40 protein-coding genes (1 of these 40 cut by a window edge) are annotated in these 49,905 nt (G+C 62.5%); 33 read left to right on the forward strand and 7 right to left on the reverse strand.

The genetic code is table 11. The features are described 5' to 3' along the window. A protein-coding gene (locus tag CK230_RS12420) for a class I SAM-dependent methyltransferase (RefSeq protein ID WP_095817515.1) crosses the window boundary here: on the reverse strand, nt 1–446 show its 5' portion. It extends 226 nt beyond the left edge of the window; the window shows 446 of its 672 coding nt (coding positions 1–446); its start codon is at nt 444–446; its stop codon lies beyond the left edge, outside the window. Nucleotides 447–608: 162 nt separating this feature from the next. On the opposite strand from CK230_RS12420, the gene CK230_RS12425 reads away from it, so the two are divergent. From CK230_RS12425 to CK230_RS12435, 3 genes are all read left to right on the forward strand, one after another. Continuing rightward, a complete protein-coding gene (locus CK230_RS12425) occupies nt 609–3,323 on the forward strand; it encodes an ABC transporter ATP-binding protein (RefSeq protein ID WP_095817425.1) in 2,715 nt (904 codons plus the stop codon). A gap of 190 nt (nt 3,324–3,513) precedes the next feature. Continuing rightward, complete coding sequence (locus CK230_RS12430) at nt 3,514–3,966, forward strand: cyclic nucleotide-binding domain-containing protein (protein ID WP_095817426.1); 453 nt, start codon at nt 3,514–3,516, stop codon at nt 3,964–3,966. Between the two features lie 131 nt (nt 3,967–4,097). Then, on the forward strand, nt 4,098–4,952 hold the full coding sequence (locus CK230_RS12435) for an MBL fold metallo-hydrolase (protein WP_095817427.1): 855 nt from the start codon (nt 4,098–4,100) through the stop codon (nt 4,950–4,952). 73 nt (nt 4,953–5,025) lie between these two features. Here CK230_RS12435 and CK230_RS12440 read toward each other — a convergent pair whose 3' ends face one another. Both CK230_RS12440 and CK230_RS12445 read right to left on the reverse strand, forming a co-directional pair. Further along, entirely contained in the window at nt 5,026–5,802 is a 777-nt protein-coding gene (locus CK230_RS12440; RefSeq protein WP_095817428.1) for a polysaccharide deacetylase family protein, read from the reverse strand. Further along, nucleotides 5,799–6,887 (reverse strand): glycosyltransferase family 4 protein, encoded by a 1,089-nt coding sequence (locus CK230_RS12445; protein ID WP_095817429.1) that lies wholly within the window; start codon nt 6,885–6,887, stop codon nt 5,799–5,801. The genes CK230_RS12440 and CK230_RS12445 overlap by 4 nt, the downstream gene beginning before the upstream one ends. Nucleotides 6,888–6,980: 93 nt before the next feature. Here CK230_RS12445 and CK230_RS12450 point away from each other — a divergent pair, with 93 nt between their 5' ends. The 8 genes from CK230_RS12450 (at nt 6,981) to CK230_RS12485 (ending at nt 18,012) form a co-directional block, all read left to right on the forward strand. Beyond that, nucleotides 6,981–8,141, forward strand: coding sequence for a DUF3095 domain-containing protein (locus CK230_RS12450; protein WP_095817430.1), 1,161 nt, complete (start codon nt 6,981–6,983; stop codon nt 8,139–8,141). A 113-nt stretch (nt 8,142–8,254) separates the two neighbouring features. After that, the gene (locus CK230_RS12455) at nt 8,255–9,598 is read left to right on the forward strand and encodes a nucleotide sugar dehydrogenase (RefSeq protein ID WP_095817431.1); all 1,344 of its coding nucleotides are present in this window, start codon (nt 8,255–8,257) and stop codon (nt 9,596–9,598) included. Between the two features lie 266 nt (nt 9,599–9,864). Beyond that, on the forward strand, nt 9,865–11,205 hold the full coding sequence (locus tag CK230_RS12460; RefSeq protein ID WP_095817432.1) for an adenylate/guanylate cyclase domain-containing protein: 1,341 nt from the start codon (nt 9,865–9,867) through the stop codon (nt 11,203–11,205). A gap of 147 nt (nt 11,206–11,352) precedes the next feature. Continuing rightward, the gene (locus CK230_RS12465) at nt 11,353–13,248 is read left to right on the forward strand and encodes an ABC transporter ATP-binding protein (protein WP_095817433.1); all 1,896 of its coding nucleotides are present in this window, start codon (nt 11,353–11,355) and stop codon (nt 13,246–13,248) included. Beyond that, entirely contained in the window at nt 13,245–15,143 is a 1,899-nt protein-coding gene (locus CK230_RS12470) for an ABC transporter substrate-binding protein (RefSeq protein ID WP_095817434.1), read from the forward strand. Before CK230_RS12465 ends, CK230_RS12470 begins: the two co-directional genes overlap by 4 nt. A gap of 2 nt (nt 15,144–15,145) precedes the next feature. Next, entirely contained in the window at nt 15,146–16,144 is a 999-nt protein-coding gene (locus CK230_RS12475; RefSeq protein ID WP_095817435.1) for an ABC transporter permease, read from the forward strand. Beyond that, nucleotides 16,141–17,322 (forward strand): ABC transporter permease, encoded by a 1,182-nt coding sequence (locus CK230_RS12480; RefSeq protein ID WP_095817436.1) that lies wholly within the window; start codon nt 16,141–16,143, stop codon nt 17,320–17,322. The genes CK230_RS12475 and CK230_RS12480 overlap by 4 nt, the downstream gene beginning before the upstream one ends. 210 nt (nt 17,323–17,532) lie before the next feature. Further along, nucleotides 17,533–18,012: a class I SAM-dependent methyltransferase gene (locus CK230_RS12485; RefSeq protein WP_095817437.1), complete on the forward strand. Its 480-nt coding sequence runs from the start codon at nt 17,533–17,535 to the stop codon at nt 18,010–18,012. A 15-nt stretch (nt 18,013–18,027) separates the two neighbouring features. Here the strand turns inward: CK230_RS12485 and CK230_RS12490 are convergent, their stop codons facing one another. Then, nucleotides 18,028–19,443 (reverse strand): adenylate/guanylate cyclase domain-containing protein, encoded by a 1,416-nt coding sequence (locus CK230_RS12490; protein WP_095817438.1) that lies wholly within the window; start codon nt 19,441–19,443, stop codon nt 18,028–18,030. 203 nt (nt 19,444–19,646) lie between these two features. Here CK230_RS12490 and CK230_RS12495 point away from each other — a divergent pair, with 203 nt between their 5' ends. The 3 genes from CK230_RS12495 (at nt 19,647) to CK230_RS12505 (ending at nt 22,604) form a co-directional block, all read left to right on the forward strand. Next, nucleotides 19,647–20,471: a hypothetical protein gene (locus tag CK230_RS12495; RefSeq protein WP_095817439.1), complete on the forward strand. Its 825-nt coding sequence runs from the start codon at nt 19,647–19,649 to the stop codon at nt 20,469–20,471. Between the two features lie 175 nt (nt 20,472–20,646). Beyond that, on the forward strand, nt 20,647–21,168 hold the full coding sequence (locus tag CK230_RS12500; RefSeq protein WP_042639164.1) for a GNAT family N-acetyltransferase: 522 nt from the start codon (nt 20,647–20,649) through the stop codon (nt 21,166–21,168). A 50-nt stretch (nt 21,169–21,218) separates the two neighbouring features. Further along, the gene (locus CK230_RS12505) at nt 21,219–22,604 is read left to right on the forward strand and encodes a hypothetical protein (RefSeq protein WP_095817440.1); all 1,386 of its coding nucleotides are present in this window, start codon (nt 21,219–21,221) and stop codon (nt 22,602–22,604) included. A gap of 46 nt (nt 22,605–22,650) precedes the next feature. Here CK230_RS12505 and CK230_RS12510 read toward each other — a convergent pair whose 3' ends face one another. Continuing rightward, nucleotides 22,651–25,572, reverse strand: coding sequence for a trifunctional glycosyltransferase/class I SAM-dependent methyltransferase/polysaccharide deacetylase (locus CK230_RS12510; protein WP_095817441.1), 2,922 nt, complete (start codon nt 25,570–25,572; stop codon nt 22,651–22,653). Nucleotides 25,573–25,940: 368 nt separating this feature from the next. Here CK230_RS12510 and CK230_RS12515 point away from each other — a divergent pair, with 368 nt between their 5' ends. The 4 genes from CK230_RS12515 to CK230_RS12530 all read left to right on the forward strand — a co-directional run bounded on the left by CK230_RS12515 (nt 25,941) and on the right by CK230_RS12530 (nt 31,999). After that, a complete protein-coding gene (locus CK230_RS12515; RefSeq protein WP_141246021.1) occupies nt 25,941–29,240 on the forward strand; it encodes an adenylate/guanylate cyclase domain-containing protein in 3,300 nt (1,099 codons plus the stop codon). A gap of 19 nt (nt 29,241–29,259) precedes the next feature. Next, the gene (locus CK230_RS12520) at nt 29,260–29,940 is read left to right on the forward strand and encodes a redoxin domain-containing protein (protein WP_095817443.1); all 681 of its coding nucleotides are present in this window, start codon (nt 29,260–29,262) and stop codon (nt 29,938–29,940) included. Nucleotides 29,941–30,122: 182 nt separating this feature from the next. Continuing rightward, the gene (locus CK230_RS12525; protein ID WP_095817444.1) at nt 30,123–30,506 is read left to right on the forward strand and encodes a VOC family protein; all 384 of its coding nucleotides are present in this window, start codon (nt 30,123–30,125) and stop codon (nt 30,504–30,506) included. A gap of 317 nt (nt 30,507–30,823) precedes the next feature. Next, nucleotides 30,824–31,999 (forward strand): epoxide hydrolase family protein, encoded by a 1,176-nt coding sequence (locus CK230_RS12530; protein ID WP_095817445.1) that lies wholly within the window; start codon nt 30,824–30,826, stop codon nt 31,997–31,999. A gap of 178 nt (nt 32,000–32,177) precedes the next feature. Here the strand turns inward: CK230_RS12530 and CK230_RS12535 are convergent, their stop codons facing one another. Then, nucleotides 32,178–33,047 carry an NmrA/HSCARG family protein gene (locus CK230_RS12535; RefSeq protein ID WP_095817446.1) on the reverse strand — a complete coding sequence of 290 codons (870 nt, stop codon included), beginning with the start codon at nt 33,045–33,047 and terminating at the stop codon, nt 32,178–32,180. A gap of 119 nt (nt 33,048–33,166) precedes the next feature. Between CK230_RS12535 and CK230_RS12540 the strand changes: the two genes are divergently transcribed. After that, nucleotides 33,167–34,060, forward strand: a complete 894-nt coding sequence (locus tag CK230_RS12540) for a LysR substrate-binding domain-containing protein (protein WP_095817516.1) — start codon at nt 33,167–33,169, stop codon at nt 34,058–34,060. A gap of 196 nt (nt 34,061–34,256) precedes the next feature. On the opposite strand, the gene CK230_RS12545 is transcribed toward CK230_RS12540, so the two are convergent. Next, complete coding sequence (locus CK230_RS12545) at nt 34,257–35,111, reverse strand: SDR family oxidoreductase (protein ID WP_095817447.1); 855 nt, start codon at nt 35,109–35,111, stop codon at nt 34,257–34,259. Nucleotides 35,112–35,306: 195 nt separating this feature from the next. On the opposite strand from CK230_RS12545, the gene CK230_RS12550 reads away from it, so the two are divergent. From CK230_RS12550 to CK230_RS12615, 14 genes are all read left to right on the forward strand, one after another. Next, a complete protein-coding gene (locus CK230_RS12550) occupies nt 35,307–35,594 on the forward strand; it encodes a helix-turn-helix domain-containing protein (protein ID WP_245429892.1) in 288 nt (95 codons plus the stop codon). 295 nt (nt 35,595–35,889) lie between these two features. Beyond that, a complete protein-coding gene (gene ssuD, locus CK230_RS12555; protein ID WP_095817449.1) occupies nt 35,890–37,062 on the forward strand; it encodes an FMNH2-dependent alkanesulfonate monooxygenase in 1,173 nt (390 codons plus the stop codon). Beyond that, nucleotides 37,059–38,477, forward strand: coding sequence for an FAD/NAD(P)-binding protein (locus tag CK230_RS12560; protein ID WP_095817450.1), 1,419 nt, complete (start codon nt 37,059–37,061; stop codon nt 38,475–38,477). Before ssuD ends, CK230_RS12560 begins: the two co-directional genes overlap by 4 nt. Nucleotides 38,478–38,640: 163 nt before the next feature. After that, nucleotides 38,641–39,744 carry a dimethylsulfone monooxygenase SfnG gene (gene sfnG / locus CK230_RS12565; RefSeq protein ID WP_095817451.1) on the forward strand — a complete coding sequence of 368 codons (1,104 nt, stop codon included), beginning with the start codon at nt 38,641–38,643 and terminating at the stop codon, nt 39,742–39,744. Nucleotides 39,745–39,858: 114 nt separating this feature from the next. Then, a complete protein-coding gene (locus CK230_RS12570) occupies nt 39,859–40,782 on the forward strand; it encodes an ABC transporter ATP-binding protein (RefSeq protein WP_095817452.1) in 924 nt (307 codons plus the stop codon). Next, nucleotides 40,782–41,678 carry a branched-chain amino acid ABC transporter permease gene (locus CK230_RS12575; RefSeq protein ID WP_176480083.1) on the forward strand — a complete coding sequence of 299 codons (897 nt, stop codon included), beginning with the start codon at nt 40,782–40,784 and terminating at the stop codon, nt 41,676–41,678. The genes CK230_RS12570 and CK230_RS12575 overlap by 1 nt, the downstream gene beginning before the upstream one ends. A gap of 2 nt (nt 41,679–41,680) precedes the next feature. Further along, on the forward strand, nt 41,681–42,721 hold the full coding sequence (locus CK230_RS12580) for a branched-chain amino acid ABC transporter permease (RefSeq protein WP_095817454.1): 1,041 nt from the start codon (nt 41,681–41,683) through the stop codon (nt 42,719–42,721). Between the two features lie 89 nt (nt 42,722–42,810). Next, nucleotides 42,811–44,151 carry an ABC transporter substrate-binding protein gene (locus tag CK230_RS12585; RefSeq protein WP_095817455.1) on the forward strand — a complete coding sequence of 447 codons (1,341 nt, stop codon included), beginning with the start codon at nt 42,811–42,813 and terminating at the stop codon, nt 44,149–44,151. A 72-nt stretch (nt 44,152–44,223) separates the two neighbouring features. Continuing rightward, entirely contained in the window at nt 44,224–45,015 is a 792-nt protein-coding gene (locus CK230_RS12590) for an ABC transporter ATP-binding protein (RefSeq protein ID WP_095817456.1), read from the forward strand. Between the two features lie 23 nt (nt 45,016–45,038). Continuing rightward, on the forward strand, nt 45,039–46,286 hold the full coding sequence (locus tag CK230_RS12595) for an SfnB family sulfur acquisition oxidoreductase (RefSeq protein ID WP_095817457.1): 1,248 nt from the start codon (nt 45,039–45,041) through the stop codon (nt 46,284–46,286). 106 nt (nt 46,287–46,392) lie between these two features. Continuing rightward, on the forward strand, nt 46,393–46,953 hold the full coding sequence (gene msuE / locus CK230_RS12600; RefSeq protein WP_095817458.1) for an FMN reductase: 561 nt from the start codon (nt 46,393–46,395) through the stop codon (nt 46,951–46,953). 353 nt (nt 46,954–47,306) lie between these two features. Continuing rightward, on the forward strand, nt 47,307–48,290 hold the full coding sequence (locus tag CK230_RS12605) for an ABC transporter substrate-binding protein (protein ID WP_095817459.1): 984 nt from the start codon (nt 47,307–47,309) through the stop codon (nt 48,288–48,290). Nucleotides 48,291–48,378: 88 nt separating this feature from the next. After that, a complete protein-coding gene (locus CK230_RS12610) occupies nt 48,379–49,182 on the forward strand; it encodes an ABC transporter permease (protein WP_095817460.1) in 804 nt (267 codons plus the stop codon). Between the two features lie 122 nt (nt 49,183–49,304). After that, on the forward strand, nt 49,305–49,905 hold a 601-nt coding region (locus tag CK230_RS12615; RefSeq protein WP_245429901.1), incomplete at its 3' end, for an ABC transporter ATP-binding protein.

The raw sequence follows: 49,905 nt of genomic DNA on the forward strand, positions 1-49,905 counted from the left end.
TTGACTATCAGGTCGGACGGCCCGGCCGCATAGTCGAGTGCGTACATATCTGCCGTCAGCGCCCGGAACCGGTCGCCGGCTTCCCGGTTGAGGGTCCGGGCAACTGGCGCGACTTCGGGATCGATGTCGATACTATCGACTGCAGCAATGTCGAAGCGGGGGTCGTTGAAAAGCATTGCAGGCAATATGCCGTACCATCCGCCCAGAACCCATATGCGCCCGAAGCGCCCGCCGCAGCTTTCGAACAGCCTGTCGAGCGCCCACATCTTGCAGGCCACCTGCTTGTGGTTGAAGGCGTTGGCGATGTCGGCCTGCGGATGTTTGGCGATGACGCGCGCCAGCCCTGCCACGAGAGGGTGGTTGATATAGGCAGCAATTCCCCGCGTGAGGTCCAAGGCCTGCTCGTGCCCCTCCATGCCGGCATTGCGCGGTTGCGTGACATCCATCATATTCGCCTTGTACGTTGGGATTTCGGGCGACACAACGCAATCTTGCCCCGCCAAGCCGCCTCGCAGGCTTCGAACATGTCGCCGGCGATGATTGCCGATGTGCCGTCCACCAGCTGATGCTTTTACTTTGTTGTTTAAACTGAAGGTCCACAGTCGCATATGGAACCCAGCCTGGCTCGCTATATCTGGACGCACACCAAGAAGCAGCAGCTCTGGATATTGGTTATCGTCTTGCTTTCGATGATCCCGTATTTCATGTCCTTTGACCTGCCGAAACTGATCGTCAACGGCCCGATCCAAGGCAAGGGCTTCGAGCAACCGGGCGCGACCCAGCCATTCATGAGGCTGCACTATAACCTGCCGTTGATCGGAGAGGTCCAGTTCTTCTCCGGTTTTCAGCTCGACCGCACGACGACGCTGTTTGCCCTGAGCCTTGTGTTCCTCCTGCTGGTCATCATCAACGGCCTGTTCAAATACTACATCAACACCTACAAGGGCCGCCTCGGCGAACGCATGCTGCGGCGTATCCGCTTCGATCTGGTCGATCGTGTGCTGCGGTTTCCGCCGCGTTATTTCAAGCGCGTGAAATCCGCCGAAGTGGCGACCATGGTCAAGGACGAGGTGGAGCCCCTGGGCGGTTTCATCGGCGATGCTTTCCTCCAGCCGGTGCTGCTCGGCGGCCAGGCGCTGACGGCCATGCTGTTCATCGTGGTCCAGAACTTCTGGCTCGGAATGATCGCCGCCGTGATCGTGGCGATCCAGATCGTGCTCATCCCGCGAATGCGGCGGCGGTTGATCGTGCTCGGGCGCAGACGGCAGTTGACGGCGCGCGCGCTTTCGGGCCGCGTCGGCGAAATCGTCGACGGCATCGGCGCGGTTCACGTCCACGATACATCAAATTACGAGCGCGCCGACATAGCTGCCCGGCTCGGGCTCATCTTCAAGATCCGCTTCGATCTTTACCAATGGAAATTCATGGTGAAGTTCCTCAACAATTTTCTCGCGCAGATCACGCCGTTTCTGTTCTACATGGTCGGCGGGTATCTGGTCATCCAGGGGCGGCTGGACGTCGGCCAGCTCGTGGCCGTGATCGGTGCCTACAAGGATCTGCCCGGACCGATGAAGGAACTGATCGACTGGGATCAGGACCGGCAGGATGTCCAGGTCAAATATCAACAGGTCGTTGAACAGTTCACCGTCGAGGGTCTCATTGCGCCGCGGATCGGGGCACTGACGATCGACGACCCCGGTCGGATGACCAACCCCCTGTCGGCGATCGGTCTGTCCATGACAGACGATGGCGGTGCAATGCTCCTCGACCGTATCTCCCTCCAGGTCAAGCCCGGTGAGACGGTGGCGCTGGTCAGCACCTCAACAGGTGGAGCGGAGGCGCTCGCAGAAGCCTTCGCGCGGCTGAACTGGCCCGAAAGCGGAAGGGTCGCTTCGGGCGCCGACGATCTGCTTGAACTCCCCGAAGCAGTGACCGGCCGGCGCATATCCTATGCCTCGTCGGATGTTTTCCTGTTCCAGGCAAGCCTCCGCGACAATCTGCTCTACGGGTTGAAGCATGCGCCGCTGACATCGGTGACTTATGACGGTGCCGCGGCAGACCAGCAGCGCTGGAACATCGACGAGGCGCGCCGGTCGGGCAACCCGGACCTCGATATCCACAGCGACTGGATCGACTATGCTTCCGCCGGCGCTACCGGCCCGCACGACCTCTTTGAAGCCGTGCGCCAGGTGCTCGACGCGGTTCTTCTGTCGCGCGACATTCTGGATCTAGGCCTGCGTTCCTCGGCCGATCTCACGCGTCACACGGAGCTTGCCGGGCGCATCGTCGAATTGCGTGCGGCGCTGCGAGCCCAGCTGGAACACGAAGGATTGAGCGGACTGGTGGTTCCTTTCGAACCGGGCGCCTACAACAAGGAAGCAACGATCGGCCAGAACCTGCTCTTCGGCGCTGCCGCCGGCCCGGAGCTGGCCGATAGGGCTCTGGCGGCAAATCCCTATTTTGCTTCCGTGCTGAGACAAGCCGGCCTCGATCGCACGCTCTACGAAATGGGCTTGGAGATCGCCGAACAGGCGATCGAGTTGTTTGCCGACCTGCCGCCCGATCACCCGTTCTTCCAGCAGCTCGCCTTCATGAGCGCCGAGGAAATACCCGCCTACGAAACCTTGCTGCAACGGCTCAAGAACCGTCCCTACGAGACGGTTTCAGAGAGCGACCGCGCCATGATCGTCACCTTGAGCTTTGCCTATATCGAGCCTCGGCATCGCTTCGGCCTGCTGAGCGACGAATTGATGAACAAGATCGTCGCCGCACGTAACCAGTTCTATGAAGACCTGCCGCCAGAGCTGCAAAACGCGGTCGAACGCTACGATCCTGCCAAATACATTGCCGCGGCTACCGTCATGGAGAATGTTCTGTTCGGGCGGCTGGGCAGCAACCATCCCGACGCGCCGGACCGCATACGCTCCATCGTCTATGACATTCTTGATGAACTGGGGCTTTATGGCGAACTGCTGGATGTCGGTTTGGACTTCAACGTCGGCGCCGGCGGCAGGCGGTTGACTGGTGGACAGCGACAGAAGCTCGATGTTGCCCGGGCCCTGCTCAAGCGTCCCGATTTTCTCATTCTCAACCGGCCGCTGTCGGCGCTCGACCAGCGCGTACAGGAGAAGGTGCTGCAAAACGTGCTCGAGGAAGCCAGACGCGACGGCCGTTCGCCGGCAGTCGTGTGGGTCGTGACGAACCCGGCTATGGCGATGATGTTCGATCGCGTCGTCGTCTTCGACACGGGTCGTTTGGTGGAAGACGGAACACACGAGACGCTTTTGGCAGGGCGCGGTATTTTCAAGGAACTGCTGTCATAGAGCATTGGACGTTCAGATGGGATCATCCGCCGGTGGGAAACTTGCTGCGAGGTCAAGGGATCGAGCTTGCCGGCTGTTTGGGGCTTGCCACCTCAAGTGGTTCGTATTGCCACCCGGAAACGGAACTGATTTCATCTGGACGTCGGTTGTTCTAGTCTCGCAGACGTGAATTTTGGGAAGGTTTGCGACAATGCTGCTCAAGGATGAGGTTGGAATGCTGCAACGCGTTCCCTTGTTCTCCGGCATAGAGCCGGCAAAGCTCAAGCTGCTTGCGTTCACGTCCGATCGCGTGAGCTACGGCGCCGGCGAGATCCTTTTCCGGCAGGGTGACGAGGGAGACGCCGCCTATGTCATCCTTTCGGGCAGGGCGGATATTCTGGTCGATTCCGATGGCGGACCGATAAAAGTGGCCGAACTGGTGCCAAATTCGATCGTTGGCGAGATCGCCATATTGTGCGACGTCTATCGTACTGCGACCGTCAGAGCCGCAAGTCCGCTGGAGGCCTTGAGAATCCGAAAGGATCATTTCCTGAGGCTTATGAGGGAGTTTCCGGACATGACCATCGAGATGGTACGGGTCCTCGCCGATCGCCTGAGCCATACGACCGCGGATCTGATCGACGCACGAAGCGCCAAACAATGAATGATTTGCGCCGATCCTTGCCGTCGTGATGGCCCTGGCCTCTCACGGAAAGGGTCACCAAGAGGAAAACCTGTCTCGCCTAGCAGCAGTTGTTTGGCTACGATGGCCGAGGGGTACTACGAAGGGCTTGCATGGACGACGACGTTTTCCTGGTCAGGTTTTGGGGCGTCCGCGGCAGCATTTCGGTATCGGGGCCAGAATTCTCCCGCTATGGCGGCAACACGATCTGCATTGAGATGCAATGCGGCAAGCATACGCTTCTGTTCGACGCGGGCTCTGGCTTGCGGCCTGCGGGCTGGGCGCTTCGGGCGTCGGGCGTGACCGATTTCGACCTGTTTTTCACCCATTGCCATTACGACCACATCATCGGGCTGCCGGCTTTCAAGCCGATCTATGACCGCACCGTCAAAGTCAGGCTCTGGTCCGGGCATCTTGCGGGACGCATGACGACCCGCCAGATGGTCGATGAGTTCATGCAGCCGCCTTGGTTTCCGGTGAGACTGGACGTCTGCAAGGCAAGCCTCGACTGCCGCGATTTCGTATCCGGAGACGTCCTTCGGCCGCGCGAAGGGGTGGTGGTTCGAACCGGCAGCCTGACCCATCCCGGTGGCTGTATAGGCTATCGGGTCGAATGGGCTGGCCGCGTCGTGGCGGTGATCACAGACACCGAACACGAGCCGGGCAAGCTCGATCAGGCGGTCCTCGACCTCATCGAAGATGCCGACCTCGTCATTTACGATTGCACCTACACCGAGGAGGAAATGGAGCGCTACCGCGGCAACGGGCACTCGACATGGCAACAGGGCGTCAAGCTTTGTGAGGCCGCCGGCGCGCGGGGGCTTGCGCTGTTTCACCACGATCCGTCGCGCACCGACGATGAGTTGGACGAGATGGAGAAACTGGCCAAGGACAGGTTTGCCGGCGCTTTTGCCGCGCGGGATGGCCAGACGCTCAAATTTCCAATTTCATTGCGTAAAAAGCGCTGAGCTATTTTCCTCTATACCTGTTTTGACGCAATTCCGGACGGAAGGCTACGGCGAAGGCGCCGAGCCTAACCGCTCACACTTTTCCCGGAATTGCCCTAGCGGCGCCGCGCCCGATCAATGTCCTGATCGGAAGCCATGCGCGGGCTTCAGTCTGTGCGGTGACCGTGAACAGCCGTTCGAGGAATAGCCAGGCCGATTCATCATGTACGAGATGGTGGGTGAGCAGGCCGACCGGTTCGCCGCCGTCGAATGCGTGCCGCAATTGCGCGATGATGGTCTGAACCAATGTGCCGTGATCGCGACAACCGCGCGTGCCATGCCAGTCCATGATGTCGACATTGCTGTTGACGACTACCAGCGAAGCCGGCTTCGGCGGCCCGTAGACCGACAATGCCGCAAATCCTATCGATCCAAGCTCGGATACCAAGCCGGCGTCGATCCTGTTCCAGGGCGGCACCAGCATCGGAACGGCACATGCGCCGTGCAGGCCGGTTATGCGCGACAGACCGCGAGCCAGATCATCGAGCACCGCCTCGCGTGGCCGGTGCGGGCCTAGCTCCTGCTTTTTCTGGCCCTCCGACGCATGATTTCGATGCGCCCAGCCATGGATGGCGACGGTGGCATGCGGCGCCTCGTCAAGCCGGACGACTAGCTTCTCATCGGTCAGGGCCGGAATGACGGCCAGAGTGACCGGAATTGCGAATTGACCGGTGAGGTCGAGCAGCCGATCGAGCGCAGGTGTGGGATCCACGGCGTCATCGTCGCGCAGCCAGAACTCTGCCTTGCGGTCCGCCCGTTGCCAGCGCGCCAGTTCTTCCACCAAGGGTTGCCAGATCTGGTCGGATGTCATGAAACCGGGATCTTCGCGAGAAGTTCGGCGAGACGCGCTGCCGCAGCACCGAGGGAGCGTTCTTCGAGGATGAAATGTCTGGCTTCTGCGGCCATGATGGTCCTTTCGTCGTCACGGGCCAGAAGCCTTTCAATGGCTGAAGCGAACGCCGTCACATCGCCCGGCGGGGTGAGGAACCCGGTCTGGCCGTCCCGCACGACCTCCGGCACGCCGGCGATGTCCTGAGCCACCACCGGAAGGCCGGCGGCCTGCGCTTCAAGATAGGCAACGCCATAGGCCTCGCCGAAACCCGGCCAGACGTAAATTCCCCCACTGTAGAGGACATTCGGCACGGCGGTCGGCTCAATCGCGCCAAGCCATTCGATACGGTCGGCGGGCAAGCCAGCGAATTGCGTTTTGACCTCGTCACGGGCAGGCCCGTCCCCGACGACCGACATGGTCCAGGGCAGGTGACCGATCGAGCCGAGCGCTTGCGCCAGCATGCGATAGCTTTCGAGTTTGTCGCCCGGGCGCATCATGGCGACGGTAACGAGGCGCGTCGGACAGCCCTGTGCCGGCGCTTCACGGAATGCCGATGTGTCGATGAAGGGCGAAAGCATGCCGAAAGTGGCGCCGGGTACCGCATCAGCCAGTCCCTGGCGGTCCCTTTGCGTGAAGCAGATGTTCAGCGCCGCTCGTTCGACGGCTCGCGCCACCAAAGCTTGCGTATCAGCCCACAAACCGGCGTTGCGCCGCCTCGAATAGGAGGCTTCCGCTGTCGCATAGGGGACAGCAAAGGCCGCCGTCAGCTCGGGCCCGATCAGGTCGGGCGCCTTGTAATAGGGATGATAAGTGAACCAGAGATCGGGCTTGCCGTCACGAGCCCAAAGCCTTGTCAGCCGCGCGGCTTCCTCCCGGGCCTCGATCTTGAGCGCATCGAAACTTTTCGGCTCCGGTTCGCGTAGATAGAAGCGCAATTCGGATGCCAGTTCGACGCGATGCCCCACGTGCTCCAGCGCCATGATCAGCGTCCGTGCCATCTGGCGGTCGCCGGAGGCAACGGGATCATTGGGTGACTTCAGCGGTGCGTAGAAGGCAATTCGCATCGCCGGACCCTATCATCGCAAAGCCGGCGCAAGTCAATTTCGAAGCATGATCGACTTCACCCTTCAAGCAGTGAAATATGCTATCTGATGCCCATGGAAACAGCTGCCGCGTCCGACCCGTTTGTCGCTTCTCTGCCGGTCTTCGCAAAGTTCGAAAGCGTTGCCGACATCGACAACTATCGGCCTCTCCCCGATGACTGGGCGCTGGCCACCGCCGACATCGTCGGCTCGACCAAGGCGATCGAGGCTGGGGGCTATAAAACCGTCAATATGGCCGGCGCCAGCGTCATTTCGGCGCTGCTCAATGCGCTGGGTCGGCAAGATTTTCCCTTTGTCTTTGGCGGCGACGGCGCGCTCGTGGCGTTTCCCGGCTCGGCGCTGGAGATCGCCCGCAACGCGCTTGCCGCTGTCCAGAGATGGGTGGCGGACGAACTGGACCTTGCCCTGCGCGCCGCAATCGTGCCGATAGGGGATATAAGAGCGCAAGGACTCGACGTTCGCGTGGCGAGGTTCCAGGCCTCCGAAGCGGTCTTCTATGCAATGTTCGCCGGCGGTGGCGGCAGTTGGGCGGAAGCCGAGATGAAAGCGGGGCGCTACCGCATCGATCCCGCGCCGGCCGGCGCGCGGCCGGATCTGACCGGCCTCTCCTGCCGCTGGAACCCGATCGAAGCCCGGCATGGCGAAATCGTCTCGATCATAGCCATACCGCGGGCGTCGCGCGACTTGCGCGGCTTTCAGTTGCTGGTTTCCGACATCATCGCCCTTGCCGGCAGGCAGGAGCGCGGTGGCCACCCCGTACCGGCGGACGGGCCGGCCTACAGTTTACTGCCCGCCGGGCTCGATATCGAGGCGCGGGCCACGGCGCCGGTTGGACGGCGGTGGCTGACGAAGCTGTGGGTGGTGTTCCTCATGACGCTTACGGCTGTCACCGATAGATGTGGCTGGACGATCGGCGGTTTCGATCCGAAGGTCTATAAACGTGAAGTGGCCAGCAATTCGGACTTCCGGAAGTTCGACGACGGCTTGAAGATGACCATCGACGTTGACGCGGATGTCTTGCAGCGGATCGAGAACCGGCTCAAACAGGCGGAAGAGGCGGGCATCTGCACCTATGGCCTGCACCGCCAGAAATCGGCCTTGATGACATGCCTCGTCGCTTCGCCGCTGCAGCGCGATCACCTTCATTTCATCGATGGCGCAGCCGGCGGCTATGCGATGGCTGCCGCAAGCCTGAAGGCGAAGGTGCCGGTTTGATGACGGCTTGCGGAAACCGATCTTCCGCAATATGCCTCGACCATGGGCCCTGGAGGCTAATGAGCCTCGCCATGGAACGGACAGCCTGTCCGAATTGACGGGAAAGCAGATTTTTGGACGCCTCACGATCGATATATGACCACCTTCTAAACCGGATTTCGACGCGCGCCGCGCAAGTCGGCGTGATCGGATTGGGCTATGTCGGATTGCCGCTGGCGGTTGCGGTCGCACGCGCGGGCTTCCCGGTTTCGGGCTTCGACATCGAAGCCTACAAGGTCGAGAGCCTGAACAACGGCCAATCCTACATCGAGGCGGTGACGTCGACAGCCCTTGCCGGCCAGGTGGCGAGCGGACGGTTCCGCGCCACTGCGGATTTTGCGGAACTGGCCGCCTGCGAGGTCATCATCATCTGCGTTCCGACACCGCTGACGAAAAACCGTGAGCCGGATCTCTCCTTTGTCAGGAACACGGCAGGCACCATCGCCAAGCATCTGCGTCCCGGCCAGCTCGTCGTGCTGGAATCGACCACCTATCCCGGCACCACCGACGACGTGATCAAGCCCATACTGGAAGAAACCGGCTTGCGGTCGAAGATAGACTTCTTCCTCGGCTTCTCGCCCGAACGCGAGGACCCCGGCAACCGCAGCTTTGAAGTCGCGACGATCCCCAAGGTCGTGGCAGGCGACGGTATTGAAGCGGCGGCGCTCGTGCAGGCTTTCTACCACGGCGTAGTCAAGACCGTCGTTCCGGTTTCCACCACGGCGACCGCCGAGGCGGTCAAGCTAACGGAAAACATCTTCCGCTCGGTCAACATAGCTCTCGTCAACGAGTTGAAGGTCGTGCTCGGTGCGATGGGCATCGACATCTGGGAGGTGATCGAGGCGGCAAAGAGCAAGCCCTTCGGCTACATGCCGTTCTATCCTGGCCCTGGACTTGGCGGGCACTGCGTTCCGATCGATCCCTTCTACCTGACGTGGAAGGCGCGCGAATACGAACTGCCGACCCGCTTCATCGAGCTGGCAGCAGAGATCAACACGGCCATGCCGCGTCATGTGGTCGATGAACTGGCGAAGGCGCTGGACCGGCGCTGCGGCAAGGCACTTAGCCGCTCGCGCATTCTCATCGTCGGGCTCGCCTATAAGAAGAATGTGCCCGATATCCGCGAAAGCCCTTCATTGCGGCTCATTGAACTCATCGAGGATTGGGGCGGCAAGGCGGAATTCCACGATCCGCATGTTACCGAGATACCGACCACACGGGAGCATATGGCGATCAAGGGGCGCCGCTCGGTCGAATTGACCGAGGCGGCCCTGAAGGACTTCGATGCTGTCGTCGTTGCAACCGACCACGACGCGATCGACTATCAGACGATCGCTGATCACGCCCCTCTGATCGTCGACACACGCAATGTTTTTGGCCGCCTCGGGCTGGACCGAGAGACGGTGGTGAAGGCCTGACGGCATCTGAGCCGGCGAATTTCTTGCGCGGTGTCAGGATCGTGGTTGCACTGCGACGGCTGACTCGCCACATAACGCCACGGAATACAGATGCATTTACGCCTTCCCCTTGGCCGCAAGGATAGTCATCCGGGATATTCTTCACCGCTTTTGCCGGCGAGGCCGGCCTTGTTGACTTCGGGTGTCTTATCGTTGGGTCGTTGACGGACTGTGTTATGACAGATCAGAGGATAATGGCTCCGTCTTCCGACGGGTTTCGAGATAGCATGAGCACATCGTACGCAGAAATTTCCACCATTCTCATGGATAAGGTTGCCGATTGGCTGAACGAATCGGCGCTGGCGGGCAACGACCTGGAAACATTGGTAAATGGCTTTTGCGAACGGCTGGCTGCTGCTGGCCTGCCGCTGAAGCGGGTGCATTTGAGCTTCTCGATGCTTCACCCACTCTATGACGCGCTTGGCTTCACATGGGTTCGCGGCCAGGGCATGGAAGTGGAAGGCTTCCGCAAGGAGGCCGGCTTGCCGTCTGAAAGATTCCTGACCAGTCCATACTATCATCTGCTCAGCAATAGGCTCGACCATCTGCGACGCCGACTCGACCCGTCAGTGGTGTCGGAGTTTCCTGTTTTCGATGACCTCCGGCTTATGGGCATCACCGATTACATGGCTTTCGTTCATCCCTTCAGCGGCAACGCCAGTCAGGGCATGATGGGGTCTTGGTCCACCGACAGCGCCGCAGGCTTCAGCGACAGCATGATTTCGGCGCTGCTGCGCATCCAGAGCCATCTCGCTATCGCCACCAAGATGGCGGTGCTTACCAAGCTCGCCGACAACATGATGACCACCTATCTCGGGGGCGACGCTGGCAGGCGCGTGCTTGACGGCCAGATCAAGCGCGGCGAGGGCGATACAATCCGCGCCGCACTGGTAATGGGAGATATGCGCGGGTCGTCGAGGCTCGCCGAAACCTCCGGCCGCGAAGTCTATATCGATACGCTGAACCAGTTTTTCGACGCCGTTGCCGCACCTTTCAACCGCAACGGCGGGCAGATCATGAGTTTCATCGGTGATGGCTTCATTGCCGTCTACCCTTGCGAAAGGCACCGTTCGCAGTCCGAGATCGCCTGCCAGGCTGCGCTTGCGGCCGCGCACAAGGCCAGCGCGCGCATGATGGATCTCAACCTGCGCCGAAAGGAGCAGGGATTGTCCGACATCAAATTCGGTATCGGCCTGCATGTCGGCAATGTGATGTTCGGCAATGTCGGGCTTACCGACCGGCTCACATTCTCTGTCTTCGGCTCGGCTGTGAACGAGGTCCAGCGCCTGCAGACCCTGACCAAGAAATATCCGCACAGCGTTCTGGCCAGCAAAGACTTCGCCGGCTATTGCGGCGCCCACAGCTGGCTGACGCTCGGCCACGAGGAACTGGCTGGCATCAAGCAGAAGCTGACGGTGCTTTCACCCGATCTGTCGGGAGCTCTCGCACTCGATGAAGACGGTGCGCCGGAGCCGGTTCACGGCCGAAGATCGGACGCCGAGCAGGTCATGCTGCTTCATCGCGATGCCGCGCGGATGGCGGCGGGCGACCCGAGTAAGCTCCAGTAAACCGCCGCGATCTGGCCCGATCGCCTTTGGTAGCCAGTTTGGTCGTCGGTTCCGCCACTGGCGACCGCTTCGAATCCAAGTTGCTCTGGGCTGACAATGCGCTAGTCTCGCTTTCTGGAGAGCTGCCAGAGTGGGGCTGGTGTGAGAATGAATTCGAGTGTCGATCTGCTGCGGATCGAAGACGTTGGCATTTCTTTTGCCATCATGGGGGGGCCGTTGCATGCCGTCAGGCGCGCAAATCTTCGCGTCCTGCCCGGTAAGGTTACTGCGCTTGTCGGCGAGTCAGGTTCCGGAAAGTCGGTTCTCAGCCAGGCCGTGATGGGCATTTTGCCGAACACAGCCCATGTTCGTGGCCGGATCCTGTTTTCCGATCCTGAAAAGCCCGGCACGACGCAGGATATCCTCAAGATGTCGCGTGATGGGCCCGAAATCCGGGCGTTGAGAGGCAGCCGCATCGGCAAAATCTTTCAGGAGCCGATGACATCGCTGTCGCCGCTGCACACGATCGGCAACCAGGTCAGCGAATCCCTGCAGATTCATACGCCCATGGCTCGGGCGGAGCGCAAGGCGCGGACCGAGGAAATGCTCAGCCTTGTCGGCTTCCCCAATCCCAAGCGCGCCTATGACATGTATCCCTTCGAACTTTCTGGAGGATTGCGTCAGCGCGCCATGATCGCCATGGCGCTTATCTGCCGGCCCGCCCTGTTGATCGCCGATGAGCCGACGACGGCGTTGGACGTCACCATCCAGGCGCAAATCCTGCAATTGCTGCGCGGGCTTCAGACTAAGCTCAACATGGCGATGCTGCTGATCACGCACGACCTCGGCGTGGTCGCCAATGTCGCCGACGAGGTGGTGGTCATGTACCATGGCGAGATCATGGAGGCGGGACCCGTCGAGGCGATATTCCGCCGGCCAGGCCATCCTTACCTTAAGGGCCTGATGGCAGCCGTTCCGCATTTCGACCTGAAGCCTGGCGAAAGGCTAAAGGCGCTGCGCGAGGTGCCGGTGAATGTCGGAAACCTGCTCGGCAAGCAGACCGCGCCGGCATCGAAGGGGCCGGACGACATCCTGCTGTCGGTCAGGGATCTGACAAAGACCTTCACCATCCGCAAGTCCGGATGGTTCGGTGGGGATCATCAAACCTCTGTTCGCGCCGTCGACGGCGTGAGCTTCGACATCAAGCGGGGTGAATGCCTGGGTCTGGTCGGCGAAAGCGGTTCCGGCAAAACCACCGTCAGCAAGATCCTCATGCGGGCTGTCACCCCTAGCGGTGGTTCTGTGATCTTCAACGGCCGCGAGGGACCGATCGACGTCCTGGCAGGCGAGGGCGAGGCCTTGCACATGCTGCGCGCGAAAATCCAGATGGTCTTCCAAGATCCGGTTTCGTCGCTTTCACCTCGCATGACGGTGGAGAACATCTTGAGCGAGCCGCTGGAAATCCATCAGCGCGGCAATGCCGCGTCCCGGTTGGCCATGGTCAAGAACCTGATGCAGGCAATCGGGCTCGATCCGCGCTTTATCAAACGTTACCCGCACAGTTTCTCCGGCGGGCAGCGTCAGCGTATCGGCATCGCGCGCGCGCTGGCGCTGGGGCCTGAACTGCTGATCTGCGACGAGCCGGTTTCGGCGCTCGATGTCTCTGTCCAGGCGCAGATTCTGAACCTTCTGAAGGACTTGCAGAAGGAACTGGGCCTTACCTACCTGTTCATATCCCATAACCTGGCGGTGGTGGATTACATGGCCGACCGCATCGCGGTGATGTGCGGCGGGCGTATCGTCGAGCTTGCGCCGCGCGAAATCCTGCTCAGGAAACCGATCCACCCCTACACGCGCTCACTGGTCGCCGCAGTACCTTTCCCCGATCTCGACAGGCCGATGGATTTCAAGACGCTGAAGCTCAGCGGCGCTTCCGACAGCAGCGCCTGGGGACCGCAATTCCGCGACGAGGGCAGCGACGATATGCTGTCGCCGCTCGATCTTGGCGGCGGCCACCTCGTGCTGGCCCGGCGTTCGGCCGATGTCAGCGAGTTACGCCATTGATCAGCCGGCGCACCGTCCTTGGACTCATGGCTTCGGCATTTGTGCCGAGCACGTTGCACGCCGGCGATCTGGAGCCGGAATTTCTTCAGCCGCTGCTGAAGGCCCTGGCGTTGCCGGCACTCGCCAAACGCTTGCCCAAGAGCCCGCGCGTGTTGAACCTCGCTGCGATGGGCCGGCAGCCCGGCCAGTATGGCGGCACGCTGCGCACGATCATCGGCAGCCAGAAAGATATCCGGATGATGACCATCTACGGATATGCTCGCTTGGTCGGTTATGATGAAAAGCTCAATCTGCAGCCCGACATTCTCGAAAGTTTCGACGTGGCGGACGATCGCGTCTTCACTTTCAAGATACGGGAAGGACATAAATGGTCTGACGGCAGCCTGCTGACGCCGGAGGATTTTCGCTATTGCTGGGAAGATGTCTGGCTGAACGATGAGCTTACGCAAGGCGGGCTCCCCCCGACCCTGCTGGCGGATGGCAAGCCGCCACGCTTCGAGATCGTCGATCCGCAGACGGTCCGCTATAGCTGGGATGCGCCTAATCCCGACTTCCTGCCCAAGCTCGCTGCCGCTTCGCCGCTATCGCTTGTCCTGCCGGCCGCCTATCTCAAGCAGTTCCACAAGAAATACCAGGATCCGTTCCGGCTCGCCGGCCTGATGGAGGAGAACAGGGCCAAGAAATGGACGCTCCTGCATATCCGCATGTCGCGGCAGTATCGCCCGGAGAACCCGGAACTGCCGACGCTCGATCCCTGGCGGAACCGGACCAAGCCGCCGGCCGAGCAGTTCGTCTTCGAGCGGAACCCGTTCTTTCATCGAATGGACGAGAATGGCCGGCAGCTGCCCTATGTTGACCGGGTAGTCATGAATGTCAGCTCGTCGGCGATCATTTCCGCCAAGACCGGTGCGGGCGAAAGCGACCTGCAATGCATGGGAATCGACTTTGCCGACTACGCCTTCCTGAAGGACGCGGAGAAGCGCTACCCGGTGAAGATGCATCTGTGGAAACGCACACAGGGTTCGCGGCTGGCGCTGCTGCCCAACCTCAATTGTGCCGACCCGGTGTGGCGTGGCCTTCTTCGCGACGTGCGCGTGCGCCGCGCGCTTTCGCTCGCAGTGGACAGGCGCGAGATCAACTTGGCCGTGTTCTATGGATTGGCGCAGGAAAGTGCCGATACAGTTCTGCCGGAGAGCCCGCTCTACCGGCCGGAATTCGCGAAAGCCTGGGTCGCCCACGATCCCGACAAGGCCAATGCCCTGCTCGACGAGGTCGGGCTTAAGGCGCGCGACGATGACGGTCTGCGTATCCTTCCCGATGGACGCCCGGCGCACGTTATCGTGGAAACGGCCGGCGAAAGCACGCTGGAAACCGACGCGCTCGAACTCATCACCGATCACTGGCGGCAGGTCGGCATCGCCCTGTTCGTCCGGACTTCGCAGCGAGACATCTTCCGCAGCCGCGCGCTAGGTGGTGAGATCATGATGTCGATTTGGTCGGGCATCGACAATGGTGTGGCGACCGCAGACATGAACCCGTCCCAGTTGGCCCCCACCATGGACGACCAGTTGCAATGGCCACTCTGGGGTGCCCACTACTTGTCTCACGGCACGGTCGGCGAGGCGCCCGACCTTCCGCCTGTGGTCGAGTTGATGGCTTTGCTCAAGCGCTGGAACGTTTCGACCGAAGCCGCGGAGCGCGCCGAAATCTGGAATTCAATGCTGTCGATCTACACCGATCAGGTGTTTTCGATCGGCACGGTGAACGGAACGCATCAGCCGGTTCTGGCGTCCTCGCGGCTGCGCAATCTGCCTGACAAGGCGCTCTACGGCTACGACCCGACCGCCTATTTCGGTGTCTATATGCCGGACACATTCTGGCTTGGAGAGTCCTGAGCGTGCTTCGATATATTGTGTGGCGCATTGCTGTGATGGTCCCAACGCTGCTGATCATATCGGCGCTGGTGTTCACGATCATCGAACTTCCCCCGGGCGACTATTTCGACAGCTATGTTGCAGAGCTTCGGGCTCAGGGGGAAGCGGTGGATTCCGATCGCATCCAGATGATGAGGAAGGAGTATGGTTTCGACAAGCCGCCGGTCATTCGCTACTTCTACTGGGTCGGCGGAATGCTGCACGGCGATTTCGGCTATTCCTTCGAATATGAGCTGCCGGTTCGCGATGTCATCGGTGACCGAATGTGGCTGACCGTGCTGGTTTCCTTCGTCACGATCATCTTCACCTGGCTCATCGCCTTTCCGATCGGCATGTACTCAGCCACCCATCAATACAGCTGGGGCGACTACGGCCTGACTTTCTTCGGCCTTCTCGGCCTTGCCATTCCGAATTTCATGCTGGCGCTGATCCTGATGTATTTCGCCAACATCTGGTTCGGCACGTCCATCGGCCATCTCATGGACCAGCAATATCTCGGCGAGCCAATGAGCTGGGCCAAGGCGAAGTCGATCCTCGCCCATCTCTGGATCCCGGTCTTGATCATCGGCACCGGTGGCACGGCAAGTATGATCCGGCGGCTGCGCGCCAATCTGCTCGATGAGCTACACAAGCAATATGTCGTGACCGCGCGCGCCAAGGGCCTTCATCCCTTCAAGGCGCTGGTCAAATATCCGCTGCGTATGGCGCTCAATTTCTTCATTTCAGACATCGGCTCTATCCTGCCGGCCATCATCTCCGGCGCCGAAATTACGGCGATCGTGCTGTCTTTGGAAACGACCGGGCCGATGCTGATCAAGGCGCTGCAAAGCCAGGACATGTATCTGGCGGGGTCATTCCTGATGTTCCTCGCCTTCCTGACGGTCATCGGCGTCCTGATTTCCGACCTGGCGCTGGCGCTGCTCGATCCGCGAATTCGTTTGCAGGGCGGGAGCACCAAATGAATACGCAATCGCCGCTGCCCGCTCCGGGTGCCCCGCTGCAACACTACGTTTCCATTGCGCCCTTTGACCTGCAGTCGGTCGAGGCGATGACGCCTGAGCAGTCGAAAGTCTTCCAGGCCTCGCAGTTGCGGCTGATGTGGTGGAAATTCCGACGGCACCGGCTTGCCCTCATATCCGGCATATTCCTGGCAGCGCTTTATCTTGGGATACTGATCTGCGAGTTCCTGGCGCCCTACAATCTGCACACGCGCAACATGGACTACATCTATTCGCCGCCGCAGTGGGTGCATCTGTTCCACGACGGTCAGTTTGTCGGGCCGTTCGTGTATGGCCGCCAGATGACGCTGGATATGGACACGCTCAAGCGGAACTATATGGACAAGCAGGATGATGTTCAGCGGATCCGTTTCTTCTGCAAGGGCGACAGTTACCTATTCTGGGGCCTGATCGAAGGTGACAGGCATCTTGTCTGCCCTGCCGAAAACGGCCAGCTCTTTCTGGCCGGCACCGACAGGCTGGGGCGCGATGTGCTCTCGCGCATCATCTACGGCGCACGCATTTCACTGACGATCGGCCTCGTCGGCATCGCTTTCAGCTTCCTGCTCGGCATCGTCATCGGCGGGCTGGCCGGCTATCATGGCGGTATGTTCGACCTGATCGTTCAACGGATTATCGAAGTTCTGCAATCGATTCCCAGCATTCCGTTGTGGCTGGCTCTGGCGGCAATCATGCCGATAACCTGGAGTCCGATCCTGATCTATTTCGGCATCACCGTCATCCTCGGGCTGCTCCATTGGACCGGGCTGGCGCGGGCCGTGCGTTCAAAGCTTCTAGCCTTGCGCGAGGAGGATTACGTTCTGGCCGCGCAATTGATGGGCGCCAGCAGCAGCCGCATTATCCGGCGGCACCTCATTCCCGGCTTCATGTCGCATCTGATAGCCACGGCGACGATCTCCATCCCCGGCATGATCCTGGGCGAGACGGCGCTGAGCTTCCTCGGGCTCGGCCTGCGGGCGCCGATAACCAGCTGGGGCATCCTGCTCACCGAGGCGCGCAGCGTTAGCGTGATCGCGTTCTATCCATGGCTGCTTTTGCCGATCCTCCCCGTCATTCTCGTCATCCTGGCGTTCAACTTCCTCGGCGACGGCCTGCGGGACGCCGCAGACCCCTACAAGTGACGTCGTTATTCCGCTGCGCGCCGGGCCGTCGGCTCTGCCTGGTATGATCCTTGTCGGCAGCCTGTTCGGTTGTTGCAGTGTTCATCGTTCGCCTCTATATGCCGCGAGGCTCGATCGGGGTTTAATACATCGCCTCGGGTTTCACCCGCGAACCGTTCCGGTGCCGGGCATTGCCGATCTCTTGAGCTGGTTCAGGACACACAAACGCAAATGAGTCGCCTCGAGAGTTTCATCCGCAGGCTGACCGCGCAGCGCGACATTCTCGATCAAGTCTGCGCGCAGGTGGCGACCATCGAGGGCCCCGTCCTTGAGCTCGGCCTCGGCAATGGCCGGACGTTTCATCATCTGCGCGAGCGCCTGCCCGGACGCCGGATCGTGGCGTTCGACCGCTCACTGGCCGCCCACTCCAGCTCAATTCCCGAAGCCGAAAACCTCGTGCTCGGCGAAATACGCGAGACGGCGATCAGGTTCATTGGCATCGACGCCGCTCTTGTTCATGCCGACATCGGCACCGGCTATGAAGATCGCGACGCAGTGACCGCTACCTGGCTTCCCGACCTGACCGCGCGCCTGCTTCGCGTCGGCGGCATCGCCGTCAGCGGCACGCCGCTCGATCACCCCCAGTTGCAACGCCTCCCGGTGCCCTCTTCGGTGCCCGCCGGCCGTTATTTTATCTATAGGCGGGTGTGAGAGGTCGAGAAGTCTTCAGGGGATCGTATATACTGCTACCTCCCGTTCAATGCCGCGCAGCGAGACCTCGTGGGGCTCCGGCTTCAGCGCTTTGCTGCGCAACAGATCGGCGGTGAGATTGTCGTCGACCACCGCTCGGGTGGCGAAGATTGCCTGTGCGTTGGCAAGGTTCTGGACCCGCGAAGCAATGTTGACCGTCTGGCCGAAATAGTCCTGCCGCTCGTTCAAGGACACGGCGATGCAGGGGCCGGCATGGACACCGATCTTGAGCAGCAGATCCTCGCGCCCACTCTTGTCGTTGAGCGCGCGCATGGCATCGCGCATCCTGAGGGCCGCAGCAATCGCACGATCTGGCGTGGCGAAGGTCGCCATCACGGCATCGCCGATGGTCTTCACCACCGCGCCCGCCTCCGCCGCGACGATATCTTGCAGAACCTGAAAATGCTCGCGCACGAGATCGAAGGCCGAAAGGTCGCCCACACGCTCGTAGAGCGCGGTCGATCCACGCAGGTCGGTGAACAGGAAAGTCAGACTGGTGATCTTCAGGCGCTGGTCGACTGCCAAAGTGTCCGTGCGATAGAGATCGCGGAACGTCTGGTTGGTCAGCAGCCGCTTGGCGGTGAGAAAGGGCCGGCGCCTGCCCAGCAGATCGTGCAAGCCGTGGCCGGCGATGAAGACCGTCGGCAGCACGCGTGTGTCGGTCCTGTTCTCCAGCGAAATGCGCAACGGCCCGGGTTGCATCTCCAGCGTCTGGCTCTTGACATGGTCGCGGTCGAAGACCAACGAAAGGCTTCGGCGCTCCTTTGTCGGCTCACCCTTCACGTCGATGAACTGCACCGAATGGGTAACCGGCTCGAAGACGATGATGAAATCGGACGGAAGCTGTACGGTCAGAACCGCCTTTTCACCGGGCGCAAGCTCGATGTCCTCCAGCGTGATATCTTCCATGATTTTCGCGAAATCTTCATCGGGCAGATCGACGCCGGACGCCCAATAGATCTGCCGGAAATATTCCAGCGGCGGCAGCTCATGCGGATTGTGGGCGGCAATCCTGCGTATGCGGGGACTGACGGTGAATGTCACCTCGACCATCTCGTCGAGGGTCGGCGAATAGCCCGAGGCGCAAAGCGCGCATGTATATTCGTCCTTCTGCACGGTTTTCAGCGTGGCGTTGGTGTCGAGCACGCCGCCACAGCCGGGGCACAGGACATTCCAGGAGACGTCGAAGATGCCCACCCGTGCCGCGTGGAGAAAGGCGCCTATGGCGCGCTCCTCGTCGAGACCGTGCTTGCTGGCGAAGGCTGGCACATTGATGCGGCACAGCTCGCGGTCATCGCCCTCCGCGATGGTTCGCTTGATCGCGTCGATCGCCACCGGATCGACATCGCTCGATTGCCGCAGAAGCGAGAACAGATCCTGAGTTTCGTTCATCGTAAAGGCTCCGGAAAATGCGCCCGGGGGCGCGTTGACCGGACCGTGCTTTGGTCCGAGTGCTTCATTTTACGTCGAAACGGACCATACGGCCATTCGAATAGATAGGCATGGTGAGAGTTCAATTTCCATTCGGCAGATTTTCACCGGCCGCAAGCGGCACTATGATGGTAGATAGGGCATTCATCTTGGGGCTCTTTCCCATGCCGAAATCCGACAATCCGCCGTTTCCAGCGGCCCTTCGCCTTTTCTCCGCGGCTGTCATCATCGTCCTGATCGTAGGCGCCGGCCTGTTTTTCGCGCCCGCGCTGGTCAAGCCGCGCTGGCCCTGGTCCGTCACGCCGTTCAGCGCCCGCTTCCTCGGCGGCTTCTATACTGCCGAAATGGCGGTGATGGCGGCGCTCTTGTTCTGGAATCGCTGGTCGCCCGGCAGGCTGGTGCTCGTCATGGCCTTCATCTTCACCGTCATCGTGTCGGCGGCTTCGTTCATCAATCTCGGCTATTTCAACTTCGAACGAAAAGCGGCCTGGCTCTGGTTCCTGGTCTATCTTGCCTCGGCCGCGGTATCCGGGCTGTTCCTGTGGCGGGCCAGGGCCCGTCCTTCGGCAAAAGGCGTGGCCTTAACCCCGGCATGGCGCGGCTACATGTCAACGGAAACGGCGATCCTTGGGCTATACGGCGTCGGCATGTTGCTGTTTCCCCGGGTGGTCAGCAGCAGCTGGCCCTGGCCGGTCGATCCCTTTCACGCCCAGGTCTACAGCGCCATCTTCCTCGCCGGCGCCGGCGGCGTATATCTCCTCTGGAAAAACGCTCCGCGCGAGGAACTGCTGGTGCTCGGCCTAGCGCAGTTTCTGGTTGGCCTGCTTGCCATCCTTGGCCTGGTCATCACCGACGCTGCGGTGCACCGGATCGACTGGACGGCGACAAAGACATTATGCTGGCTCGCCCTTTTCGGCTGGATCGGTCTCAGCGGCGTCTTCAAACTCTACGCCGCCTCCCGGTATTTTGGCTCGCAATCGGCATCCTAGATTTGGAGACGACTGGATTTTCGGGTGACGTCCGGTGCATCGTGCCGGGCCGATCGCTTAGAGCATTTCACCGTTTCAAAGGAACCGGCGAACTGCTCTATCTCTTTGTTCTGACGCAATTCCGGGCGGAAAAACCGCTTACACTTCTCCTAGAATTGCTCTAGCCGGGAAAGCTATGACCAGCACGACCTCGCCGTCCTCCGAAAAAATCGAACCGCAGCTCCGAGCCGTCCGGCCAAGCGATGCGGAGGCGCTTTGCGCTATCTTCAACATGCCGGGCTTCCGCCAGGGCACTCTCAGGATGCCTTTCGAGAGGGTGGAGCAGGTGGAGCGGCGCATTGCCAAGTCCGGCCAGGAAACCACCTGGATCGTCGCGGAGCTGGAAGGCAAGGTCGTCGGCCATGGCAACCTTGTCGTGCAGGGTTCGCGCCGCTCGCATGTCGGCGAGATCAATATCGGCCTTGACGATGCCTTTGTCGGCAAGGGCATCGGCTCTGCCATACTCGGCGCGCTGCTCGACGTGGCCGATAACTGGCGGGCCCTGAAGCGGGTCGAATTGACCGTCTATGCCGACAACGAACCGGCCATCCGTCTCTACACGAGCCACGGCTTCGAGGTCGAAGGTCGGCATGTGAAGGCCGGCTTCACTGACGGGCAGTACCACGACCTCCTGAGCATGGCCCGACTGCGGTTCTGAGATTCGCTGTTTCCCTTGGCGTTTGCACCACATGCGGCTAGACGGGACCAATGACCGCCGTCTTTGATCCAACCCCTACGCCTCCGGTGGAAATTCTGGCTGTGCTGTCGCTGCTCTGCCCGGAAGTCGTGCGCGACGTCGAGCAGAACTGGAATGCACCGGTTTCCGATTACGCCCGTCATCTGTGGCGGCCGGTGGCAAGGCCTGTATCAAGCCCCGCGATCGCCGCCCGCTCGATCCTGCGCGACGTCCTGCGTCAGCGCCTCGATGTAACTATGCAGCCTGAGGAGGTCGCTAAGGTCCTCGAAGAGTTCGAGCACCGACCGGTGATTCAATCCGGCCTGCACTGCCTCCTCCTAATGGATCGGATTACCTTCGATGCCCTGCTGCTTGCCTGGCTCGGCGCGGTGGAAAACGGGCTGTCGGCATTCTTCGGCTTCATGGGCACGACGATGACCATGGAGACCATTGGTCGGGAGGGGCCGGGATGGCTCGATGTCGGCGACGACAAGGTCAACCTGTTTGGCTTGGGGCGCCACAAACTGTGCCGCAAGAGCGTCTGCGTGGCCGGTCCTGTCTCCCTCAACAAGCGCGCGCTCGAAGCGGTTGGCGATGAAACGGATGGCAGCCGCTGGCGGGGTACACTGCTTGCCAGCCAGGACAAGGTGTTTGGAACCGCCGCCGATGCGCTGACGGCCCTCAACGAGGATCTGGTCGCAAATTGGGATCGTTCCGGCATGGCCGTTCCCGTCTTCATCGATGATCGGCTCGCCGCGACTGCCATGGCGCGGCATCTGGAATACGACGGCAGTCTTCTTTCAAAGCTGCTCACCCAGCCCGCAAGACGCCAGCGTCTCGACCGAGCCTTGCAAGAGGCCCTGTCGAGCCCATTTGGCAGATTCCTGCCCAATGCCACGGACTATTTTTGGGGCATCCGCGAGGAGCGCGTGCGCAGGCTCGTCCTCGACAACGGGCACCTGATCGAGCCTGACAGGCCGCATGGTCTTTCCGTCCCGTTCGAGCGGCCGCATCTCAGGCAGGCGCTGCTGGACGGCGTGCTGCTGCCGAACCTGTTCCTGATGTTCCTCGTCCTTGCCATATTGCCGCGGGTGCGGGTCGTGGGCGGCCTGAGACAGATTGGCTATGTGGCGCTGTTCCACTCGATCCTGCTGGGTGCGCTGGACGAAAACGCACCGGAAGAGCGCGATCTGGCCGCGGAGCTGCAGATTCGGGAAAATGCCTGGGGCACGCGGGTCATCGACGAAAAGATCTCGGTCCGCGAGCAACTGGCCGGCCTGCCGGAAGGGGCGCTCTTTCCGGACCTGCTCCGGCAATACCGATTGCGGACATTCGCCGAGACGACCGACGACCTGAAACTGGTTCGCGAAAACGCCCGATGGCGCAAGATCGGCAAGGCAGCGATCAAGGCGACCTGAGGCGCATAGCCGGAAGCGACGGGGGCTTATCGGTGGGCCGGCCGCTTCACTCGAGCACAGCCTCGACAATGGCGACAAAGTTATCGAGCGAGCGATCCCCACGAATCTCGATGCGCGGAAGGTCGATGGGATCGCAATCGAGGTCGGCCGGCCCGTGTCTGCCGCCGAAGCCGGTTCGATAGCCGCACTCCCTGGCCAGCCGGCCAAGCCGTTGGTCGGTGGCCGAGTAGGGTGCCGCGAACGTCGTGATTGGCCGACCGGTCCATCGTTCGACGAACATACGAGAGCGAAGGAGCTCGGCGGCCAGGTCGGACGTCGACAGACCATCGATCGCGCGATGCGTCGCCAGATGGCTTCCGAAGAATGCACCTTCGCCGGCGAGGCGTCGAACCGTCCTGGCGTCCATAAGCGGCGTCGGCGGACCGCTGACGGCGTCCCACTTTGCACTTTCACCCACCAGGTCCGTCACCAGAAACACTTCCGCGGTCAGGTCGTTTCTGCGCAGTATCGGCCAGGCATGGTCGGCAAAGTTCTGGAAGCCGTCATCGAAGGTGATGAGCACCGGGCGGCCAACGAAAGGCTGGCGGTCGGCGATGAACCGTTCCAACTGCTCGGAATTAATCGCGTGAAAGCCATTGGCGCGCAGCCATGCCATCTGGCTGGCGAATGCGGCGGGCGTGCACCGAAAACGGGCGAGGGCGGCCGGACCATCGTCGGCGACGCTGTGATACATGAGGACAGGGATGCGCTGCCGCCGCTCGTTGCGTGCGACGTCGCGGCGCAAGGCCCGCGCCCCGCCCCAGACGATATTTCGCGCGACTCCTATTCCGATGGGCGCGCGGATTGGCGCATGTTCGATCACCGGCACCGTCGCCACGTCGCCTGGCGACATGCGGCGGAAACGGTCTATGCGATAGAGCTCGGTCTCAATCGATTGCTCGAGGACGAGGCCCTCGGCCGCTGCCAGCGTCTCTGAGATCGCTTGCGCGCCGAATGTGTTCCAGTCGAAGCCCGTCCTTTCAACATTGTCACGCAGCACGAATGCGTGTGCGCTGACGAAACTGCCGCCAGGCGCCAGCGCCTCAGCGAATTTTTTGGCGATGCGCCGCAACTCGGCGAGATCATCCAGGTAGTAGAGTACTTCCGAACAGAAGATCAGATCCATCCCGCCCGGCAGCGTGTCGGCGGCGAAATCCAGGACTCCGAACTCGACATTCGGCTGGCCGCCGCAACGCTCACGCGCCCGCCCGACGGCTATGGCGGAGATGTCGGTTGCGGTCAAATGGCCCACTCGCGGCGCCAGCTGCCGCGTGAAGTGGCCCTCCGCGCAGGCCAGCTCAAGCGCCCGTCCGATGGGCCCGGCAGGCAGAATTTCGAGCTGCCGCTCATATTTTTCCTGCTCATAGGGCGAACCGTAGTTCCAGGGATCCTCGGTCGCGAAATGGCTGTTCCAGAACGACGTGCGATCATTCTCGTGGTCATCCGCGGCCGGTTTCCGGCGCGGCGCCGCAAGGGGCTGTGCAGGTTCGGCGCTCGACCGAACCAGTTCCTGCGCCTCAGTGGCCAATCGCGCGAGTTTGCCGAAGTGGCTGTCCCGATCGGATCGGCTTCCCGCTATAGACGACAATGCCTCGGCTGCAAATGTGTCGGCACTGGCGCCCTTTTGCGGTGCAAGCTGCTGAGGGGGCACGAGATTCAGGATCAATTCGATCCAATGACGCCTTGTCACTCTACCGAGCGCGCCGAACTGGACGCGAGCCTCGATCCGGCCTTCCATCATCAGATAGGCATAGATTTGATCGATTCCGTCCGGAAGTTCGGTCGAGGTCGGATTTCGAGCGTCGACGCGAATTCCGAGTGTCCGCCCCAGTTTGCGCGGCGCGGCAAGGTCGTCGGCGTCGAGCAGCATTTGCTCAAGGTGATACTGGACGCGGCGTCCCGCTCCGGGATCGCCGCAGAGCTTGCCGAGTTCGATAGTCAACTCGGCGAGGGCTCCGCCGAACCTGTCCCACCTGGCCGCCAATTGCGCCGGCACCGACAGGCTTCCCTCCATAAGGCCATCGAGGACCACCTTGGCGATCTCACGCGCCCACTTGCGTCCTGCCGGGAGCGCGCGCAGGGACCGCGGGTTGATCGAGAGCGAGCCGCGGCCGCAATCTGACGCAGCGTTCCACAACGCGAACCACGCGAGTGCTGCGGCAGCGGTGCCGCCGTTGGCCTCGATCGCCCCATTGGCATGAGCCGATGCCGGGTGTTTGACCCTGGGATCAGGCGAAAAGCCGCGGGCGATGACGTTTTCCGCATCTGACAGCATCTGCGTCGAATTGCGGGAGAGCGCGTTGGGGCTGATCCGATAGAAAGCGAGCGGCTCGTCGACCATCACCCAATTTTTGCCGAGACGTGCGAGGCGCTGCCACAGATCCCAGTCCTCACAGGTGCGCAGCGACGCATCGAAACCGCCCAACTTGACGATAGTCTCCCGGTCGACCACCAGCGCGTTCGTGCGGATGGCACACTGGCGGGCGAATGTTTCAAAGGGCTGGACCGCAACCTCCGGTGAGATGCTCGCCGGGGTGAGCGCGCCGTCGGGCATCACGCGCCGGGAACCGCAATAGGCGGCCACCGCATCGGGAGCGGTTTTCAGCGCGGCCAGCATTTTGGCTAGGAAGCTGGCATCCACCCAATCGTCGGCATCCAGAAACATCAGCCATTGGCCGCGCGCTGTCGAAATCCCGCTGTTGCGTGCGCGAGCGAGGTTCTTGGCGGAAGAGGTCAACGTCCGAAACCGGGCATCGCACTCTACATAGGCGGCGATGATCGCGGGGGTGCGGTCCGTGGAGGCGTCGTCGACGATGATCGCTTCCCAATCCGCTATTTCCTGTTCGAGCAGGCAATCGAGGGCGCGCGGCAGCGTCGCCTCCGCATTGTGCGCAGGCACCACGATTGAAACCAGGGGCTTATGTGCCACGCCGTCTTACCTGCGCCTGTTTCGAAGGGAGAACAAGGGTCCCGAAAAATAGCCGGCGATTTCCTGGTTCATCGAGCTTTGGTTTTCTTCGGCAAGAGTCGGCGACTGTCTAAAACGGGATAACGGCATCGGATGGCAGCACCGCTCTGTCAAGATCGAGGTGAATTGGAGTCAGGCAAAAGAGACTTGAAGACAGGCTTGAATGGCAAGCGCTCGTGACCGCCCAGAGCCGCAATCGATGCGCCGGGGCGAGACAAATTGCGCAGCCGCTTGCTGGCCAGCCGCGATCGGTCCATCCTTGTGAGCACCCTGGCCGTGAAGCGCGTAGCGAGATCACGCCGTCACGGCCGCAAGTGAGGTCTTGTTCCATGGACTGCTTGGGCTGCGGTTTCGAGGTTGAGCGCGGTTTCGCCTTCTGTCCGAAGTGTGGCAAGCGCCAGCCCGTGCCATGCGCCAGTTGCGGCTACCTTTGCGCACCTGATTTCGAGTTCTGTCCGAAATGTGGGGCCAGCGTCGGTGCACCCGCAAAAGCCGTCGAACGGCCCGCTCCGACACCAAGCCGGACCATTGTGCCGGCTTCTCGAACTCCTTCGCTGCTTGCGAACATCGAAAGCGAAGATGGGCTGCATCCCGTCTCTGACGCCGATCGCCGAACGGTGACGGTCCTGTTCGCCGACCTTTGCGGTTTCACCACGCTCAGCGAGCAGCTCGACCCAGAGGTCATGCAAGCGCTGCAGAACGACTTGTTCAAGGAATTGACGGCGGCCGTGCGAAACTTTGGCGGTTTCGTCGACAAATTCATCGGCGACGCGCTGCTCGCTTTGTTCGGTGCGCCGGTCGCGCATGAGGACGATCCGGAGCGTGCGCTTCGCGCCGCTCTCGACATGATCGCCCGGACGGCGCGGCTCGGCGAAAGCACCTCCCACTCCGGGTCGCCTCTGTTACTCCACATCGGCATAAACACCGGTACGGTCGTTACTGGAGGATTGGGCATCGGCACCGCCAAATCCTATTCGGTGACCGGCGACACGGTGAATACGGCGCAACGCCTGCAATCGCTGGCCGCACCGGGTGAGGTGCTGGTCGGTGAGCTCACTCACAGGCTGACCCGGCATGCGTTCGCATATGAGTCGCTTGGGGATGTCGTGCTTCGCGGCAAGGCTGGCAGTGTGCTCGTCCATCGACTGGATGCACCGCTTGCGACGCCGCGTGCAGCGCGTGGGCTCGAGGCGCTCGGCCTGAGCGCGCCGATAATAGGCCGCGGTGCGGAGCTCAATAGAATGCTGGCCAGCCTTGACCAGGCGTGCGGCGGCTCGGCCCAGCTTGTCCGCCTTGTCGGAGAAGCCGGTATCGGGAAATCGCGGCTGGCGAAGGAGTTCGTCGCCCGCGTCGGCGACGAGGATCGTTTTCGCAACGTCGCCGTGCGGCAGGCGACGTGCTCACCGCTGGGGGAACAATCATTTGGCGCCTTGGGCGCGGTGGTGCGCAGCGCCGCCGGGATGATGCAAAACGACAATGGGGAGGAAATGCGGGGCAAGCTTGCAGGCTTGCTCGCCGATCTTGGCCTGCAGGGCGAGGAGGCGCAGCGGCTGATGCCTCTGCTTTACCATGTGCTTGGCCTTGGCGACCCCGATGCCACCCTGCAGCATGTCGAGCCCGAGCAGTTGCGTCGGCAAATTCTCTACGCGGTCCGCACAATCATCGAACGGCGGCTTGCTTTATCGCCGCTGTTGATTGTCGTCGAAGACCTGCACTGGGCCGACGCCGCGTCGCTCGAGGCACTGCGTTTCGTGATGGACAGGTTGGAACGCACGCGGCTGATGTTGCTGGTCACGCATCGTCCGGCGCCGGACAACGAGCAGCTCGACTCAAGTCGGGTCAGCCACACAGCGCTCAGGCTATCGCCGCTCAACAGTGATGAGGGACGCAGCCTGCTGGCGGCGCTTTTCGGCGAGAGCTGGGTAAGCTCCACAGGCAGCCTTGTCGACCAGATCCTCGAGCGTGCGGGCGGCAATCCGCTTTTTATAGAGGAGATCGTGCGCGGCCTTATCGATCGCGGTGTCCTGGTGCGCGAGGGCCAGCGATGGCAGACTGTGGCAGGCGAAGTCGCAACCGGCATTCCCGCCACTATCCAGGCAATGTTGCTTGCCCGCGTCGACCGGCTGCCCCAGGAGGTGCGCCGGTTGGCGCAGGAAGCCGCGGTAATCGGCCCGCGCTTCGATGCGGCACTTCTGAAAGCCGTGACAGCCGACCCGGGCCGCCTGGAGGCCGGCTGCGAACTGCTTTGCGATGCGGAAATCATCGAGGAAGTTGCAGGATCAGGCTCGGTCTCGTCGCAAAGCTACCGCTTTACGCAAACATTGCTGCAGGACGTGATCTACCAGAACCTTCTCCTGCAACGCCGGACCGACATCCACGGGCGGGTCGGTGCTGCCTTGGAGCAACTGTGCGGCGACAAGCCGGAACGGCTCGAGGATTTGACCGCGCTCGGTCATCATTTCGCACAGAGCGTCGAGCGGGAGAGGGGCGCGCGTTACCTGCAGGCGGCGGGCGATCGCGCCCGCATGATATATGCCAACGACGACGCCCTTCGTTTCTACGAGCGAGCACTGACTGCGTTGGGCGCGACCGGGCAAACACCGCTCAAACTGGCAATCGCAGAGCGCATTGCCGACTTGAGCGGCCCGGCAGGCCGCCGCGACGTCGCGCACCAGCACTACGAGACGGTGCTGCAGGCATATCGCGCGTCGGCCGATCGTGTCGCTTCAGCGCGGGTTTTGCGCAAGATCGGTCGGCTGCTCTGGGACGTCGGCAAGCGGGACAACGCGGAATCGCGCTACGCCGAAGCGGCAGCGCTGCTCGATGGAGCCGATGCCCCGGTCGAGCAGGCGCATCTCTGGCAAGAACGTGGCCGACAGGCGTTCCGTAGCGGAGACAACGCTCTCGCGGCAAAATGGGCGGACGCGGCGCTGGATTGCGTACGCACGCTGACAACCGAGCATGTCTCCGAGGTAGGGCGTGATGCCACTCTTGTGACCGCCGAGGCGCTCAATACCAAGGCTGTCGCGTTGGCGCGCCTTGGACGAGACCGCGAAGCCGTTGGCCAGGTCGAGCGTAGCATCGAATTGGCCGAAGCCGCCGGCCTGCTGGCCACGGCTTGCCGCGGCTACACCAATCTCGGCGTGCTTTACACGACCATCGACCCGGCGAAGGCGATGGAGGTCTGTCGGCGCGGTCTTGATGTGGCGCGCCGTATTGGTGATTTGGGATACCAGGCGCGCCTCCTCGCCAATCTGGCGGTCGCCTGTTGTACCTTCACGGATCGCTGTCCGACGGAGGGCGTGCCTGCTGCCGAGAAGGCCATCGAGATCGATCGGGCGCTCGACCAGCGCGAGCACCTGTCGGTGCCATTGATCGTGCTTGGGCAGATCCACCAGTGCAACGGCCGTCCGGAACTGGCGATTGGCTTGTTCCACGAAGCACTGGACGTAGCTCGCGAAACGGGCGAACCGCAGCTGCTGTTTCCGTGCTATGATGGTCTCGCGACGCTCAATCTCGACCTCGACAATCTGGCCGAGGCCGAACGCTACTTTTCCCTGGCGCAGGGTATATGCGCCCAGCACGGGCTCGACCCGGAAGGGCTTGTGGTGCTGCCTTTTCTCGACTAGCCGGGGTGGGAGGTTGGAAATGTCAGCGCGCATTGACTTGATACCGCTTCAACCGGGCGACCGTGCGCCGAACGTGGTGCTCGACGCCATCACCCAGGATGGCAAGATTGCGCTTGACGACTTTCGCGGACAAAAACCGGTGCTGGTCGGCCTGTTTCGAGGTCTGCATTGCGCGTTCTGCCGGCGCCATATCGCCGCCCAGGCGCGGCTTGATCCGGAGCTGCGCGAAAAGGGCGTGGGGAGCCTGACGGTGGTCAACACCCCGATCGAGCGGGCGCGTCTCTATTTCCGTTACCACCCGATGCCGAATCTGCTTGCGGCCTCCGACCCTGAACGCGCTTCGCATCGTGCTTTTGGACTGCCCAATCTCGAATTCACCCAAGACGAGACGAACTGGCCGTACAAGGTCTCGATGGCAGCGGCAAAGGATCTGCGGGTCGACATACCAGGCGAGTTGCCCGGCCCAATGGATCCTTTTGCGGCCAGCGAATTCCTAGAAAAGAGGGATCCTTACGAGGTGACCGAAGCCGACGAGCAGATGATGGCGACGGGACACGGACAACTGATCGGCCAGTTCCTACTGGACCGGCAGGGGATCGTCCGCTGGAGCTTCACGGAAGTTCCGGAGGGTGGGCGATACATGTTCGCGGCGCCGAGCCCGCAGGAACTGATGTCGGCCGTGTCGCAAGTCGCCCAATAGTCTTACGAACGAGGCAACCGAACAAAAAAGCGGCAATGCTTTCTGTCGTCTTTGGACGCAGCCGAAGCTGTACTTTATGCGGTTGCGAGATCACACAGTTAATTGAATCAATGGTTCTTGCACGTCCTCTGGACCTGCCGTTGTTTGTGCGCCGCCCTCCTAACTTGGCTAGAGTTCTTAGCATGCTGGACGCCATTCACCACGTCGCGCTCATCTGCACCGACTACGACCGGTCGCGACGGTTCTACGTCGAACTCCTTGGCCTCGATGTGATCCGGGAGGTCTATCGGGAGGAGCGGCAATCATGGAAGGCGGATCTGCGGATCGGGTCCGTCCAGCTGGAATTGTTCTCCTTCCCTTCGCCGGCGACGCGGCCGTCCCATCCAGAGGCGACAGGCCTCAGGCATCTGGCATTCGCCGTCGCGAATCTTGACCCCGTAATTATGCGCCTGGAAGCCGCCGGCATTACCGTCGAGCCAATCCGGATCGACCCATATACAGACCAACGGTTCACCTTTTTCAGCGACCCGGATGGGTTGCCGCTGGAACTCTACGAAGCGCCGTAAGGAACGCGACCACGTCGTCGGAGGTGGGAACGACAGCCGGTAGATGTAGTCCACCAACGCGGTTCGTCACCGAACTCCCAGAGCAATTCCAGGAAAAGTGTGTAACGGTTTTCCGTCCGGAATTGCGTAGAAACAAACACTTAGAGCGGTTCGGCGATTCCGTGAAACGCTGAACCGTTCTAACGACGGGCTAGGAAGCCGACTGCTCTGCGCCAGATATTGGCCAATGGCACGACCTGGCCGTCTTGCTGGCTCGCCGGCAGAGACCGACAGATAGGGGCGAAATTTTTGATCGGCGATCGTTGGCTGGAGGATGAATGACAGTCAGGCCCTTTCACATCGACATACCGGACTCCGACGTGCGGGATCTTCAAGACAGGCTGGCGCGCACCCGGTGGCCTTCGGTTGTTGCGCCCGACTCCTGGGACGACGGGGCCGGCTTGTCGTTCATGACGCATCTCGTCGATCACTGGCGGCATCGATTCGATTGGCGAGCGCAGGAAACGCGTCTCAACGCGCTGCCGCACTACCTGGCGCGTGTGGAAGGCCAGGACATCCACTTCCTGCACCAGCCTGGGACCGGGCCTTCGCCGATGCCGCTCATTCTGACTCACGGCTGGCCCGGCTCATTCGTCGAGTTCGAACATCTGATGCCGATGCTTGCCGATCCAGGTTCGCATGGCGGCGATCCGGCGGATGCCTTCCATGTCGTCGTGCCTTCGCTCCCCGGCTACGGCTTTTCCGCTCCACCGCAGAAGGCCGGCACCAGTTCGCGCGAGATCGCGGGCCTGTGGCGAGGCCTCATGGCGATGCTCGGATATGGTCGCTTCGGCGCGCAGGGCGGCGATATTGGTGCCGGCGTGTCGATCTGGCTGGCGCGTCTCTATTCGGACAGCGTCTTGGGCGTTCATCTCAACTACGTGCCCGCCAGCTTTCAGCCGTGGCTCGAACAAGCGCAGCCATTGACCAGCGAGGAACAGGCCTTCCTCGACAAGCGCGCATACTGGTCGGCGCTGGAAGGCGCCTACGGCGCGCTGCACGCGACGAAGCCGCAAACGCTCGCGTTTTCGCTCAACGATTCCCCGGTCGGTCTTGCCGCCTGGATCGTCGAGAAGGTCCGCTCATGGAGCGATTGCGGCGGCGACCTTGAGAGTTGCATTTCGCTTGATACGCTGCTGACCGACATCTCGCTCTACTGGTTCAGCGACAGCCTGGCCCATTCGCTTAGGCTCTATAAGGAGAACCGGCTTCAGCCGCTGACCTTCCGGGCGGGTGAAGAGGTGGTGCCGCCGCTGGGCGTTGCGGTCTTTCCCAAAGAGTTGCCGATGCCGCCGCGGTCCTGGATGGAGCGCGTGTTCAACGTCGAGCGATGGACGACCATGACTGTGGGCGGGCATTTCGCCGCTCTGGAGCAGCCGGAACTGCTCGCTGAAGAGGTGCGCGCGTTCTTCAAGCCGCTGCGGCCGGCTCTCGTAGTGGCGAGGTCCGCGTAACTGCCGCTACCGCTCACCGTTCGAGGCGACAGAAGCGCTGCCTTGTAGCCAGCCTGCAATGGCCGCTTCGCGCAAGAAGTGGGTGGCGCTCTCCTCAGTCGATTCGCGGCGTGCACAGGCTGCCTGGCAGGGACAGGCGGGCCTCCTTGTCGTTTTCGAGAGGCGGATGGCGCGGCCCTCAGGCCGCGCTCGCGATCCCGGTCGCAAAGCCGCGATAGGTGTGCAAGGGGCGGCCCAAAATACTGGTCAGCCGTACAACGTCATCGGCCTCCGGGATCATGCCATCGCTGACATAGCGCTCGGCCATCAGGCGCATCTCGTAGGCCGTCCATTTCGGCATGAAGTTCGCCATGTTCTGCTCGAACGCGCCGGGATCGTCGCCCCCATAGACCACCTGGCGACCCAGAAGGTCCGACCAGATCTTAGCCACGTCCGGGCCGGTCAGCGTGTCGGGTCCCACCACGTTGATGGTCTCGATCGGCAGCTTGCCGGGCGCGGATTCGCGGCGGATCAGCTCGATCGCGGCCACTTCGGCGATGTCGCGAGCGTCGACCATGGCTACGCCTTTGCTGCCAATCGGCATCGGATAGACGCCGTGCTCCATAATGACGTCCTTTACCATCGACTCGTTGTCGATGAAGTAGGTCGGACGCAAGATCGTGGCGCTGAAGTCCATCTGCACCAGCATGCGCTCGGCGCCGAACTTCACGGCGAAATGCGGGACGTTCACCGCCCGATCGGCTTCGAACACCGAGAGATAGACGACACGGTCGACGCCCGCTTCGCGAGCAACGTTGAGCGTGATGATTGCCTGGGCAAATTCGTCACCCGTGACGGCATTGAGTAGGAAGAGCGTGCTCACGTCTTTGAAGGCGCTGCGCAGTGCATCGATGTCGAGGAGATCGCCCTTGGCGACATCGACACCGGTCGGGAAGCTGGCTTTCGCGGGATCACGAGTCAGCACACGCACCGTTGCGCCGCGCTGAAGGAGTTGGTCGACGACATGGCGGCCGACGCGGCCGGTGGCACCTGTAACGAGGATGGTCATTGGGGATTCACTTTCTGCTTGAGTTAAAAGGCACGCTCAAAATGAGCGATCCAAATTCATCCCGATAGATGGTATGTTTGGACAGGTCGTCTCATTGGTGGAACAGAAAGAACAGGATCGTGGATCTTCTCGCTCTTGCCGACTTCAACCTGGTGGCCCGCCACGGCGGGTTCGGAAAGGCCTCGCGCGCCGCCGGCCGGCCAAAGGCGACTCTTTCCAGACGCGTGGCCGATCTCGAGGCAAGTCTTGATCTGCGCCTGTTCGAACGTGGCGCGCGGACGCTCAAGCTCACGGAAGAGGGACGAGCCCTGTTTGAACGAACGGGCTTTCTGCTCACAGAGCTTGATGAGACGGCGAAGGCGATCGCTTCGGGCGGCCATATCCCGCGTGGCCGGCTACGCATCAGCGCGCCACTGCTCTTTTCTCAGACCGCGATCGGAAAGCTCGCGGCCGGCTTTGTCCTTAGATACCCGGAGGTTCGGTTGGAGATCACCACGGAAGACAGGGCCGTGGACATGATCGAAGAAGCCTACGACCTCGTCATCCGGGTCAATCCGGAGCCGGATGCCACCCTTGTTGGGCGAGTGTTCCTGCGCGATCGGCTGGTGGTGGTGGCCAGTCCGCGCCTGACGCTGCCAGCCTCGGGAGGTCTCGTTCCCGCGATCAGTCGAGGCTCGTTGAACGAGTCCGAAGCCTGGCAAGTCACGACCTCGTCCGGCAAGTCGACGATTAACGCCAAGCCAGTGCTCAGCCTAGCGTCGTTCGTTATGGTCCGGGATGCGGTGCGCATGGGGCTCGGCGCCGCGCGCCTGCCGTTGTCGCTTGCCAGCGGCGATCTGGCTGCCGGCACGCTTGTGCATTGGGGGGATGTATCAGGGCCCGAGACGGCGCTTTGGGCTCTTTATCCCTCGAGGCGTTTGCTCAGCCCCCGCGTGTCAGTGTTCCTCGACTACTTGAAGGAAGCCTTTCCGCAGGGGACGGCTGGTGAATTGGCAGCCTATGTCGCGGACTGAACAATTCGGCCACCCTTTCCTATGTGCCCACCTCTGCAGCGCCAAAAACGGCGAACAAGACAAGCGGAGCAAGTGGGAAAACTCCGGCTGGCGCTGGCACCAACGGCCGTCACCATGGCGGCCGCGGTGTTGAGCGTGTTGCGCAACGCGTGTTCCATGCCCGTTCTGTCAACGTGACATCGGCTGAGCGCCTGGCTCAGCCGTGCAAGGAGGCCGCGACGAGGCTCTGCATCGAGGTGGTCGGACGACCGATCAGCTGCCCCAATGCGCCACCGTCGTCGAACAGCGCCCCGCGTGAGGCAGCGGCGTCGGCATCGGCCAGAAGTGCAGCGAGATCGGCTGGCACGCCGGCGCCCATCAACACATCCCTGTAGTCTGCCTCGGACAGGTCGTTGTAGATGATCGTCTTGCCCGATTGCCGCGAGACCTCCATCGCAAGCTCGGCAAATGTGAAGGCATGGTCTGCGGCGAGCTCATGGGTCTTCCCCGCCTGGCCGCTGGCCGTCAGTACCGCAGCCGCGGCCTCGGCATAGTCCTGCCGCGCCGCGGATGAGAAGCGCCCGTCCTTCGCGGCGCCGACGAAGGCGCCGTGCTCAAGCGCTGCCGGGAGCGCCATGAGATGGTTTTCGGCGTACCAGCCATTGCGCAGGATCACGGCGGGCAGGCCCGAGGCAGCGATGACCTCCTCCGTTTGCCGATGCTCGATCGCGAGCATCGCGGGCGACGTGTCGGCGTGCAGCATGCTCGTGTAGGCGATCAGCGAAACGCCGGCCGCTCTTGCTGCGTCGATCACGGCACGATGCCGCGGAAGGCGGCCCCTGACTTCGGTCGAGGAAATCAAGAGCAGCTTCTCGATGCCGGCCAGCGCCGAACGGAGCGTGTCGGGCCGGCTATAGTCGGCCTCGCGCACGATCACGCCGCGTTCGGCCAGATCTCTGGCCTTTGCGGGGTTGCGAACCGCCGCGACGATCCGGTCGGCTGGAATGGTCTTTAGCAGCACCTCGATCACGAGGCGGCCCAGTTGTCCTGTTGCTCCAGTTACTGCGTACATCGTTCAGTCCATTTCATGGTTGGGATGGATACGGGAGCCTTACATAGCGGCCATAGTTACCAACGGAAACCACGTACCTAGTGGTTACCGCCATTTTCCGGTAACCAGCTGGAAACTGCCGGTGAAGGATGGGCGATGGTTCTCAAGGTACGAAAGACGGTAAAGGCGCCTCTCGGCTGCCCGATGTCGCGGTGCATGGCTCTGCTTGGCGGCTGCTGGACGCCGGAGGTGCTCTGGTCCTTGAGCGAAGGCCCGCGCCGGTTCTCGGAATTGCGCCGCGATAATCCCTTCATCTCGGCGAAGGTCATGACGACCCGGCTGCGTGACCTTGAGCAGCGGGGCGTCCTGACCCGCCACGTCATGCCAACGTCGCCCCCAACGGTGGAATATGAGCTGACCTCATTGGGCCAGGAACTGCTCCCCGCGATCAGATCGATCGTCGAGGTCGGCTCGCGCCTGCTGCTGCGTGACTCTTCAGACTAAGGCGTGTTGATATTCAGGTGAGACCGGCCTGCAAATGGCGGTTTTCTGCGCTTCCGGTGCTCACGTACGAAAAGTACGCTCCGCTCCGGTTCTCGGAAACCACCATTTTCGGCGCGGCCTGACCTGAATCTCAACACGCCTTAGAGCGGTCACGCGATTTGCTTGCCGAGAAAAAATTCCGAAGCTGGCGGCCGAATTGGAATAATCTATCTCCTCAGACTTAGTGGAATAATACCCTATAGGGCGCTGCTTCACGGCCACGTCGAGGCAGTTTCACGCCTTAGGAACGACAGGCATGGTTCACGAAACTCCCGACCGCATCAAAGTGCTATGGTTCCTGCCGACCCATGGCGACAGCCGCTATCTCGGGACCTCGGAAGGTGGCCGGGCGGTCGACCTGCCTTATCTGACGCAAGTGGCGCAGGCGGCCGACACGCTTGGCTATTACGGCGTGCTCCTGCCGACGGGCAGGTCCTGCGAGGATTCCTGGGTTATCGCATCGGCCCTGGCGCCGCTGACGCAACGGTTGCGTTTCCTGGTTGCGGTGCGGCCCGGTCTGCAGTCGCCGACGCTCGCGGCGCGCATGACGGCAACGCTCGACCGCATCTCGAACGGACGGCTGCTGATCAATGTCGTCACCGGCGGCGACCCGCTTGAGAACAAGGGCGACGGCATATTTCTGTCGCATGCCGAGCGCTATGAGGTGACGCAGGAATTCCTGCAGGTCTACAAGCGCGTGCTGAGCGGCGAGACGGTCGAGCATCAGGGCAAGCATTTCCGCATCGAGGATGGCCGCCTCCTGTTCCCGCCGGTGCAGACGCCCTATCCGCCGCTCTATTTCGGCGGGTCTTCCGATGCGGGATCGACCGTGGCGGCGCAGGAGATCGACAAATATCTGACCTGGGGCGAGCCGCCCGCCGATGTCGAGCGCAAGCTCGACGGCGTGCGCGCGCTGGCCGAAAAAGCGGGGCGCAAACTTTCTTTCGGCATCCGCCTGCACGTCATCGCCCGCGAGACCACCGCAGAAGCCTGGGCCGCCGCGGATCGGCTGATCAGCCGGCTCGACGACGCGACCATCGCTTCGGCGCAGAAGGTTTTCGCGCGCATGGATTCGGTCGGCCAGGCGCGGATGAGCGCGCTGCATGGCGGCGACCGGTCCAAGCTGGAGATCGCGCCGAATCTGTGGGCCGGCGTCGGCCTGGTGCGCGGCGGCGCCGGCACGGCGCTGGTCGGCGATCCGGCCACGATCGCCGAGCGCATCGACGAATACCGGCGGCTCGGCATCGATACCTTTATCCTGTCCGGCTACCCGCATCTTGAAGAAGCCTATCGCTTCGGCGAACTGGTGCTGCCGCATTTGCCGACTGCGCATCAGGTCAAGGCGCCCGGCTCGTCCGTCAACACCGGTCCTTTCGGCGAAACGATCGCTGGCGACCATCGTCCGAAATCGCTCGCCAGCGCCTCGTGAACGAGCTGCCGCCCCGGCTGCGAAGCCATGTCGTCATTCTCGGCGGCGGCTTCTCCGGTGCTGCCGTGGCCTGGCATCTGGCGCGCCAATCCGCGCGGCCATTGATCACCGTGATCGAGCCGCGTCCGTTCCTCGGCGGCGGGCTGGCCTATTCCAGCGAGGAGCCGTCGCATCGCGTCAACGTGCCAGCCTCCAGGATGAGCCTGTCGCCGGACGAGCCGGAGCATTTTTCGCGCTGGTTGGCGCATGACGGCGAGGCCGAGCGCGACCCGGATGCGGCATGGAGCAACGGCGACATTTTTCCTAGGCGCCAGGTCTTCGGCCGCTACGTTGCCGAGCAACTGGCGCCGCATATCGCCAGCGGAGCGATCCGCCATGTTCGAGATCATGCCAGCGACGTGAAGCGCAACGGCGACGGCTGGATCGTGACCGCTTCCGGTCAACCGACCGCCGCCGACATGGTGGTTCTCGCCATGACGCACCCGTCGCCCGATGTTCCGGTCGCGCTGGAGCCGATCGCCGATGCGGATGGTTTCGTTGCCGATGTCTACTCTGGCGATGCGCTCGGTTCGATCGCTCCCGACGCGTCGGTGCTGATCGTCGGCTCCGGCCTGACTTCGGCCGATACGGTGGCGGAGCTTGACCGTCGTGGCCATCGCGGGCGCATCCTGGCCGTGTCACGCCATGGATTGCGTTCGCGCGGGCACCCGCAGGTACGTGGCGAACCTTTTGGCGATTTCACTGCCATGCCGGCCACGACCGCGCTCGGATTGCTCGAAAATATCCGCTCGACGCTGGCAGCGGCCGACGCCGGCGGCGTCAACTGGCAGTCGGTCTTCGATCAACTGCGGCTGCAGGGACCGGTGATCTGGTCCGCTCTCAAGGAAGATCAGCGCACCCGGCTCGTGCGGCGGCTGCGCGCATTCTGGGACGTGCATCGCTTCCGCATCGCGCCGCAGGTCGAGGCGGTGCTCGATCGTCGCCGCGCCGAGGGCACGTTCGATAATATCGCCGCGAGCCTTGTGGGCTCGAACGACGACGGAGACGGCCTGGCCGTCACTTTGCGCCGGCGCGGCCAAAGGCAATTCGAGACGATGCATTTCGACGCGGTGATCAACACAACGGGGCCAGCGCATGGCAAGACGCTGCGGACCAATCCAGCGCTTCGCGCGCTCGCCGATGCCGGCTTGATCCGGATCGACAGCCATGGGCTCGGCATTGCAACCGGGCCCGACAGCCGCGCCGTCGGCCCGGACGGCGAGCCTGTGCCTGGCCTTTTCATTGCCGGGCCATTGGCACGCGGCACCTTCGGCGAGCTGATGGGCCTGCCGGAAGTGGCGCGTCACGCGCAAGCGGTCGCCTCGGAGATCGAAAGCCAGCTCGGCACCCTGTCGTCGTTCATGAGCGGGCGCTGAAAATCCACGACGGCGCAGGCAAGCGAATTGGTATTTCCGTCCGGGCGCGGCCATCAAAACGGAAAATCCTACTTTGTATATATACTCAGTAGACTAATAATTGGCGACGAGATCCGGCCACGTCCGGATCAATCGATGGGACAGGCCAAACCGGGAGATCTCCATGCCGCAGAATGATCGCGACGCAGTTAAATTCGCCTATTGGGTGCCAAACGTCTCGGGCGGCCTTGTCATCTCGAACATCGAGCAGAGGACCAACCACTCGGCTGAGTACAACCGCAAGCTGGCGCAGATCGCCGAGCAGGCGGGCTTCGATTATGCGCTCAGCCAGATCCGCTTCACCGCCGGCTATGGCGCCGACGAGCAGCATGAGTCGGTGTCGTTCAGCCACGACCTGCTCGCCGCCACCAAGACACTGAAGGTGATCGCCGCGATCCTGCCGGGGCCGTGGAACCCGGCGCTGGCGGCAAAGCAGCTCGCCACCATCAGCTATCTGACCAACGGCCGCGTCGCCATCAATCTCGTCTCCGGCTGGTTCCGCGGCGAATTCCACGCCATCGGCGAGCATTGGCTCGACCATGACGAGCGCTATCGCCGCTCGGAAGAATTCATCCGCGCGCTGCGCGGCATCTGGACCGAGGACAGCTTCACCTTCCGCGGCGACTTCTACCGCTTCAACCAGTATTCGCTCAAGCCGAAGCCGCCGCAGCCGCTGCCGGAGATCTTCCAGGGTGGTTCGTCGCGCGCCGCGCGCGACATGGCCTCGCGTGTCTCTGACTGGTACTTCACCAATGGCAACACGCCCGCCGAGATCGCCAAGCAGGTCGACGACATCCAGGCAAAGGCCAAAGCCAACAACCACTCGGTCAAGGTCGGCGTCAACGCTTTCGCCATCGTGCGCGAGACCGAGGAAGAGGCAAAGGCGGTGCTGACCGAGATCATCGCCAAGGCCAATCCGGAGGCTGTCAATGCTTTCGGCCACGAGGTCAAGAACGCCGGCAAGGCTTCGCCGGAAGGCGAGGGCAATTGGGCGAAGTCGTGCTTCGACGATCTGGTGCAGTACAATGACGGTTTCCGCTCGAACCTGATCGGCACGCCGCAGCAGGTCGCCGAGCGCATCGTCAATCTGAAGCGCGCCGGCGCCGACCTCATCCTGCTCGGCTTCCTGCATTTCCAGGAAGAGGTCGAGTATTTCGGCAAGCACGTCATTCCGCTCGTGCGCGAACTGGAAAACGCGGAAGCCGCGGCGGCGCTCGCCGCCGAATAGCAACGCCAGCCGCCGGCCGAAGATCGTCCGGCCAGCCCATGATCATTAACCGCGCGCCCGATCGGGCGCGCGACCGGGATGCTGCGTGCCTTCACTACAGTTGGGGACGGTGGAATGCCGATATCAAACCATGCCTTCGGGGCGATCGAGGCTTCGGTCTATGCGCCGGAGATCTTCGCGCAAGGGCTGCCGGCCGCTCAGCGGCTGGCTCACGGCGACAGGCCTCGACAGCCTGCGGCGGAAGATGCCGCGCCGCTTCTTGCCTTTGAGGGCATAGGGCTGTCTTTCGGTGGCGTGGTGGCGCTGGCGGATGTGGATCTGTCGGTCCGACCCGGTGAGATCCGCGCCATCATCGGCCCGAACGGCGCTGGCAAGAGCTCGCTGATCAATGTCATCAGCGGCGTCTACCGGCCTGATCGTGGCCACGTCCGGCACTATGGCGCGCGCTATGCCCAGGTCCCGACGCAACGGCTGGCGCGTCTCGGCGTCGCCCGCACCTTTCAGAACCTCGCTCTGTTCAAGGGGCTCAGCGTCCTCGACAATGTCGCGTCCGGCCTCGCCTACAGGACAAGATCCAACTTTGCCGGGCAGATCCTCGGCGTCGGCCGCACCCGCCGCGAGCAGCAGGAGCAGCGCGGGCGCGCCGACCAGGTTCTCGAATTCCTGCACTTGACCGACGTCCGCGACCGGCTGGCCGGCACGCTGCCCTATGGCCTGCAGAAGCGTGCCGAGCTTGCCCGGGCGCTGGTTGCCGAACCGCGGCTGCTTTTGCTCGACGAGCCCATGGCCGGCATGACGGCGGGCGAGAAGAGCGAGATGGCGGCCTATGTGCGCGCGGCGCGCGACCGCTTCGCCACCACCGTCGTGCTGATCGAGCACGATGTCGGCGTCGTCATGGGCCTGTCGGACCGCATCGCGGTGCTCGACTACGGGCGCAAGATCGCCGACGGCACGCCGGACGAAGTCAGGAATGATCAGCGCGTCATCGACGCCTATCTCGGCGTCGCCTCCGACAATGAAGAGGGGGCAGGCATATGATCGGTGACTTCGACTATCAGTTCTTCCTCGAAGTGCTGACCGGCGGGCTGCTGTCGGGCGTCATGTATTCGCTGGTCGCGATCGGCTTCGTGCTGATCTACAAGACGTCCGGCGTGCTCAATTTCGCGCAAGGCGCGCTGCTCCTGTTCGCGGCGCTGACCTTCGTCAGCCTCGTCGAGCGCGGCGTCCCGTTCGCCCTGGCCTTGGCCGTCACCTTCGCCATCATGGTGGCGCTGGGCATCGGCATCGAGCGCACGGTGCTGAGGCCGCTGACCAACAAGCCGCCGATCACGCTGTTCATGGCTACGCTCGGCCTCTCCTATATCATCGAGGGCGCCGCCCAGCTCATCTGGGGCACGCAGGTGCACGGCCTCGAGCTCGGCATCGAGGACGTGCCGCTGGAAGTCGGCGGTGTGCTGATCAGCCAGTTCGACATCTTCGCCGCCGCGGTGGCCGCGGCCATGGTGCTCTTGTTGTCGCTGTTCTTCCGCTACACCCGCATCGGCTTGAGCTTCCGCGCCGTCGCCGACGACCAATTTGCTGCCCTCGCCGTCGGGCTGAAGCTGCCCTTGATCTGGGCCAGCGTGTGGGCCGCGGCCGGCCTCGTCGCGCTGGTGGCCGGACTGCTCTGGGGAGCACGCCTCGGTGTCCAGTTCTCGCTCTCGCTGGTGGTGCTCAAGGCGCTTCCGGTGCTGGTGCTGGGCGGCTTCGATTCCATCCTCGGCGCCATTGTCGGTGGGCTTTTGATCGGCGCCAGCGAGAAGCTCGCCGAGGTCTATATCGGCGACTATTTCGGCGGCGGCATCGAAAGCTGGTTCGCCTATGTCGTGGCGCTCGTCTTCCTGCTCATCCGCCCATCAGGCCTGTTCGGCCAGAAGCTCGTCGAAAGGGTCTGACGATGAGCGCCATCGCCACGCAATTGTCTCCGGCCGCCGCCCTGCCGAAATGGCTGGCGCCGCTGCTCCTCATCGCCTTCGCCTATGTCGTCATCCCGCTGATCGGCAACTCCTATCTGTTCGAGGCGATCCTGCTGCCTTTTCTGGCGCTCAGCCTGGCGGGCGTGGGGCTGAACATCCTCACCGGCTATGCCGGCCAAGTGTCGCTCGGCAGCGCTGCCTTCATGGCCGCCGGGGCTTTCGCCGCCTATAATTTCAACCTGCGCATCGAAGGCCTGCCGCTCGTCGCCAGCATCATCCTTTCCGGCCTCGTGGCCGCCGCGATCGGCATCGTCTTCGGCTTGCCCAGCCTGCGGCTGAAAGGCTTCTATCTGGCGGTCTCGACGCTTGCCGCGCAGTTTTTCGTGCAATGGGCGCTGACCAAGTTCAGCTGGTTCTCCAACGACTCGGCGTCAGGCGTCATCGATGCGCCGAAGCTTTCCATCGCGGGCTTCGAGTTCGACGGCGCGGTCGGTCGTTATCTCTTCGCGCTTACCGTCGTGGTCGTCCTCACCTTCCTCGCCCACCGGCTGGTCACCTCGCAGACAGGACGCAACTTCATCGCCATCCGCGACAACGACACGGCGGCGCGCATCATCGGCATTCCGGTGCTGAAGACGAAGCTGCTCGCCTTCGCCATTTCGTCATTCATCATCGGCGTAGCCGGCGTCATCTGGGCGTTCGCCTATCTGAGGACCGTGGAGCCGGCGGGCTTCGACCTCGACCGCTCGTTCCAGATCCTCTTCATCATCATCATCGGCGGGCTCGCCTCGATACGCGGCGCGTTCCTCGGTGCAGCGCTTATCGTGGTCTTCCCGCTGGCGCTGTCGCGCCTCGGCAATTTCCTTCTGGGCGATGTATTCGATTCCGGCGTGCTCGACATGAGCCAACGCATCGTGCTCGGCGCGCTCATCATCCTCTTTCTGATCCTGGAACCGGACGGGCTGGTCGCCCTCTGGGACAGGATCTGGAGACGGCTCTCGCTCGCCTGGCAATCGAGCTGAGACCGGTTGGCAGCCCTGCGCTCCAACACTGCAAGCATTCAGAGAATGAACCAGGCCAAACCAAGGCCCATACTGGAGAACCTCGAACCATGACCTTCCTCAGCACAGTAAAGGCGGTTGCCATCTCGGCGGCGCTGGCCGTGTCGGTAGCCTTGCCGGCCGCCCACGCGGACGAGCAATATTTCCCGCTACAGAGCTATCGCGTCGGGCCTTACGCGGCCGGCGGCACCGGCTTCTTCGGCGGCTTCATCGACTATCTCAACCTGATCAACATCCGCGACGGCGGCGTCAACGGCGTCAAGCTGACCTGGGACGAGTGCGAGACCCAGTATGAGGTCGAGCGCGGCGTCGAATGCTACGAGCGGCAGAAGAGCCACGCCGGCGCTGCCGCCTGGAATCCGCTGTCGGTCGGCATCGCCTACGCCATGATCGACCGCATCACCGCCGACAAGGTGCCGCTGATCACGGTCAATCACGGCCGCACCGACTCCACCGACGGGCGGGTCTTCCCCTATGTCTTCCCGCTGCTGCTCAACCCCTACAGCGAGACCTCCGGCATCGTGAACTACATTGCCGCCAAGGAAGGCGGCATCGACAAGCTGAAGGGCAAGAAGATCGTCGTGCTCTATCACGGCTCGCCCTACGGCAAGGAGACGATCCCGATCTATGAATTGCTGGCGCAGAAATACGGCTTCACGGTGCAGCAGATCGAGGTGCCGCATCCCGGCAACGAGCAGCAGTCGCAGTGGCTGACGATCCGCCGCGCCAAGCCGGACTTCGTCGTGCTGCGCGGCTGGGGCGTGATGAACCCGGTGGCGCTGAAGACGGCGGTGAAGGTCGGCTACCCGGTCGATCACATCATCGGCAATGTCTGGTCGAACTCGGAAGAAGACGTCATCCCGGCCGGCGACGCCGCCAAGGGCTACACCGCCATCACCACGCAGGCTTCGGGCAACACTTATCCGGTGGTGCAGGAGATCGTGAAGACCGTCTACGGCGCCGGCAAGGGCAACCTCGAGGACAAGTCGCGGATCGGCTCGGTCTACCACAATCTCGGCATCGTCAACGGCATCCTCAATGTCGAGGCGATCCGCATCGCGCAGGAGAAGTTCGGCCACCGCACGCTGACCGGCGACGAGGTGCGCTGGGGCTTTGAGCACCTCAAGCTCGATCCGGCCAAGGTCGAAGCGCTCGGCGCCAAGGACCTGTTCCACTCCATCAATGTAAGCTGGGACAACCATGAAGGCGAAGGCTACGTGACCTTCCAGCAGTGGGACGGCAAGAAGTGGAACGTCGTTTCCGACTGGATCGCCCCCGACTGGGCGTTGCTCCGGCCGATCATCGAAAAGTCGGCCGAGGCGTATGCGGCCGAGAAGGGCATCAAGCCGCGCACCGCAGCCGATGCCGAAGCGGTGGCCGCCACCAACTGATCCAACGGACCGGGCGCCGGACTATACTCCGACGCCCGGTCATCCACTTCGCAGACATCAGGGAAGCGCGCGATGCCGGGCAATGACGTCATCCTCGCCGTGGACAATGTCCACGCCACTTACAATCACGCCATCACGGCGTTGCACGGCGTCAGCTTCGAGATCAGGCAAGGCGAGATGCTGGCGCTGCTCGGCGCCAACGGCGCCGGCAAGACCACCACGCTGAAAGCCGTCTCCAACCTGCTGCCGGCCGAGCGTGGCCAAGTCAATGCAGGCACCATCCGCTACGATGGCGGGGACGTCTCGCGGCGACAGCCGGGCGACCTGGTGCGCGCCGGGCTGGTCCAGGTGCTGGAAGGCCGCCACTGTTTCAAGAGCCTGAGCGTCGAGGAGAACCTGGTTTCCGGTGGCATCGGCCGCAGCGGCAGCCGCGCCGAAATCAATCGGGATCTGGAACGGGTCTATGGCTATTTCCCCCGCCTGCGGGAAAAGCGCCGGACCTTGGCGGGGCTGACCTCGGGCGGCGAACAGCAGATGACGGCAATCGGTCGGGCGCTGATGTCGCGACCGCGCCTGCTCGTCCTCGACGAACCGTCGATGGGGCTTGCGCCGCTCATCGTCCAGGACATCTTCCAGACGCTCAGGAAGCTCAACCGCGAGACCGGCCTGTCGATCCTGGTCGCCGAGCAGAATTCGGCGGTCGCGCTCGGCTATGCCGATCATGCCACGGTGCTCGAGAACGGGGTCTCGGTTCTCTCCGGCGCCGCCGCCAGCCTGCGCCAGCGCGAGGATGTGCGCGCCTTCTATCTCGGACAACAGCCTTCGCCCGCCGCCCAACCAAGCCATCTTCACGCCGTCGTGTGACCAAAATCCCAAGGAGCCATGAAATGACTGTGTCCAATGTCAAGACCGACAAAGCCGCGGCCGCCGTTCCGCCGGTCGCCAGACCCGCCGCGCCCGCGCATATCATCAAGAACGACGCCGAAGCGATCGCGGTCGCGCATCGCCTTGCGGCCGAGTTCGTCAAGGAGTCCTCCAGGCGCGATCGCGAGCGGATCTGGCCGGTGGCCGAACTTGATCAGTTCTCGCAGAGCGGCCTGTGGTCGATCAACGTGCCGAAGGCGTTCGGCGGACCTGAAGTATCCTACGCCACATTGGGCAAGGTGATCGAGATCATCTCGGCCGCCGATTCCTCGATCGGCCAGATCGCGCAGAACCACCTCGGTGTCGTCGCGGCCATCCGCACCGTCTCCGACAAGGACCAGCAGGCGCTGCTCTTTGCCGAAGTGCTGAAGGGGACGCGGTTCGGCAACGCCTTTTCCGAATTCGGCTCCAAGCGCGCCGCCGATTTCGAGACCAAGTTCACCGACGCCGGCGATCATGTCATCGTCAACGGCCAGAAATTCTATTCATCGGGCGCCTTGCTCGCGCATCTGGTGCCGATCGTTGCGCTCGACGACGAGGGCCGCGCCTGGTACGCGATCGCCGATCGCGGCGCGCCGGGACTGACCGTGATCGACGACTGGTCGAGCTTCGGCCAGCGCACGACACTGTCGGGCACCGTGATCATCGACAACGTCAAGGTGCCGAAGACGCATCTCGTTCCGGGCTACAAGGGTTACGACAAGCCGACCGCAGACGGAGCCATCTTCCAGATCATCCAGGTGGCGGTGGACACCGGCATAGCGCAGGCGGCGATCGACGAGACGGTCAACTTCGTCAGGACTAAGAGCCGCGCCTGGATCGACAGTGGCGTCGACAATGCCTGGGACGATCCCTACACGATCCAGGCCATTGGCGACCTGACGCTTCGCCTGCACGCCGCGCAGGCGCTGCTGGAAAAAGCGGGCCTCGCCATCGACAGGGCGGTCGCCGAGCCGACCGCCGAGAGCGTCGCGCATGCGCAGATCGTCACTGCGGAAGCGAAAATCCTGTCGACCGAGATCGCGATCGCGGCGACCAACAAGCTGTTCGAACTGGCCGGCACGCGCTCGACGCTCGCCGAGCACAATCTCGACCGTCACTGGCGCAATGCGCGCACCCACACGCTGCACGATCCGGTGCGCTGGAAATATTCGATCCTCGGCAAGTATTTCCTCAACGGCGAGAATCCGCCGCTGCACGCCTGGAGCTGATCGCGCCGTTCCGCCAAGGTCGGTCGGCCTAGGCGAAGCCTCCGCCAAGTGGCGGCCGGCAGGGCCGCCCAAATGTCAATCCGGAGCACCCTTGGAGGTCCGTTCCATGTCCAGCCCAGCAATCGTCGGCTTTTCCGGCAACATCACCCGCCCGTCGAAGACGCGCAGCTTCGTCGATCTCGTTGTCCGGGACATCGCCACGCGCTATGGCCTGACGGGGCACACCTATGACATCGACGATGTCGGCCCGTCTCTAGGCGCAGCCAAATGGTCGCGCGATCTCGATGACAGGGGGCAGGCGATCCTGACGCAGGTCATCGCCGCCGACGTGCTCGTGGTCGGCTCGCCGACCTACAAGGGCAGCTATACCGGGCTGTTCAAGCATTTCTTCGACCTGATCGATCCGTCGGCGCTGAGGGGCAAGCCCGTGCTGCTAACCGCGACCGGAGGCGGTGAACGCCATGCCCTGGTCGTGGAGCACCAACTGCGGCCGCTGTTCGGCTTCTTCGAAGCCTTCACGCTGCCGACGGCTGTCTATGCGACCGACAAGGATTTTACCGATGGTGTGCTCCGGTCCGAACTTATCCTGAAGAGGGCGGCGCAGGCCGTCGATGGGATCGCCGTTCTGCTTGCTGACAAATCCGATGTCAGAGTGGCCGCCGAATAATCATACGGCGGGGTTCCAGCGGTAAAACCCCCAAATAGTTTGCTTTCTGATCGGCGGTCTGCATCGCGGCGGACGCCGGCCCGCGGCCGTTGGCAAATCCGCCGGAACCGCAATCGCCTGGCGCCGCCAATTCGAGTTCATCGGCAAGGCAAGGGCTGCTGCTTCGGTTTCGGCGAAGCAAAGGACAGAAAAAGACTTCTTTTGGCGACCCGGCCCGGATGCTCTCTTGCGGGACCTAGAACAAGGCCTGCCTGGGAGGGCGACGCATAACAAGAGAGCGGCTGCCGAAACACCGCCTGGCTTAGGCCATCTGAATGGGCCGATGCCGGCAACAGCCATGGGGAACCACGACAATGAAGACATTCCGCAATTGCCTGATGACCGCGGTCAGCGCAGGCCTGCTGGGCTTGGGGCTTGCCGCTCCCGCCGACGCCGGCGCCATTCGCCTCGGCATGACCACCTGGGTCGGGTACGGGCCGCTGTTTCTTGCCCGCGACCTCGGTTACTTCAAGGAGGCCGGCGTTGATGTCGATCTGAAAGTGATCGAAGAATCGGCGCTCTATATGGCGGCGGTCGCCGGCGGCGATCTCGACGGCGCGGCATCCACGGTCGACGAACTGATGAAGTACCGCTCCGACGACCTCTGCTTCAAATATGTCGTGGCGCTTGACGACAGCCACGGCGGCGACGGCGTCGTCACGCAGGCCGACGTCAAGTCCCTTAAGGATTTGAAGGGCCAGCCCGTCGCCCTGAACGAGGGCTCCGTTTCCGAATTCTGGTTCAACGTGCTCCTGAAAAAGGAAGGCATGACAGAGGACGATGTCAGCGTCACCAACATGACCGCCGACGACGCCGCGACGGCCTTCATCGCCGGCCAGGTTCCGGCCGCCGTGACCTGGGAGCCGCACCTGACCGAAGTCCGCAAGGGCGGCAAGGGAAAGGTGCTGATCGACTCCACGACGACGCCTGGCCTGATCGTCGACGTGATCGCGCTCAAATGCGACCTGATCGAGAAGCATCCCGAAGATGTGAAGGCTTTGATCAAGGGCTATTACAAGGCGGTCGACTACATCAAGACCAATCCGGACAAGGCCTATGAGATCATGGCCAAGGGCATTGGCGGCTATCTCGAGAAGCCCGAGGATTTCGCGGCCGGCGCCCAGGGCGTGCGCTATTACGACCGCGCCCGCAACCTGGAATTCTTCGGCACTCCGGAAAAGAGCGAAGCGGCCGACCTGGTGAACTTCGCCCAGGATGTCTGGGGCAAGGCCGACAAGCTCAAGATGACGATCGACGCGAAGACCATCCTCGATACCGATTTCATCAAGGAACAGTGAGCCTTCGAAACTGACAGGGTTGGTCCCTCGGGGCCGGCCCTGTTTTCTCGAAAGCCAGAGTTTCGCGTATAATCACGGAGGCCATCCTATGGCACAGAGGCGGACGGCGTGGACGCGCCTGACGACCCCATTCGCCAACATTCCCGCCAGCACTGCAACCACGCTCGCATTGGCAATGTGGATAGCCGTGATCGGCGGCTGGGCCTTGCTGTCCTACGGCCGTGTCGTGCCGAACATGTTCCTGCCGACGCCCGGAACGGTGCTGCAGACGGCCTATCGCATGTCGCTCGACGGCAGTCTTTTCTACCACACTTTCACCAGCGCCAAGGTGGTGATTCTGGGCTTCATCGTATCCTCGGCGATCGCGGTGCCGCTGGGGTTGTGGATGGGCACCTACCGGGCTGTGCAGGCGCCGCTGGAGCCGCTGGTCAACTTCATCCGCTATTTGCCGGTGACTTCCTTCGTGCCGCTGTTCATCCTTTGGATCGGCATCGGTATCGAGCAACGAATAGCGGTCATCTTCTTCGGTACCTTCTTCCAGCAGCTGGTGATGATCTCCGATTGCGCGCGCAGCGTCTCGCGGGACCTGGTCAACGCCTCCTACACTTTGGGCACCAAGCGCTCAGAGGCGGTGTGGCACGTCTTTTTCCCCGCCGCGCTTCCGGCGATCCTCGACACGCTTCGCGTCACCATGGGCTGGGCCTGGACCTATCTCGTCGTGGCCGAGCTCGTCGCGGCGTCGAGCGGCCTCGGCTATATCAGCCTCAAGGCGATGCGCGGCTTCCAGGTCGATGTAATCTTCATGGCGATCGCCGCGATCGGGCTTCTGGGCCTCATCACCGACACGGCATTCCGCATTTTCCGGGCAAGGGTCGCGCCATGGGCGCCTTGATCATGAACGCCTCCTCGCAAACCGCAGCCGGATCAAGGGTAGTGATGACCGAAACCATCAAGGCGAACAATTTGGACGGCACGGCCCATGCAGCCGGCGATCAGCGTTCGGCCGGCACCACGATGGCCATCGAGGACGTGACATTGCGTTATGGCGACGCCAACGGCGTGCTGGCGCTGGACGATGTGTCGCTGAAGGTCGCCAAGAACGAATTCTGCGTCATCGTCGGCCCTTCGGGCTGCGGCAAATCCAGCCTGCTCTATCTCGCGGCCGGCCTCAACGACGCGACCTCCGGCAGTATCAAGGTGGACGGCAGGGAAGTAATCGAACCGGGTCCCGACCGGGGCATGGTGTTCCAGAGCTACACCTTGTTTCCCTGGCTCACGGTGCGCGCCAACATCGAATACGGCCCCAAGCGCAAGGGTCTGCCGGCGGAGCAGCGCAGGCAGATCGTCGACCAGTATCTCAATGAGGTCGGCCTTGCGCCCTTCGCCGACCACTATCCCGCGCAACTCTCAGGCGGCATGAAGCAGCGTGTGGCGATCGCCCGCGCGCTGGCCAACGACCCGGCCGTGCTCTTGATGGACGAGCCGTTCGGCGCGCTAGACAGCCAGACGCGCGGCACCATGCAGAAGCTGCTGCTGCGTGGCGTGGGTGTAATAGGCCTGATCGCCATAGGCCGCCTTCTCGTCGCCGCAGATCAGCTGGTCAGCCGGCTCGGTG

Origin of the sequence: Mesorhizobium sp. WSM3859 (assembly GCF_002295065.1) — a bacterium.
GTDB lineage: Bacteria > Pseudomonadota > Alphaproteobacteria > Rhizobiales > Rhizobiaceae > Mesorhizobium.

What these genes read in the sequence shown, in the direction of transcription:
- CK230_RS12490 (WP_095817438.1), bottom strand. Translation starts at nt 19,443, where the DNA reads ATGAACGAAACTCAGGATCTGTTCTCGCTTCTGCGGCAATCGAGCGAT.
- CK230_RS12545 (WP_095817447.1), bottom strand. Translation starts at nt 35,111, where the DNA reads ATGTACGCAGTAACTGGAGCAACAGGACAACTGGGCCGCCTCGTGATC.
- CK230_RS12480 (WP_095817436.1), top strand. Translation starts at nt 16,141, where the DNA reads ATGAATACGCAATCGCCGCTGCCCGCTCCGGGTGCCCCGCTGCAACAC.
- CK230_RS12530 (WP_095817445.1), top strand. Translation starts at nt 30,824, where the DNA reads ATGACAGTCAGGCCCTTTCACATCGACATACCGGACTCCGACGTGCGG.
- CK230_RS12445 (WP_095817429.1), bottom strand. Translation starts at nt 6,887, where the DNA reads ATGCGAATTGCCTTCTACGCACCGCTGAAGTCACCCAATGATCCCGTT.
- CK230_RS12485 (WP_095817437.1), top strand. Translation starts at nt 17,533, where the DNA reads ATGAGTCGCCTCGAGAGTTTCATCCGCAGGCTGACCGCGCAGCGCGAC.
- CK230_RS12585 (WP_095817455.1), top strand. Translation starts at nt 42,811, where the DNA reads ATGACCTTCCTCAGCACAGTAAAGGCGGTTGCCATCTCGGCGGCGCTG.
- CK230_RS12535 (WP_095817446.1), bottom strand. Translation starts at nt 33,047, where the DNA reads ATGACCATCCTCGTTACAGGTGCCACCGGCCGCGTCGGCCGCCATGTC.
- CK230_RS12590 (WP_095817456.1), top strand. Translation starts at nt 44,224, where the DNA reads ATGCCGGGCAATGACGTCATCCTCGCCGTGGACAATGTCCACGCCACT.
- CK230_RS12500 (WP_042639164.1), top strand. Translation starts at nt 20,647, where the DNA reads ATGACCAGCACGACCTCGCCGTCCTCCGAAAAAATCGAACCGCAGCTC.
- CK230_RS12570 (WP_095817452.1), top strand. Translation starts at nt 39,859, where the DNA reads ATGCCGATATCAAACCATGCCTTCGGGGCGATCGAGGCTTCGGTCTAT.
- CK230_RS12605 (WP_095817459.1), top strand. Translation starts at nt 47,307, where the DNA reads ATGAAGACATTCCGCAATTGCCTGATGACCGCGGTCAGCGCAGGCCTG.
- CK230_RS12450 (WP_095817430.1), top strand. Translation starts at nt 6,981, where the DNA reads ATGGAAACAGCTGCCGCGTCCGACCCGTTTGTCGCTTCTCTGCCGGTC.
- CK230_RS12435 (WP_095817427.1), top strand. Translation starts at nt 4,098, where the DNA reads ATGGACGACGACGTTTTCCTGGTCAGGTTTTGGGGCGTCCGCGGCAGC.
- CK230_RS12580 (WP_095817454.1), top strand. Translation starts at nt 41,681, where the DNA reads ATGAGCGCCATCGCCACGCAATTGTCTCCGGCCGCCGCCCTGCCGAAA.
- CK230_RS12460 (WP_095817432.1), top strand. Translation starts at nt 9,865, where the DNA reads ATGAGCACATCGTACGCAGAAATTTCCACCATTCTCATGGATAAGGTT.
- CK230_RS12465 (WP_095817433.1), top strand. Translation starts at nt 11,353, where the DNA reads ATGAATTCGAGTGTCGATCTGCTGCGGATCGAAGACGTTGGCATTTCT.
- CK230_RS12610 (WP_095817460.1), top strand. Translation starts at nt 48,379, where the DNA reads ATGGCACAGAGGCGGACGGCGTGGACGCGCCTGACGACCCCATTCGCC.
- CK230_RS12425 (WP_095817425.1), top strand. Translation starts at nt 609, where the DNA reads ATGGAACCCAGCCTGGCTCGCTATATCTGGACGCACACCAAGAAGCAG.
- CK230_RS12595 (WP_095817457.1), top strand. Translation starts at nt 45,039, where the DNA reads ATGACTGTGTCCAATGTCAAGACCGACAAAGCCGCGGCCGCCGTTCCG.
- CK230_RS12430 (WP_095817426.1), top strand. Translation starts at nt 3,514, where the DNA reads ATGCTGCTCAAGGATGAGGTTGGAATGCTGCAACGCGTTCCCTTGTTC.
- CK230_RS12440 (WP_095817428.1), bottom strand. Translation starts at nt 5,802, where the DNA reads ATGACATCCGACCAGATCTGGCAACCCTTGGTGGAAGAACTGGCGCGC.
- CK230_RS12505 (WP_095817440.1), top strand. Translation starts at nt 21,219, where the DNA reads ATGACCGCCGTCTTTGATCCAACCCCTACGCCTCCGGTGGAAATTCTG.
- CK230_RS12520 (WP_095817443.1), top strand. Translation starts at nt 29,260, where the DNA reads ATGTCAGCGCGCATTGACTTGATACCGCTTCAACCGGGCGACCGTGCG.
- ssuD (WP_095817449.1), top strand. Translation starts at nt 35,890, where the DNA reads ATGGTTCACGAAACTCCCGACCGCATCAAAGTGCTATGGTTCCTGCCG.
- CK230_RS12525 (WP_095817444.1), top strand. Translation starts at nt 30,123, where the DNA reads ATGCTGGACGCCATTCACCACGTCGCGCTCATCTGCACCGACTACGAC.
- sfnG (WP_095817451.1), top strand. Translation starts at nt 38,641, where the DNA reads ATGCCGCAGAATGATCGCGACGCAGTTAAATTCGCCTATTGGGTGCCA.
- CK230_RS12550 (WP_245429892.1), top strand. Translation starts at nt 35,307, where the DNA reads ATGGCTCTGCTTGGCGGCTGCTGGACGCCGGAGGTGCTCTGGTCCTTG.
- CK230_RS12495 (WP_095817439.1), top strand. Translation starts at nt 19,647, where the DNA reads ATGCCGAAATCCGACAATCCGCCGTTTCCAGCGGCCCTTCGCCTTTTC.
- CK230_RS12515 (WP_141246021.1), top strand. Translation starts at nt 25,941, where the DNA reads ATGGACTGCTTGGGCTGCGGTTTCGAGGTTGAGCGCGGTTTCGCCTTC.
- msuE (WP_095817458.1), top strand. Translation starts at nt 46,393, where the DNA reads ATGTCCAGCCCAGCAATCGTCGGCTTTTCCGGCAACATCACCCGCCCG.